The sequence below is a fragment of the Trueperella sp. LYQ141 genome (assembly GCF_046599555.1).
Taxonomy (GTDB): domain Bacteria; phylum Actinomycetota; class Actinomycetes; order Actinomycetales; family Actinomycetaceae; genus Trueperella.
This window is the reverse complement of sequence record NZ_JBKIWQ010000006.1, coordinates 1-57,671: the sequence shown is the minus strand read 5'-3', so window position 1 is coordinate 57,671 and position 57,671 is coordinate 1. Positions and strand designations below refer to the sequence as shown.

The following is a 57,671-nucleotide window of genomic DNA, read 5'->3' as shown; positions in this document are numbered from 1 at the left end:
CAGCAGATAAGTCCATAAACGTCTTTGCTGGATAGAAACCATCCGCACCGCGCGTCGGACGCGGCATGGCTGCCTGCCCTAACTGGGAGTGCGCATCACTTTTCGCCGTCTGCCCCTGGGCGTTCCCCGCCACCGCCGTGCTCTTATCCGAACTCGTTGCACTCTGCGCGCTCTCCCCTTGCTCATGAGCTCCAGCGGTCGAGCCAGAATCCGATGCCCCTGCCGTATGAGATTGGGCGGCACTTGCTGCCGAGGAGCTCGGCACATCAGGAGCTGAAATGGCTTGCACAACATCGCCTTCTTGTAGCTTCCCCGCAGCCGGAGAATCCTGCGGCACCCCCGCCACAGTGAGCGTCATCGACACATCCATACCGGCCTTTTGGAAAGCCACTGCCCCGGCAATATCCTGCGAGGAATCCATAAGCGCCGTGTTATACGTCTGCACCGCCGCATTATTCACTTCGGCAGAATAGACCATACGCACCGGCATCACCTCTTCATCGCGGCTAAGCAATGCGCCAAGCACCGCCAAACCGGGAGCGCCCACATCAGGATTCCCGACGGAAGACACAGTAGTCATATAAAAGTTCGTATCCGACGGATATGTGGAAACCTGCGAGACCTGAACTACCGGCTTATTCTCCACCTGACCAGAGACGTCCAATACTGGACCAGGACTCTCAATCAGAAACGACGTGGGCATGGCGGCAGCACACAGTAACGTCACCGCAAACAACCCACCGGCAATCAACAGGCGCGGCGGCTTACCGCGAACCAAGCGTTCATGCGATCGTGGCCCTTCTCCGCTAAAGCTGCGCATTGCGCCCCTCTCTGTTCTCTGTGCGTATCGCATTCTCTTCTATGCCGTATCACATAAATACGGTTGTATCGGCGGAATACCTGCGAGCATCAGACGTATCGAGGCTTGAAAAGTATCTCGTTGCACATGCGGCGCTTGCCTGCCGTATCCCGCAGTTTCCTCTCCTCGTTATATACCGCATCCAGCCACTACGCCAGGTGGCATCTCGCAAAGCACGAATTTTTACGCGCCCGGCGCACCGGCAGACATTGAGTTTGCCGAGACGGAACATTACGCTACTTACGTACCCAGGAGAGGACACCATGACGAACACTCCCAACGATCATAACGATTCACACGATTCTCATTCCCAGGATCCGAATGAGATCTGGAAGAATATGCTGCGCGAGATCTTCGGGGAAGACTCAGCCGAGATCATTGAACAATTCGGTGGCTCCGCTTTCCCGTTACCGCCAGATTTTGGGCAGATGTTTTCTCCTGCCCACCTCTCCGCCTTTGCCCAGCAACTGCAACGGATGATGAATTCTACGGAGGAAAACCAGATAGATTGGGCGGCCTGCCGCAATGTGGCTCACAGCATGTTAGCTCGTTCTGGTCGCGTCGATCAGCTTGACGCAGCCTCCGCAGAAAAAGCCCAGACGGCACTGCGCACAGCCTCCCTGTGGTTAGATGTCTCCACTATTTTTGATCCCCCATCAGGAACTGGCGCGGCGTACTCGCGCCCGGAAATGATTAACCACTCTTTCGAGACGATCCAACAGCTCCTTGACCCCGTCGGGCGCAACGTCGGGCGCGCCTTCGCTGAGATGATGAACAAACAAGCCGAAGCATTACCGGAAGCACTGCGCAATGCCCTAGGCAATCCAGGATCCTTTATCGCCGCCACAATTTTCCAAGTATTGGGCGTGCAATACGGCGAGTCGATCGCCGAACTGGCGGCTTCTTCCTTTGGCTCAACGGATACTGGGGTCCCGTTGATGTCGAGCAGCGATCCCGTCTTAGTGCCCGCAAATATCGCGGAATTCTCCGAGAATCTTTCCGTCGGTGCTGACGAAGCCATGTTGTATGTGGCAGTTCGTGAATGTGCTGCCACCCGCCTGTTTGCCGGGGTTCCGTGGCTGCGTCCCCGTATCTTGGATACGATCGCAGAAATTGCCTCCGGTTTCGAAGTGAATTTCGAAGCGATTAGCGAGCACATACGCGATATGGGCGAGATAGATATGTCCCAGCCATTGGCAATGCCGGATTTTGACATGTCCAATATCTTTACCCTGGAACTCAATCCCGATCAGGTTGATACCGTCGAACGTCTCGAACTGCTCCTCGCTCTGGTCGTCGGCTGGGTTGAAGAGATCTCCGCACAGGCAGTTGCTCCGCATTTACCGAACGCTGTTGCTCTGCGAGAGATGTTTAGCCGACGCTATGCCACGAATAATCCAGCCAAGCACGTATGGGAAGCGCAACTCGGTATTGAGCTAAACCCGCAACGGCTGCGCGAAGCCGCGACGTTCTGGCAGCAAGCCACCCGCGAACAGGGCGCTGAGGAACGTGACCGGCTCTGGTCGCACCCAGATCTGTTGCCCACTGCCAACGCTTTAGAAAATCCCGCCGAGTTTTTTGCCAGCGATGCTGATTCCTCGCAAAGTGATATTTCCGCTGAGTTGGATTCTTTCCTTGCCCAGCTTTTTGCTGAGAATAGCGAGCAGACGAACGACGTTCCCCATGAGCCAAAATTTGGTGAGCCTCATGCAGACGGGGATGATCGCGACCTGCCACCTGAACAGAGCTAAACCCCGCGCGTAGGTGCAGGGCTGTGCCTGCCGCTGTGCCGGTGTTTTTTTTCGTCGCATACACCTCATGGGTCATCACAGCGACTCGTGAGGCGTATTGCGCAAACGACCCGTTTGGCAGACCTGCTCGTTTGTGGCGCGGGAAACCGGCGTGAGAACTCGCCATCGTAGCCGAATCTTCTCTCTTTATTCCTTTTCTTTTTCCTTCCCTTTTCCTCCCCCCTCTGAGCGCCTTATTAAACCGAAATCACCCATTAGCACTGGGCACTCGCACCCGCGAACGCACATTCCCACAGCAGATCCCCTAGCATATTTCGACATACGTGTACCCCTCGATTCACACCCGTGCATAACGCCTTTAGCGCGTAGCACATCTCGCTACCCTCAAAAGCCAAACACGAACGAGCAAATGAGGATTTCATGCACCTAACAACCGGAGTGTTCTGGACCGGCACCCACCGCGCACAAATCGGCATTGACCCGCGCATCGCGGTAGATCTTACCGGCTTATCCCCTGCCGAACTTGACCTCGTCGATTCCCTAAGCCGACCACAAACTGACGTGGAACTGCGCGCCCGTGCCGACGCCAGGCATATCCCTCGCGAGCGCCTCACTCAGCTCCTCGAAGCGCTCACACGCGCTGGAGTTCTTGATACCACCGAACGTTACAGTTGTGATCCTCACGCCTGGCGTCGAATCTTCGGCGTCTATCCCCAACACCGCGAACACTCCCATGTGCATATTCCGCACCTGGACTATCTTGGAGCAGGTATCGCCCTCGGGCTTGTTCGCAATGGTATTGGAATCGTAACGACGAGCGATCACAATGCCGTCAGCACCCGCGATCATCCCCTCATGCGCCATATCGGGCTCGGCACGGCACGGTCAACCACTCTACGCACGCTCCTACGTCAAGAGAATCCTCATATTTGTTTAGCTACCACACACGAACCGCAGCTAGTTGTGCTCACCGGCAGCTATACCACCGATCCGGTACGGGCTGGGCGTTATCTCGCCGCCGGAAAAATGGTCTACCATGCCTGGGTTGACGAGATTGACGTATATGCCGGCCCGCTGAGCATTGCCCACGAAACTGCCTGTGGCACCTGCCTTGCCCTCCACCGCTACGAATCTGATGAACGTTGGGGAATACTATGCCAACAAGCCTGCGCTGCCGCTCCACTGCTACCCGATCCCGCCGCCGCAATGCTTGCCACTGCCCTGGCAGTACGCGATATTCTCAGCGCCCTTGACGGGCATCGCGTGGAATACAGTTGGCGAGTCCCACCGCCACCTGACCCTCCGGAAGCTCATATCGTCACTACACATCCGCGCTGCGGATGCCACAACATACTTGGCCCCGCTGAGGTTACGACCCCTGATAATCGGCAATAACGGCCAATATCTCCACACCGAATTGGGCTAACTTCAACGAGCCAATCCCCTTAATCTGCCCTAACTCAACAAGATTTGCTGGCTTTCGTGCCGCCAAATCTCGCAAGGTGACTTCCGTCAGCACTGTATGTTCTGGCTTAGCCAATTCTACTGCCCGTACCTGACGCCACTGGTATAGCTGAGTAAACAGTTCTACATCATTCGGATGACTTGCCGCCCACAGCGCTGCCTCAGTTTGCGCTCGTTGACGCGCCTGGGTAGAACGGGCCTGCGGGTGCGGCCAATGCTCAGCCAGAAATGGCGATACGCTCCGATCAGCACGCCCCGGATTGCTCCGCGCATAAGAGATATGGAGTTCCTGGCGCGCACGAGTAATCCCGACGTATAACAGACGCCGTTCTTCGGCTATCGCCTGTGCCGTATCGGCCAACGAAATCGGCATGAGCCCGTCACTCATCCCTCCGAGATACACCACCGCCCACTCCAGGCCTTTCGCCGCATGTAAGGACGCCAAAGTCACCGCGTCAGTTTGCGGATGATTGCCCATCTGAGCGCGTTCTTCCAGTTCGGCAACGAATTGGGCAACACTTGCCCGACGCTGTGCCCACAGTGACTCCGCCAATCTGCTGAGCGCTTCTAGCGCGTCCCAACGTTCCCGAGCCGCACCATATTCCTGAGGTGGTTGCGGGCGCCATCCCAATGAATACAAAATCCCGGAAACACATTCAGGTAGCGTCCCGCTATATTCCCCACGGGCGGTGGCTCGCAAAGCCACCATCGCCGCTTTCACTTCAGATCGATCAAAAAACCGCGTCGTATCCTTAACAGTGTAGGAGATTCCCGCCTGCGCCAGAGCATGAGCATACTCCTGAGACTGGGCGTTTGTGCGATACAAAATAGCCACATCGGATAACGGAGTGCCTGCTTCATGCGCCACCCGTATCCTCTGCGCAATCTCACGCGCCTCCGCCGCATCGTCGGGATAACAGTGATAACTCACCGGCACACCGGCTGGCAATTGCGATGTTAACCGCACTGCCGCAGCCGAATTATTTTCCGCAATGACGCTATTAGCTAACTGAACAATCTGTGGCGTTGAGCGATAGTCTCGTGACAGCTTCACCGTCCGTGCCCGCGGAAATTCACGGGTGAACCCCTCCAAATAATCAGCTTTCGCCCCTGCAAAAGAATAAATGGTTTGGCAGACGTCCCCAACCACACAAATATCCTGAGAAGCCCCCAGCCACAACTTCAACAACCGATGCTGGACCGGCGAAACATCTTGATATTCATCCACCACAAAATGCCGGTACTGCGCGCGAATCTGCGCCGCAATATCTGGTCGATCCCGCATAATTCCAATCATGACGAGTAATATGTCATCAAAATCGATAACCGCACGTTCGCTTTTGACGTCCTCATAGCGTTCCATGAGATCAGCAATTTGGGTATAAGAGTATCCACCAACTTCTGGGCGGTTTTCCTCGCGAGCACGCGCAGCATATTCTTCTGGAGCAATAAGCGATACCTTTGCCCACTCAATCTCGGCTGCTAAATCTCGGACCAAAACGGCGTCAGTATCCATAGCCAGATCGGCGGCTGCCTGGGAAACCATTGGGAACTTTGACTCGCGTATCTCCGGCACATAGCCACCGACGGCATTCGGCCAGAAATATTGCAACTGCCGCAGAGCAGCAGAATGGAAGGTCCGTGCTGCCACCTGGCCAACCCCTAAATCCCGCAACCGCGAGCGCATCTCTCCGGCAGCTCGGTGGGTGAAGGTCAGAGCCATAATATTATGCGGATGTTGTTGCCCGGTGAGGACGGCATGGGCAATACGGTGAGTAATCGCGCGCGTCTTTCCCGTTCCGGCCCCTGCCAGCACTGCCATCGGCCCGGCGATGTGTTCGACAACCTCTCGCTGGTTTTCATCCAAGTCGTCACGTATGGATCGGTTCACCGCTGTTGCCCTCCTGGCGTTCCTCCGATAATCCGCTGACGATCTGCTCACCCAGCCAATCCTCAATCAAAGCCCTGGCAACCGAGGATTTCCCTGGGGCGTGGCGCGGATTGGCCACAATCATGGCCCGCAGTTCTTCGCGAGTGACGAAACGCGCCTCCAGGATCTCCTCCCCGTCAGGATAAACCTGCGGGTGCAGATCTCGCGTCCAACCGCGAAACCCTAACATAAGTGAACGTGGAAATGGCCAAGGTTGCGAACCAAAGTATTCAACGTCGCCGACCTCGATGCCGACCTCTTCAAAGACCTCACGACGAACAGCCGCCTCTAAGGTTTCCCCAGCCTCGACAAACCCCGCTAAGGTGGAGAATTTCCCTTCTGGCCATGAGCGGTTGCGGCCAATCAGTAGCCGATCATGGGAATCACGAATTGCCATGATGACAGCCGGATCAGTGCGCGGGAATAAGGTATGACCGTTAGCGCAGCGCTGTTCCCAACCGCCCATTATCGCCGAGCTGGGCTGACCGCAAAGTGGGCAATAGCGACTGGAACGATGCCATTGTGCCAAGGCTAACGCCGTTGTGGCACACCCGCTATCTGCGGCGTCCATCGTCAGGCCCAATTCTGTTAACTTTTCGTAGCGAATCTGCGAGGCATTCACCTCATGATGACGAAAACCCGCAACAGCACATTCGCTCTCGGCAATATCCACTGCGGCAAAGCGTCGGCCTGCCTCGTCCATCCCTAAATAGAGCAGCTCGTGGGCAGTGATCTGCCGCCCCAATAGCTCAGTTAATTCACTCCGAGAAAACCAGGCCAGTTTCCCAGCGCGCGCCGCCAATGTTTGCCCAGATAATAACGCCAGTTGCAGCTTCGGATCTGCCAATAACTCCGCCATATCCGCGCGCCCACAGGCATGACGCTGCACGGTTGACCGCGCCAAAAGCAACTGTGCATACATCCGGTATTCCCCTCCTGCCTCTACACAATACCCACTATCCTCATTCCCCTTCGTTACACGTGGCGAGAATAACCGCATTTTTGAGTGATAACCTGCCACAATAGAGGGCGTGACATCTACGTTTTCCACACGGCCTGTGGCCCGATACACCGCACGGGAAGCCGAACCATGCCTCCCGCTAGCAAATACCCCCGCGTTAGGGGCACACATTCGCGGATCTGGCGTTGATGTCGCAGTGTTTGCCAGCCATGCTACCGCCGTTGACGTCTGCTTTATTGATACTTACGGCGGGCGCAGCAGCGAACGTCGATTCCGGTTACGTCACGGCGCAAATGGCGTGTGGGCCGGGCATGTTCCCGGAATTCGCGCTGGGCAGGCCTATGGTTTTCGGGTTCATGGCCCGTGGGATCCAGACGCAGGATTGCGGCATAATCCTGCCAAGCTCCTTCTTGATCCCTACGCGCGTGCGATTATTCAGCAGCCCACTTTACATCCGGCACTGTATTCGCACTGTGTTGACGATGAACTGCACCCCGATCCGGCGTTCCTCCCCGATCAGCGCGACTCGCGAGACGTCACCGCATTAGGTGTCATCGTGGATGACGCTCCAGCGGTCGATAACCGCCCTCGCATACCGTGGAATCACACCGTCATCTATGAGGCCCACGTCGTCGGGTTAACGAAAACACTGCCCGGTATCCCAGAGGATCTGCGGGGAACATACGCTGGCTTAGCTCATCCGGTAACGATTAACTACCTCACCGGTCTAGGGATCACCGCTATCGAATTACTCCCCATCCACGCCAAAATGACCGAGCCGTTCCTCACCCGTAAAGGCATGGAAAACTACTGGGGGTACTCCACATTGAGCTACTTTGCCCCAGAACCGTCCTATGCGATGGCTGCCAACCGCGCCGCTGGCCCGCAAGCCGTCCTTGATGAAGTGAAAGGGATGGTGAGTCTACTTCATGACGCGGGCATTGAGGTGATTTTGGATGTGGTCTATAACCACACCTGCGAGGCCGGCTCTGACGGGCCTACCGTCTGCTGGCGCGGTCTAGATAATTCAATGTACTACCGGCACAATTCCTCGCGTCCCGGCTCTCTCGTCGATACCACCGGCTGTGGGAATTCCCTGGATTTCCGACGTTTACCCGTCATGCAAATGACCTTAGATTCCTTGCGTTATTGGGCGGAACATATCGGGGTGGACGGTTTCCGTTTCGATCTTGCCGTCACCCTGGCGCGCGAAGGCGATTCCTTCAACCATCAACATCCCTTGTATGTTGCGATGGCAACCGATCCGATCCTCTCCACCGTCAAGCTCATTAACGAACCGTGGGATATTGGTCATGGCGGCTGGCGCACCGGGCAATTCCCCGCTCCAACAGCCGATTGGAATGATCGTTTCCGCGATACTATGCGCTCTTTCTGGTTGACGGAACCCGCATCGATTCATCACGGCGGGATCGGTGGCGATCAGCGCGACGTCGCCACGCGGGTAGCCGGATCAGCAGATATGTTCTCTCATGGGCGTATCCCTGGCGGGCGCGGTATTCACGCCTCCATTAACTTCATTACCGCCCACGACGGTTTCACCATGTACGACCTGACCTCGTTTAACCACAAACACAACGAGGCAAACCGCGAAGATAACCGCGACGGCACAGATAACAACTGCTCGTGGAACCATGGCACCGAAGGTCCGACGACAGATCCACATATCCTCGCCGCACGCCGCACCACCATGCGCAACCTTTTCGCTTCCCTGATTCTCTCCGCCGGAACACCCTTTATTGCTGCCGGCGACGAGATAATGAAGACCCAGTTCGGCAACAACAATGCCTACTCTCAGAACACGGAAATCTCGTGGATTGATTGGGACCTCACTGACGATCAACGCAATATGCACGACACGGTTTCGTATTTGTTGCGATTGCGCCGCGATCACCGCGTCCTGCGCCCCACTTCGTTCTACACCGGATCCGCCCGTGGTCAAGACACCATCATGGATATTGCCTGGCTCGATGATACCGGCGAACTGATGCCCGATTATCTCTGGTTTGATCCGAATACTCGGCTCGTCCAAGTCCTGCGATCTGGCGGCGGGCAGGATGCCGATGCGTTAATCATTTTCAATGGCAATATCCACCCGCATACGGTTCGCCTTCCTAATGGGCGTGGAACTCCACTGCGCCTGGACTGGTGTTCTACCTGGGAGCATCCGCGCTCAACAATCTACACGTATGCTCCGGGTGCGATGACCCGAGTGCCCGCGCTATCTGTGACATTATTCTTCGCTAACCCCAGCTAGCAGATTTTTCCCTCTCTCATTCAGCTCGTACCATAGAGCTATGAGCGATACACATGCCAGCGCAGCAGCATTAGCAGATTCCACCTCCGATGCCTCTTTGGAGCGGGCTCGTGCTATAAGCGCGAAACTCAATGCTGCTATCGACGACGATCCGAGCCAATTTCGCGTCTTAACCGGCGCCCGCCCTACCGGCCATCTGCATATCGGTCACTATTTTGCGACTTTACGCAATTGGGTGGATATTCAACGCCGTGGAGTGGATACCTGGCTGCTCATTGCTGACTATCAAGTCATCACGGATCGTGACGAAACCGGACCACTGCGCGAACGCGTTTATTCTTTCCTTACCGATTATCTCGCTATCGGTATGGATCCTGAGGCAACGACGATTTTTGCCCACTCGCATGTGCCCGAGCTCAATGAGCTGATGTTACCGTTCTTATCCCTGGTTTCTGACGCTGAACTGCGGAGAAATCCAACGGTTAAAGCAGAATTAGATGCGACCAATGGTCGCCCGATGTCTGGTTTACTGTTGACTTATCCCGTCCATCAGGCTGCCGATATTCTGTTCTGCCAAGCGAACTTAGTTCCCGTCGGCAAAGATCAGCTCCCCCACCTGGAACAGGCGCGCGTCATCGCTGATCGTTTTGAAGCCCGCTATGGTCGGCCCGATACCCCGCGCATCTTCCCTCGCCCGCAAGGTCTGCTCTCCGAAGCAGAGAACGTGCTCGGTTTGGATGGCACGAAGATGTCCAAATCTAAGGGCAACACCATTGAATTAGGAATGAGCGCCGACGAGACAGCCAAGCGGATCAAGAAAGCTGTAACGGATTCTGATCGGCATATTACATACGATCCGGTCAACCGCCCGGAAGTGTCGAATCTGCTGTTGTTAGCTGCCTTGGCAAGCGGAGGGGATCCAAACACTATCGCAGCAGAGATTGGCGACGGTGGTGGCGGCATGTTGAAGAACGTCGTCACTGAAGCAATCAACGAACATCTCGCCCCGCTACGCGCACGCCGCGCTGAACTTATTGCAGATCCGGCGTATCTACAGCAGATCTTGCAACGCGGAATCACGCGAGCACGCGAACAAGCACAGCTCACGCTTGACGCAGTACACGAAGTCTTAGGGATGAAATACTAATCGCGAATCGGAAATCCTTGCAGGAGAGCGATCTCGGTTAACTCAATTTTTTCCCCTGGACTATCCTATGCACTGTACACATCGGGTTGTGCCCACTGGCAGGTAGTCGCTACGGGTGCCTGTCAGTATCACTGCCCAGAGAATGTAGGTAAAGGGAACTCATGACTAACACCGTCAACACCTATTCGATCGCGCCGTATGTGCGTTCTGTTTCTGGACGCAACGCGCTGAACGCCACTATTACCGAATACTGGCAAGCGACCTCTGCTGCCGTCGTCGGCCAACTGGCCGATGCGTGGCAAAAGACGGAAGAAACCTATAACGCCACCCGAATGCAGCATTACTTCTCGGCTGAGTTCCTGATGGGGCGGGCGCTGCTCAATAACCTGACGAATCTTGGTCTGATCGACGAAAGCCGTGCAGAACTGGCAGCGTTTGGGCAGAATCTCTCAGACGTTCTCGAAGCAGAACCAGACGCCGCCCTCGGTAACGGCGGTTTGGGGCGCTTGGCCGCCTGCTTCTTGGATTCGTGTGCCACTCAGAATTATCCGGTGCGCGGCTACGGCATTTTGTATCGCTACGGACTGTTTAAGCAGTTCTTTGACAACGGATTCCAAGGGGAAAAGCCCGATCCGTGGATGGAGGACGTCTACCCCTTCATTATTCGTCGGGAAGAGCAAGAAGTGCTCATTCGATACAACGACCTCACCGTCCGTGCCATTCCCTATGACATGCCGATCACCGGCTATGGCACCCATAATGTTGGGACTTTGCGGCTGTGGAAAGCCGAACCAATGGAAGAGTTCGACTACTCCGCTTTCAACTCCCAAAACTTCACTGGCGCAATCGTTGAGCGCGAGCGCGTCCACGATATTTCCCGTGTCTTGTACCCCAATGACTCATCTTTTGAGGGCAAGATCTTGCGGGTGCGTCAGCAGTACTTCTTCTGCTCGGCCTCCTTGCAGCAGATCGTTGCGAATGAGCTAGCTCAGCGGGGTGATCTGACGCGCTTTGCCGAGTTCAACTCGATCCAGCTCAACGATACCCACCCCGTCTTGGCTATCCCTGAGTTGATGCGTATTTTGCTTGACGAGCACGAGATGAGCTGGGATGAAGCATGGTCGATTGTTTCGCGTACCTTTGCGTACACGAACCACACCGTATTAGCTGAGGCGCTGGAGACCTGGGAGATCTCGATCTTCGAGCGGTTGTTCCCGCGGATTCTTGAGATCGTGCGAGAGATTGACCGTCGTTTCCGTGAAGAACTCGCCGAGGCCGGATTCGATCAGGGCAAGATCGACTATATGGCACCGATCAGCGGGAATCGGGTTCACATGGCGTGGATCGCCTGCTACGCCTCCTTCTCTATTAACGGTGTTGCCGCCCTCCATACGGAGATCATCAAAGCAGAGACATTGCATGATTGGCATGATATTTGGCCGGAGAAATTCAACAACAAGACCAATGGCGTAACCCCGCGGCGTTGGTTGGATCAGTGTAATCCGCGCCTATCAGCGCTGCTGACGAAACTCATCGGATCTGATTCGTGGGTGCGCAACCTGGATGAGCTTGCCGCACTGGAGCATTTCGGCAATGATCCTGTTGTCCTCGATGAATTGAACAGCATTAAAGCGGCAAATAAGGCTGATTTTGCGGCATGGATTAGGGATCGTCAAGGCATCGAGATCAATCCAGAGGCAATTTTTGATGTTCAGATTAAGCGTCTGCACGAATACAAGCGTCAATTACTCAACGCTTTCTATATCCTGGATTTGTATTTCCGCATTAAAGACGATCCACATCTGGATGTTCCGCCGCGAGTATTTATTTTTGGCGCGAAAGCCGCTCCGGGATATACCCGAGCAAAGGCGATCATCAAACTCATCAACACCATCGGTGATCTGGTGAATAATGACCCAGATGTGGCTGGGCGACTGAGCGTCGTATTCGTGGAGAATTACAATGTTTCTCCGGCTGAGCACATCATTCCAGCGGCCGATATCTCCGAGCAGATCTCCACTGCTGGTAAAGAGGCCTCCGGCACATCAAATATGAAGTTCATGATGAACGGAGCGCTCACATTGGGCACGATGGACGGAGCAAACGTCGAGATCGTCGATAGCGTCGGCATGGATAATGCCTACATTTTCGGCGCTACCGAAGATGAGCTCCCCGAATTGCGCCGCACCTACGATCCGCGGCGAACTGCAGATCAAACTCCTGGTTTACAGCGCGTGCTTGACGCATTAGTTGACGGCACATTAGATGACAACGGAACTGGATCATTCCATGATCTCCACGCCTCCTTAATGGATCCGCACAATTGGGGTGGCGCCGATCAATACTATGTGCTCGGGGATTTTGCTTCATACCGCGAATGCCGTGACCGGATGGCCCGCGATTATTTTGCTGGTCGCCGCCACTGGGCTGCGATGTGTTGGAAGAACATCGTCTTATCTGGACGGTTCTCCTCCGACCGCACTATTCGCGACTACGCCAACGAGGTGTGGAAGATTGAACCGCACCCAATCGAAGGCTAGCCACTAACTAGCAAGTAAACATCGAGCAAGACGCATAAATCTGCATATACATTGAGGTGGGGCTCTTCCAGGTGCCCCACCTCAATGTATATGTGTATCCTGCCAGTTACTTTCTCTATGTCTGCAGCGCTTTCTCGCAACATCGCTTTGGCTTTCCGTTCTGACATCCCATTGTGCGCTCCCTCCAGACACATCCTGCCCGATCCACTAGGATAATTACTGTGAGTACCAAGGCTTCTTCTTCATCGTCCGCATCGTCCCGCTCTGCTGCGGCAGCACAGTCCATAAGCCCTGCGGCATCTGGGTCCGTATCACCGTCTGTGGATTCTTCCCCGACGGAACAACCGGCAACCGCCCCGAAAAAGCGCGCACGCAAAACATCTACGTCAACTGCAAGCGCTCCGAAGAAAACTGCCAGCCGCACGCGCGCAGCCTCGTCTGCTTCTGCTGAAGCAACCACGACGAAAACGAAGAAGCCCGCAACCAAAACGACTGCGAAATCCGCTTCTCAAGGTCGTGCCACGGCTGCAGCCGCACGCCTTTCGCAAAGCGCTGAACAGGGCACCGATGCTGCCACTGAGGTATCCCGCACCACCTCAAGCAGTGCAACTACTCCCTCAGATAAAGCTGAGCAGATCACCGATTTGGATACCTCACCAATTTCTGATCCGGCACGCGCAGAAGAGCTCACCGCGCAAACTGCACTCGGCAGCTCAGAAGAAGCCGCTTCTGCTCCAGCAGCCATCGCACGCACCTCGGAATATATCGAACGTACCCCCGATCCACGCCCGGCTCCGTATGCACCCATTGGGCGTATCCCCATCGTTGACGTCCAACCCGTCATCCAAAGCGGAGCATGGCCAGCCAAAGCTACCGAACATGAGTCATTCCCAGTTACTGCGACCGTATTCCGCGAAGGGCACGATCAGTTTGGGGCTGCTGCCGTCCTCGTTGATCCCGATGGCACAGAAGTTGCTGAAGCGCCTATGGCAGACACACATCCCGGCCTGAATATCTATCGCGGCTGGCTCACCCCCAACTATCCCGGTCAATGGGAGTTCTTTGTGCGTGCCTGGTCTGATCCGATTGCTACCTGGTTCCACGACGCCCGCATCAAATTAGAAGCTGGCATTGATACCGATCTCGTCTTTTTAGAAGGCGAGCGTGTTTTAGGTCGTGCCCTGGAGCAGATGCCAGAAGGTAGCGAAGAGCGAGCTATCCTCAGCGAAACAATTGCTATGCTTTCAAAGCGTCGGATCGGCGCGAATATCCGCTTTGCAGCCGCGAATTCTGAAGCAGTTCATCAGGCTTTGCGCACCTATCCGCTGCGCGATGCCGTGACGGAATCAGCTCGCTATCGGATCAATGTTGATCGGGAACGGGCATTAGTTGGCTCATGGTACGAGATATTCCCCCGATCAGTTGGCTCCTATCTCGATCCAGAAACCAAGAAATGGGTTTCCGGCACCTTGCGTACTGCCGCCAAAGATCTCGACCGCATTGCCGCGATGGGCTTTGACGTCATCTATCTCACCCCGATCCATCCCATCGGATCAACGAATAAAAAAGGACGCAATAACACCCTCGATTCCCTCCCCGAGGATCCTGGATCGCCTTACGCTATCGGATCGGCTGCTGGTGGTCACGACGCCATCCACCCCGATTTAGGCACTTTCGAGGATTTCGACGCTTTCGTCGCCCGCGCTCGCGAACTGGGCATGGAGGTCGCCATTGATGTTGCCTTGCAATGCTCCCCCGACCATCCCTGGCTCACCGAACATCCGCAGTGGTTCACCACCCGAGCTGACGGCACTATCGCCTACGCGGAGAATCCGCCCAAGAAGTATCAAGATATTTACCCCTTGAACTTCGACAACGATCCGGAGGGGATCTACCAGGAGATTGTACGGATTTTGGAGCTGTGGGTCGCTCACGGTGTGACGATCTTCCGAGTGGATAATCCCCATACCAAGCCGGTGTCTTTCTGGCAGCGGCTGCTGGCACATTTCCGTCGGGAACACCCACAGGTTATTTTCCTGGCAGAAGCATTCACGAAACCGCCGATGCTTCAAACGCTCGGCGCCGTGGGATTCCACCAGTCATACAATTACTTCGCCTGGCGCAACACCAAGAGCGAACTAGAAGAATATCTCCACGAACTCGCCTGGGATTCCGCCTCACGGATTCGCCCCGCGTTCTGGCCGACGACCCACGATATTCTCACCCCATATCTGCAGCATGGCGGTATTCCTGCTTTCGCAATTCGCGCTATTCTTGCCGCCACTGGCTCACCCACCTGGGGAATCTATAACGGGTATGAACTGGTAGAAAATGTCGCCCGCCCTGGTGCAGAAGAGCAGATCGACAACGAAAAGTACCAGTACAAGAACCGCGACTACGCGGCCGGAGATGGCTACGGAATCTCTGCTTTGCTCGGCAAACTCAACGATATTCGCTCACGCCATATTGCCCTGCGCCGCCTGCGCAACGTCCACATCATTCCGACGAACAACGAGAATATCCTCGCCTTCGCTAAGGTTTCCCATCCGGAAGAGTCAGCCGATTCCAGCGTCGATCAGATGCTTATCGTCATTAATCTCAACCCATACGAACAGCACAGTGCCACTTTGGAGCTGGATTTACGTATCTTTGGTACGCAGCCAACCTGGGATGGTTCGGCTGCAATTGAGGTTTACGACGAGCTTTCCGGAAGCACGTTCTACTGGAATGACCGCCCATACGTCAGCCTTGACCCGCATGGTCAGGTCGCCCACATCTTACAGGTAAAGGCTCGTTAAGTGCCCGATTTTCCAGATTTTTCCTCACCAACGCCCCCGCAGGCAGGCCAATCGGGGAGCTCTGCGCAGCTCGCGGGAAGCTCTCTAGAACCTGCGGCGAATTCGCCACGGTCTGCCGAGCCTTCTTCGCGTCCCGTGGGGTTTTCTCCGCGATCCACCGATACTTCCTCAGCCGATCGCGCCGCTTCCTCCGTCGGCTTATCCGATGATCCACAGTGGTTCCGAACGGCCGTATTTTATGAGGTGCTGTTGCGCGCTTTCGGGGATTCGACTGGTTCCGGAGTTGGCGATTTGCGCGGGCTGATCGAACACCTGGATTATTTGCAGTGGCTCGGCGTGGATTGCCTGTGGATTCCTCCGTTCTACCCCTCTCCCATGCGCGACGGCGGATACGATATTTCTAACTACACGGCCGTCAGCCCGGAATATGGCACGCTGGAAGATTTCTCAGAACTCATCAACGAAGCCCATGCTCGCGGCATTCGTATCATCATTGATCTCGTCATCAACCATACCTCCGATCAGCACCCGTGGTTTCAATCCTCACGAGCACACCCTGATGGACCGTTCGGAGATTTTTATGTGTGGCGAGATACCGATGAGGATTACGCTGCGGCGCGCATCATTTTTATCGACACGGAAGCCTCTAATTGGACTTTCGATCCGGTACGCCGGCAATATTTTTGGCATCGTTTCTTCTCCCATCAGCCCGATCTGAACTACAACAATCCTCAAGTACGCGAAGCGGTTAAAGACGTTATACGGTTTTGGGCACGACGCGGGATTGACGGATTCCGGCTCGACGCGATCCCCTACCTGTTTGAAGATGAGGGGACGAACTGCGAAAACCTCCCCGCAACCCACGAATTCATTGCTGAGCTGCGAGCCATGTTGGACGCTGAGTTCCCAGGAACTATCACCCTCGCTGAGGCGAACCAATGGCCAGAGGACGTCGTCGCATATTTTGGCAGTGAAGAAAAGCCCGAATGTCACATGTGTTTCCACTTCCCCGTCATGCCGCGCATCTTTTATGCACTGCGCGATCAACGGGCTGACGCTATCCGCGATATTCTCACTCGCACCCCCCAAATCCCCGCGGGTGGGCAGTGGGGCACGTTCCTGCGCAACCACGACGAGCTGACCTTAGAAATGGTCTCCACTGAAGAACGCGCCAATATGTATGGCTGGTATGCCGAGGATCCCCGAATGAGAGCTAATGTGGGAATTCGGCGGCGGCTAGCCCCGCTTCTTGGTAATTCTCGGGCGGAGATTGAGCTGGCTAATGCGCTCCTGCTTAGTCTGCCTGGATCACCGTGTTTGTATTACGGAGACGAGATCGGGATGGGCGATAATATCTGGCTCAATGACCGCGATTCCGTGCGCACCCCTATGCAGTGGACGCCAGATCGCAATGCCGGTTTCTCGCTAGCTGACCCTGGCAAGCTTTACCTGCCGGTGGTTCAATCCTTGGTTTACCACTATCAGGGCGTCAATGTTGAATCTCAGCTAGCTCAGCCCGCTTCGCTGTTGCATTGGATGCGCGGGATTCTCGCGGTTCGACGCCGCTACCCGGTCTTTGGCCACGGCGATTTCACGCTGCGATCCTGCAACAATGAAGCGATTCTCGCCTTTACCCGAACAAGTACTGAGTGCGTCATGCTGTGCGTGATGAATATGGCCAATACGGCGCGAGCTGGAGTTATTTCTCTTCCCGACTATGCCGAATGGAATGTCACTGACGTGTTTGGTGGCGCAGGTTTTCCAGCCATCCCCACCGACGGGCAGTATTCCATGACGCTCGGCTCTCGCGATTTCTTCTGGTTAGAGTTGAGTGCGCCCGATACCTCAGAGCCTGGCCCGGCAGCCGGACGAGAAATCAGTGGCGAGGAGGATCCTGTCACTTCGCCACAGTCAGAAGATTGTGCGTAAATGCGGAGCTTGTCGGGCAGTCGCTCTAATTCGGGAAGTTACCTGGCGTTAACGCCGGCACGCGCTGCCTGGCTTTGCTCTGAAACTGTGCACGCTGCCCTCGCTACGGTGTGCGGTACTATCCTTCACTATGGGGGCAGTACCATCAATAGGTTTGCCGTTATACCGCGCGATACGGTCGGTACGAGTCATCGCATGGGCTGCGCTATCGCTGGTATCGCCGCTATCGCTTCCCCACCCGTGCAATCGGGTGATCCGATGAGGTTTCCTGGCTTTGCGCTACGCACTCTCACGCATTGCGTTTCCCCTTCTGCCCGATGCGGTATCTCACCTTGGGCAGATCACCCTTTCCCCGTGCATTTTCCGCCCATGCCGATTTTCCAGCAACCATCTATTCATGAGGTGAATATCCGGTTATGACGACGAATTCTGACAGCATTTTTCCTCAGTTCTCACTAACTGAACTGACCGCTATCGTGCGCCCTTGGATGACTCGGATGCGTTGGTACACTGGCCAGCCCGACGATGACATCACACTGACCCACGCCCTTCGACTTGGTCAGGAAAGCGATCAGTGCACCAGCGCTATGTTTCTTATCCGCGCTCCTCATGCGCTATTTAACGTCCCCCTCACGTTTCGGAGATTAACTGATCGCTCCGGCTCATTAACCTCATTAACGGCCGAACCAATTGGCATTATGCGCGGAGATATTGGCGTTTTTGACGCAACTGACGATCCACATGGCCAATACGCCCTCCTGGGATCTGTACTACGCACCGAATACCAGGCAACGAGCGAGGCACCCGCTACTCATATCCCGTTCGCGCCAACAGGCACGCTGGCTGCTCCGCCGGAGCACTGCACTGCCAGCGATGGTGCTATTGGCACAACCGAGGGATACCTACCGGCAATGACGCTCCAGTCAACCGTCTTCCATAACGATCAGACGCCAATCGTCAGCAGCACAAGACTGCGTTCGGAACAGTCCAATACCTCGATCATTTTCCGTTTTGCCTCACCTGAGAGCGCACCGAAATCCGCCTGCGCTGGAATTATTATGAAAGTTTTTCGGGTGCTCTCCTCCGGCATGAATCCCGACGTCGAGCTACAAAGCGCGCTGGATCGCAGCCAATGCGGATGCGTCGTCCGGCAGTTTGGAGCAGCAGTAGCGCACTGGGATAACAAAAGCACTCACGCACTATTCGCTCAAGAGTTCCTTGACGGTGCGGTAGACGCCTGGCAGATATTCACGAATCACCCCGATACTGGCATGGACGAAAACACCCGAGAAAATATCCGCACCTTAGGCCTCATGACGCGAGCAATGCATGAAGCGCTCGCCCGCGAATTCCCCACGCGCCCTATCGGCCCAACAGATCGCGATGCGATCCGCGCTACCTGGGATACGCGCGCCACACAAGCCCTGACGGACGCGCCAGAACTGGCACAATATCGCGCGGCTATCACCGCAATCTTCGACGCCGCTATGGATAGCCCGTGGCCAGCCGTACAGCGTATTCACGGAGACTACCATCTCGGCCAGGTTATCTACTCAGCTCAACGCCAGCAGTGGTACGCCTTAGACTTTGAGGGCGAACCGTTGCGCCCGTTAGCTGAGCGGGTCGCGCCGGATTTGGCGTTGCGCGATGTCGCCGGTATGCTGCGTTCCTTTGACTATGCCAGTGGGACTCGGCAACGAGCGGGGGCTTCAGGCGAAGCCAGCGAGCAGTGGTGTGCTCAGGCTCAGCAGTCATTCCTTGACGGATACGGCGATATTCCATCTACCTACCGCCCGCTACTGAGAGCACTTGTGCTGGATAAAGCGCTCTACGAGGTCAGTTACGAATACGCCAGCCGCCCCGATTGGATTGATATTCCAGTGCGCGGCATCCTCAAAATTATCGGGCAAGAAAAACAGTAATCCGCGTAGAATAAACCTAACAAGCATCCGTGCTGTCAACGATAAGGACTCGTCAGATGAACGCAGGACTCGTACCAATCTCTGTTAATCATGATGTACTTGACGCCGTTTCCAACGGCGCGCATCATTCCCCCCACGATGTGCTCGGCCCACATAGCGACGGTACGAATGTCACCGTGCGCGTCTCCCGTCAGCTCGCTGACTCCGTGACGATTGTGACTCCCGATGCCGAATATCCCGCCAGCCACGAATGGAATGGTATTTGGGTTGCCGTCATCCCTGGTGCGGATATTCCGTCCTATCAAGTGCGTGCCGTATTCAATGAATTTGAGATTGTTTCCGATGATGGCTACCGTTTCTTGCCGACCGTCGGCGACGTCGATCGCTATCTGTTCTCCGAAGGCCGCCATGAAGAGCTGTGGAATATGCTCGGCGCTCATGTGCGCAACTACGATTCCCCGTTTGGCACAGTAACTGGCACAAGTTTTGCGGTGTGGGCGCCCAATGCGCGCGCGGTTCGAGTTATCGGCGATTTCAACTCGTGGAGCGGTATCGCTTCAGCAATGCGCACAATGGGCACCTCCGGAATCTGGGAGCTGTTTATTCCCGGGGCAAAAGACGGGCAGCGCTACAAGTTTGAGATCCAGTATGCAGATGGCTCCTGGCATCAGAAGGCTGATCCGATGGCGCGCCGGACCGAAGTTCCGCCGTCAACGGCCTCTATTATCACCGAATCGACTTTCGAGTGGGATGACGCCGAATGGATGAAAGAGCGCAGCACTCGCGATCCTCACTCTGGGCCGGTATCCGTCTACGAAGTTCATCTCGGTTCATGGCGTAACGGTCTGGATTACCGAGCGGCCGCTGAGCAACTGATCGGGCATATCAAGTATTTAGGGTTCACCCACGTTGAGTTCATGCCCTTGGCGGAACATCCTTTTGGCCCATCGTGGGGGTATCAGATCACCTCGTACTATTCGCCGACGGCTCGCTACGGCGCGCCGGACGATCTGCGTTATCTCATTAACGAACTGCATAAGGCCGGTATTGGCGTCATTATGGATTGGGTTCCCGCGCATTTCCCGAAAGATGAGTGGGCGCTAGCCAGATTCGATGGCACGCCACTATATGAAGATCCCAATCCGCTGCGCGGCGAGCAACCCGATTGGGGAACCTACGTCTTTAACTTTGGTCGTCGCGAAGTGCGCAATTTCCTCGTCGCTAATGCCCTGTATTGGCTGAGCGAGTTCCATATTGATGGTATCCGCGTCGATGCAGTGGCGTCGATGTTGTACCTGGATTATTCCCGCAATGAGGGGCAGTGGCAGCCCAATATCTATGGCGGGCGGGAGAATCTCGAAGCAATATCTTTCATTCAAGAAACCAATGCCACCGCGTACCGGCTCTTCCCTGGAATTATGATGATCGCGGAGGAATCTACCTCCTGGGGTGGCGTGACGGGCATGACGGAAAATGGCGGTTTAGGTTATGGCCTGAAGTGGAATATGGGCTGGATGAACGACACCTTGCACTATATGCACGAGAAACCTGTTAACCGTAAATGGCATCACGGCGAGCTGACTTTCTCGTTAGTCTATGCGTTCTCTGAACAGTTCCTGTTGCCACTATCGCATGACGAGGTTGTGCATGGCAAAGGCTCGCTGTACGCCAAAATGCCTGGCGATCATTGGCAAAAGCTAGCGGGCGTTCGCTTGCTATTGGCCTATCAGTGGTCCCACCCTGGCAAACAGTTGCTGTTCATGGGGCAAGAATTTGCGCAGATAGATGAGTGGAATTCTGGTCGGAGCCTCGATTGGTGGTTGACCGATAATCCGAGCCACGACGGCGTGATGTCCTGCGTCAAGCGCCTCAATGAGATTTACCGTGAGCACCCTGCGCTATGGTCTGACGATTTCACGAATCACGGTTTCGAATGGCTCGAAGTCAATGACGCTGACCATAACGTCTTAGCCTATGTGCGTACTTCGGCTGACGAGACGGATCAAGTGGTGGCAATCTGTAACTTCTCCGGTATCCCCCACAATGATTACCGTATTGCGCTACCACATGGCGGGCGCTGGGAAGAGTTACTGAATACGGATGCCGTTGAATATGGCGGTTCTGGCGTAGGTAATTTGGGCCTGGTAGATGCTGAAGAGGTGGAGTGGGCTGGGCGTTCACATTCTGCGCTGGTACAGCTTCCTCCCTATGGAGTCGTGTACCTCAGCCCTGAGCGTCAGTAGCTTGCCGTAGCAGTGCGTTAGTTGTGGGTAGCAATGGGTTTGTTGGCTTGCCGTTGTCGGTGAGCCACTCCTCCGACCTGTAGTCGGTACGGTATTCATATCTTGCGGCTAATGCGGCTAACGGCTTCTTCGATGGTAGATCAGCTACATCGCACCAGGGTTCTCGGATGAGATGTGTCAGGGGGCGTTAGGAGATCACGCGATCTCCTAACGCCCCCTGACAGGTAGGAATATGCTCGCGTATCGGCTCGCAGCAGCCACCTCAAGCACGAAAAGGCAGGTCGCGATGGCGAGCGTCTGCTGCACATAATCGAATTGTTACTGGCTACCTCATGCCGCTATATACAATGTGGTTCGGCTGACCTGGCGGTCAGCCGAACCGCACCTAAACAGATAGCAATAGCGTTTCGTCACCCTGGCAGGGCAACAGAATCACCCCTTGACAGCGCCTCCGGTCAAACCAGAAACGATGTACTTTTGCAGGAGCAAGAACAGCAACAGAATTGGCAAGGCCGCAATGATCGAACCTGCAGCGAACCAATCCCAATGCTTGTCGTTTGATCCCACCCAGATATTCATACCCACGGCAAGAGTCCAATTTTCCTGCGAGGTAAGAATCGTTCGGGAAAGGACGAAATCATTGAAGGCTGAGATGAAGGACAACAATCCAACCACTGCCAGAATCGGAAGAACCAGCGGCATAATAATCGTCCAGTACACCTGCGAATGAGTTGCCCCGTCAATCTTTGCCGCTTCATCCAGCTCCATTGGAATAGAGTTGAAGAAACCGTACATGAGGAAGGTGTTTGCGCCCAGTGCGCCCCCCCCAGTAAACGCAGATCAAGGCAATCTTTGAATCAATGCCCAGCGACGGAACAATATCGCCCAAAGTGGTGAGCAGCAAGAATACCGCGACGAAAGTCAGCAACTGCGGGAACATCTGGATCACCATAAGCGACATCAGCGTCACCTTGCGCCCCTGGAAACGGTAGCGCGAGAACGCGTATGCCGCTGCAGCACCCATCAGTACTGTTCCAGCAGCCGTTGCGATACCAACAATGAGGGTATTCTTGAGCCAGATCCAGAACATTGTGTCCGACAGTTCCGCGAAGTTCTCTCCCGAAACGGAGGAGAACAGCTTATTAGCACCGAGCAAAGTCGTTGTAATATTCGGATTCAGTGCTGCCGAAATAATGTAGACGATCGGGAAAGCCGCATATATAACAGCCAGTACGCCGATCACATGCCGGAATCCAAGCTCTCTAAACCAGCGTGAGAACGGCATTTTGTTCTCCACTGGAGCGACCTTACCGACCTCAGGCGTCGTGTCGATGGGCGTTTCGGCCACATGAGTGGGTGTCATTAGCTTAATCCTTCCATCGAGTTCGACTTCTTAAACGAGTACAGCGAGACGCCACCGACAATCACGAAGATCACGAGCGACATAGCTGCAGCCAGACCATAGTTCGGCAGTGCGTCACCAGTTAGACCCGCGATCTTGTAAACCATCGAAATTAAGATATCGGTGTGGCCTACCGGCACGGAGGCATCCGCCATTGACGGACCACCGCGAGTCAACATGTAGATCAAATTGAAGTTATTGAAGTTAAAGGCAAACGAGGCGATCAACAGCGGAGTCAACGCCACCATAAGCTGCGGAAGCGTGACGTTGCGCCACACCTGCAGGGTTGACGCCCCATCAATCTTCGCTGCCTCAATAAGATCTCCTGGGATCGCTTGCAGAGCACCCGTGACGATCAAGAACATGTAGGGGAAGCCCATCCACAGGTTCACCAAAATGACCGAAACTTTCGCCATTGTTGGATCTGTTAGCCACGGAATCGCAGTTCCTAATAGCTGGTTAAAGAAACCGTACTCAGAGTTAAGCAAACCAGCAAAGAGGAATGCCGTCATGAAGGACGGGAAGGCGTAGGGCAAGAGCATGATCGTGCGGTAGATCTTGCGCCCCTTGATCCGCTGGTCATTCATCACAATAGCGAGGATCATGCCCAGGAGGAACGTCGTCATAACCGAGAAGAAGGCGAAGAGAACGTTCCAGATCAGGACCTTAAGGAATGGTTGGGCATAGCGTCCGTCAGAGAATCCAGCAACGAAGTTCGCGAATCCAACGTTGACGCGCCAGCCAACCCCCAGGGTTTCTCCGTCATCGCTTCGGAAGAATCCCGCGCTGTCATCAGCCTTGTACACTTTCCCGTTCTCCGTACTGACGAAGGCATCTTGCGCCTCGTCATAATGCATCGTCGCGGTGAATTGGAAAGCAACTGTTCCAGTTTGCGTACCGAGCGTTCCACTTTCTGCTTCGTCGGATAGCGGGACGCGCATGGTAGTAATTTCGTTTTGGCGAGCAGCAAGCTGATCTGCGGGAAGCTTCTCCCAGCCGTCTACGGAAATAATCTTTTTGCCGTCAACCTCACCCTTGACTTTCTCTAGTGGCTTTTCGGCAGTACCAACCTTGAGGACGCCGTCATCCAGAACGGCGAAACCTAACTCGTCACCCTTGACGACTAGAGCCATCGGATATTGGGGAGATCCTTCCACTCGCTTGGAGTTGGACTGCATCAGGATTGAGCTGATGGCTTTTTCTTTATCGAGCGTGTGTTGATGACCGTAATTGGTAAACGCAATATACCCCGTGTAAACAATGGTGAACGCTTGGAATACGATCAAAAAAACCAAGCCTGGGGCCAGGTATTTAAGCGCAAGAGTGCGCTTGGAGAAATACACCCAATCCACCGCGAGCAACAGTAGCGTCATCAAAACGCCAAGCACTGTCGAGCCATTGGTGAAAGCGGTGAAAACAATATAAACGCCAAGTGCATTGACTAAGGCCATGAGGACGAGCTTGACAAGAAATCCAGGCTTCCACGCGGTTGCATGGGAATCTTTTTTCCGATTCTCTGCTCGGCGGCGCGCCCTGGCCTTGCTCGCCTCTGACTGAGTTGTCATCGACATGGGGCCCTCCTATGGGATGGAGACGAAATCTCAGGTTAATGGTTCACCGGCCGGCATAAGGCCGGCCGGTGAACTTAGCTATCGATGAATCACTTCTTCTTCATCTCAGTTTCAATATCGGAGATCATCTTGTCCCACGTGGAGGCCGGATCTGCTCCAGCGACGATCTGACCTTCCGTGCGTCCCCAGAAGCTCCACACAGCAGCCATCTCAGGAAGCGAAGGCATCGGAAGTGCTTCTGCACCAGCCTTGGCGAAACCAGCCATCAACGGATCCGAAGCAGCCTTATCAGCGGAAGCCTTCAGAGCCGGCAGACGCTGACCGATTTCGTACAGTGCCGTCTGGATTTCTTCCGAGCCGACGTAGTTGACCAGGAAGTCGGTCGCCAACACAGCGTTCTTGGAGTGAGCAGAGATGTATCCACCTTGAACACCCAACAGCGGCGTGGACTTACCCGGGCCAGCCGACGGGATTGGGTCAACCGCGATGTGCATATCCTTGAAATCTGGCAACATCCACGGACCGCCAACGATGTACGGCGACTTGCCCGTCTTGAATGCATCAACAGCAATATCGTAGGTGATGGTGGGCTGCAGGATGTTCTCGCCCTTTGGCCCCTTGTTGTACAGCCACTGTGCGAATGCCTTGCCCTGATCGCCACCGAGGTTCAGCTTGTTGGTGTAGCTCTTGTTGGCATCGAGCTCGAAGATCGGGCCAGTGAAGGATGCCTCGAAGGGGTACATGGTGTACGGATCGCCGTTTTCAGAAAGCTGCATGATGAAGGGGTACTGCACGCCAGCAGCCTTGCCCTTGGCAATCATTTCATCGAAGGTGGCCGGGGTGGAATCCACCAGATCCGTATTGCGGATGATAGCCAAGTTCTCCACCGCATACGGCACGCCATACGTCGCACCCTGATAGGTGAATGCGCTAACCGCTAGCGGGTTAAATTCGCTGACCTTATCGCCAAGCTCAACTGGCGCAACTAGACCGTTACTAACGAACTCGCCCAGCCAGTCATTGGCGCCGAATAGAATATCCGGGCCCTCGCCGGTCGCAGCCTGCGCAGTGAACTCTGACCGCGCCTGATCGTTGTCCTTAACAACAATCTGGACGGTATTACCTGTTGCTTCCGTGTACTTATCGGCTGCTTTCTTGAAGGCCGCTTCACGGTTAGCGTCAGTCCAAATAACGAGGCTTGCGCCGCCCGCAGGAGCCTCTGATCCAGACCCCTTGCCCTCGTCGCCTTTCTTTTCTTCTGATCCGCCGCAGGCCGTCAATGCCAAAGACAGACCAGCGGCTGCAATTAGTGCAATGCTCCGTCGCATTAATCTCTCCTCATGTCGTTTAACATGGTGCGAAGCGTATTCATAGGCACGTTAACTTTTATGCCCCATTGCACACTCTCGCACGTATCTCCGATTATAGGTCGTGTCAACATTTATGCAAGGTATTACATCGAAATTGAAAACTATTCACCCAACGTATCTTGAGTAATGCCCGAAATTTAGCCAATCTCCCTCAAAGTATCCGGCAATCTTTGTGCGATTTTGACAACATTTCCAGTCACTCGGTGTATGCTTATGTAAAAGTGATGGAACATTTGTAAGGAGTCTGTCATGGGTAAGCGCATTCGACTATCCGATCTCGCCACCCAAGCCGGGGTCTCCACCGCAACCGTATCCCGAGTCCTTAACGGGAAGAACTCCGTTGCGCCCGAAACCCGCCAAGCAGTTATCGCCGCTCTGGACCTTCTCGGCTATGAACGCCCAGAAAAACTCCGAGAGCGAGGCGGCGGCCTAATCGGCATGATTATCCCCGAGCTATCAAACCCAATCTTCCCCGCATTCGCCCAGCACATCGCCTCCGCGATGGCATTACATGGCTACACTCCCCTACTCGGCACACAAATGGCCGGTGGAGCAACCGAAGATTCCTATGTAGATGCCATGCTTGAACAACAAGTATCCGGTTTCATCTTCGTCTCTGGTCTACACGCAGATTCCACCGCCAGCATTGATCGTTACCAGCGACTCATCGCCCGTGACGTCCCCTTCGTCACCATCAACGGATCCCACCCCGGCATTGATCGCCCTGACTTTTCCACTGACGACATCGTGGCAGTTCGCAAAGCCGTCAGCCATCTCGTCGCTCAAGGACACCGCCATATCGGGCTGGCAACTGGGCCGGTGCGGTTCTTCCCCTCACGCAATAAGACTGAGGCATATATCGCAGCTATGCGCACCCTCCTGCCCCACGAGAAACCACGGATTGTACACACGCTCTACACTGACGCAGGAGGCCAATCCGCCGCTGCACAACTCATTCGCACCGGCTGCACCGCTATCATTTGCGGCTCCGACATTATGGCCCTGGGCGTCTTACGCCACTGCCGCAACGCCGGATTATCCGTCCCCGAGCACATATCAGTGATCGGTTTCGACGATTCCTTCGTCGTCTCTTTCACTGATCCGCCACTAACCACACTGCGTCAACCAGTAAAAACAATGGCTGAAGCAGCCGTATCAACCGTGCTCACCATGATTGACGGGCAACCAACCAACATCACCAAGATGCGTTTCGAACCCGAGCTAATCGTTCGAGAATCCACCGCGCCACCGCGAAAATAACAGCTAACTTCACTCATCTATCCCCATCCCTTCCTCAACTATCGCGCCATTGGAGGACGTATGGCACGCATATTGCATGAGCAAACCCCCACTCAACAGTGGTGGAATCATGCTGTCATCTACCAGATCTATCCGCGCTCATTTGCGTCACGTCACGGGCAGATCGGAGATCTACCTGGAATCATTGACCACCTCGGATACCTTGCCGACCTCGGAATCGATGCCGTGTGGCTCTCCCCGTTCTACCTATCACCACAAAAAGACGCCGGCTACGACGTCGCTGACTACTACCGCGTCGATCCCATGTTCGGCACCAACGACGACGCGATCGCCCTCATCAACGCCGTCCACGAACATGGCTTGCGGATCATCGTCGATATGGTTCCCAACCACACCTCAGATCAGCACGTCTGGTTCCAAGCGGCACTTGCAGATCCTAATAGCCCGCAACGCCAGTACTACTGGTTCCGCGATGGAAAGCCCGATAATCATCAACCCCCGAACGATTGGGGATCCATCTTCGGCTCCCGCGCCTGGACGCGCGTCTGCGATCGCGCTGACGCTCCCGGATCGCCGTGGGAAAACGACACCCAGTGGTATCTCCACCTCTTTGATTCCAGCCAGCCCGATCTCAACTGGGACAGCCCAGAAGTACGTGCCGAATTCTGCAATATTCTGCGCTACTGGCTCGATCTTGGGGTAGATGGCTTCCGCGTTGACGTCGCCCACGGGCTATGCAAAGATCCTGAGCTCCCCGATTGGCAGTTCCACTGGGATATGGTTTCCGGCGGTTCCAAGGTTCCTGGCGACGTGCCACCTCCTCCCCAATGGAATCGCCCAGAAGTCCACGAGATCTACCGGGAATGGCGCGCCGTACTAGATGAATACGGCCCAGATCGCGCACTCGTGGCTGAAGCCTGGGTTGATAACCTCGATGATATGGCGAAATTCGTTCGCGCCGATGAAATGAGTCAGGCCTTCAATTTTGACTTCCTGTGCTCGCCTTTCACCGTCAACGCCTACCGCACATCCATCCGAAAATCCTTGCGAGCGATGGATAACGTCGGCGCTCCAACGACATGGGTTTTGTCAAACCACGACGTAGTACGGGTGGTATCCCGCATGGGATTAGTAGAAACTGGCAAAGGCCCAAATGGGATTCGCCCGACGGACCCCCAGCCCGATGCACAATTGGGAATGCAGCGCGGACTAGCCGCCCACCTTTTGCAAGCTGGACTGCCTGGCTCATGCTATATCTATCAAGGCGAAGAACTCGCGCTACCAGAACACACCGGATTGAGCGACGATATTCGGCAAGATCCGGCCTATTTCCGCACCCGTGGAGTTGAGGCCGGTCGAGATGGCTGCCGTATCCCAATGCCGTGGAATTCCCAACTGCCCGGATTCGGGTTCTCTCCCAGCGGCGAAACCTGGCTTCCGCAGCCAGAAGAATGGCGCGATCTTGCCGTTGATGTTCAGCTCTCGCGGTCGGATTCGACGCTGGCACTTTTCCGCCGGCTCTTTGCAGCCCGCGCAGAGCTCCGTATGGCGCAAGCGCAATTATGCGAAGTTGAGGAAGATTCCCCGTGGCTGCACTATATTTCTCGGCACGATACACGAGATGACGTACATATCCTGACGGTATTCGATACCCCGACGCCGCTGCCGACAGGTGCAGAGATCATCATTTCGTCCCGCGCTCTTGACGAACCTACCGCACCTGGCGAGTCATATACCGTGCCCTGCAACTGCACTGTGTGGTTTACCCTCAGTAGCTAGCGCGGAAATCTGAGCGATTTTCTTCAGCTACTTCTAGCTGAGAATGGGGCGGTCCGACAATGTATTGTCGGACCGCCCCACTTTTAGCTTTATCTACGCTACTTTACCCGTCATTAAAACAGCGCATTCGCCAGTGATTTACGGGCTGCCATCACCAGATCGCATGGACCGAGAATATCGAAATAGGCAATTAACCGTTGCCGTGCCGCATCACGATCTTCTCCGTCAGTATGGCGAACAACGTCAATCAATCGAGCGCAGGCTGCGTCTGGGCGTTGATGGGATAGCTCAATATCTGCCGCACACAACTGAATATCCAAATCCGTCATTGGCGCGTTGGCGGCGTTTTCGAGAATCTCAGTGATTCGATTCGGCTCATTATCCGGATTCATATCCCGCAAACGCTGGAGTAACTCCACCTGATAGAGGGCCGACTGCGCTTCCTGATCGGCGGGATCTTCGCGCAGAGCTTGAGAATATGCTTGATGCGCTGCGTCAATATCCCCGCGCTCTAACGCCGCTAATCCTTCTTTATGCAAAGGCGGGACCTCGACCTGTGGGGGGTGCGCCGATTCGTCGCCATCTAATACTCCAGTGATCCCGTACTGGGCAGCAGCCGTCAAAACGTTTTCCACAGTTTGTTCAAGCTGCTCTGCATCAGGCATCCCCTGGAACAACGGGATAGGCTGCCCCTGCAGCAGTGCGCACACAGCCGGAACTGCTGTGATTCCAAAGGCGCCAACCACCTCAGTTTCGGTATCGACGTTTACGCGACCAAGTTGAAACCGCCCCGCATATCGCTGCGCAATAAGCTCCAACTGCCCTTGAAGCTGTTGCGAGTTCTCAGAATGCGCCGAGGTGAACACCAAAAGGACTGGAACCTGCATAGACATCGTGAGGATGCCTTGCAAACTGGTTTCCGTAACGTCCGTAATATACGGCCCAGCAACAGTGTTTTCGGGCTGCCCAGCAGAGTTCGGTTGCGTCTCAGATTGAGTAGATAGCGTCGAAAAATCGACAGCCCCACGAAACTGGCTTCCCGTTAAATCCATCTGTTTCTCCTTGTCTCACACCGGCAACACCGTATTGCAGGCTATCGCCGACGCTGCAGTCATACCTGAGCTATCTGCACGCCACCATACCTGCAGCACCCTCTCAACCATACCTGCTGCTGGCAGGCAGCTAAGGAGTAAACCACAAGCAGCGTCAGCTAGATTAGTGAGCGGGATTCGCTCCGACGTTTTCCACGGCCACCAGGGTGGGCTTAGCGGATCCGATAACCTGCACAACCGCAGAGGCTGCCCCTGCCGGAGGAATATAGAACGCAACCGTTGTTGAATAATGTGCCACTGCTTTATCAGCAATCTCCAACACGGCGTTATCTTTATTGCCGGTGTACAGGGCCCCGATCTGATCGGCAATGCGCACTTTCGCGTTGCGTTGCGTCCTGGTGATTTCCACGACGTAGTTCAACTCACCAACAATGATCAGGCCACCGTCATCCGTATGGACGGCTCGAATTCCCTTATCCCCCGGAGCGAATTGAGTAGTTGCCGAGCCGCTACGCCCTAATGCCTGCCCAAAGCTATCTTGCTGGGCGGCAATTTGGGTAAATAGTGGATCGCCGTCTTGGAATTTGATCGCCTGCTGGGTGCGTGAGGCGTTATATAACGCATAGGTAGCCAGGACGTCATTCGGGTTTGCAGCATATGCCGACGGGTTGGATATATCTCCAACTTCGTTATCCAACTGCGAAACGATTTTTGGTACGTTCACCCCCGGGAATAGCTGCACCTGTGCCCACAGCGCATAGTTTGTTCGCGGAGAATCCTGGGTCCATACCGTCAACGACGTGAGATTCTGACCGTCAGCCGGTTTCTCAACCGTCATCGCAGTTCTCGGAAATCCTGTTCCCGATAGTACCGGAGTGGATTCTTTCGAAATGACGATCGGATCGAGTTGATAGCTGTCACCCAAGATTGCTTTCAGGCGAAGTTGCCCGGTGCGTTCGTCTCGCATCGGACCAGCAATCCGCCCACCCAGTTGATCGGCTGAATTACTTGTTGTTGCCGCGGCAATCCCCGCTGCAGCTTGCTCAGCAATTGCGGCGAATTGTTCCTGGGTAAGGATCTCTTGTGGCTGATCGCCATAGCGAGGCTCCGGCACCGCTTGCGGAGATGAGCACGCCGCCAGCAAGCAACACAATCCAGCAGCGATAATGGCGCGATTACGCATCCTTGTTCTCCTCTCCTGCTGTACGGGAATTACCCCAAGAAAAATCCCATAGCGCCCGCCAGGAACGCGCACCAGCTTCTGGCTGATCTGCATTATCCGATTCCTCTGAATGATCTGCCCGAGCAGGCGTTGAATCGACGCTATCTGAGTAAGCTTCTTGATCCGAGTCAGTAGTGTGTGCTAAGGGGTGTGCGGATTCATCATGCGTATCCGACGAAGACGATTCATTTTGCAGCAAGGGCGTTACGCCTTCAGCGCCCCCTTCATCTGCGTCACCTACTAGGCTTGACTCAAGCGCCTCGCCATTATGGGCCTCACCTTCGACGCCAGTGACCGCTACCTCATCATCGCTATGTGCGATGATGTCAGCGATATTGGCATTACGCAGCTCATCTGCTGGCGATTCTTCACTATCTGCGCTTAATTCTTCCTGCTCCACATGCGATTCCTCTGCCAGTGGAACCATTGCTTCTGCGCTCCCCTGCAGATCAGTATTGCCATGGCCACTATCCGCATTATCTTCACGCAGCGAAGCGTCGTGTTCCGGATCCTCAGGCGCAGAATCATCATGCGTTACTGGCAGAATAATGCGATCAGCTTCAGCTAACTCACGATCGCGATATTCCCCGATACGAGCTGGCATAAGCACTGCCCCATAGCCAGAACCCGTCATCTCCTTGACCACATCACGAAGCTCATCCGGTGCCTCACTCGCCGGTATTTCTTCACCTGTTGGCGAGGTTTCCTCCGTTGGCGAAGTATCACCTGCCGAGGAGCTGTCATTAATTTTAGGAATGACGCTGGTCTCCTCGAATTGCCGTTCAGCAGCCGCTTCTTTGCGCGCCGCATTTTCTTCACGACGCTTTTGCACCGCTCGCTGTTGCCAATCAGAAAGCACCGTCAGCGCACCAATCAAGGCGAGCAGCACCCCGACGATAACAAAGGGAAATGGGCTGGTCTTTTCCGTCAGCTTCCGCTGCCACGTCAATTCCATCTGGGGTGCACTACCAGTCGTCGTAGTTGCAATAAACGACTGAGCAACTCCTTGGTTTGGTTCAAGGGTGACGGTTACATCTCGATCGCCCGTCCCATGCTTCGTCCACATATCCGAATTGGCTAAGGAAAACGTGTTATTAGCTGCGGCGGCGCTGACTGCTTCCCGCCCGCTATCCGTCCCCGGAATCTGCGTACCACGCACTTGACTCCAGCTCGATAGCCCCGTCACTTCATACGCCGAGGCGTCCAGAACGAAGGCCTGCACATTAGGCGTAGAGCCAAGCCCCCATTGAATCTGCCCGCTATCAGCTTGTAGCCGTATCGTCACCTGGGAATCCACCAATGATAAAACTCCCGGCGCCGTATAGACGAACTGGTGCTTATCCGCTGGCACGCTCACACTCACCGTGGTTGAATCGCTATCCATCGCGGCTCGCACCACGCCAGTTATTGCGATGATGAGGCCCACGATGACTAGGACAATCCCGCCAATACGTTTCATGCATACGCCCTTCGTTATTCCGAGTACTATCACGAGGTCCTGTTTGCCCTCAGTGTTTCTACCAATGCTAGTTATTATCTAACAATCATCCCTCACCGAGCGACGGATGTGGCATATCCCCGCAGAACCTCGCCTTTGGATTGTAACAATTATGTAACAATACCTGGTTTTGAATCCTCGCATAGCATAGTGTGAGTGACTCTACCCTTTCCCTTCCTACCGAGGCTCCTAGCAATACCTCTAGAGCAGAAACCACTCGCAGAAATTCCTCAATACGCCCATAATACGTCGGTTATTCGGTTCTAAAGACGGCACGCCATCCAATCCTCCGCTCACCTGAGAAGAACCTCATTAGGCTTGTAGATAAGTTTGTGCCCAGAAAGCACCTCCCGTGCCGATGCTGTTCGGCACCCCTACTAAAGGAGATACGTTGAGCGACTACTCTGGTTTCCCCGTTGTCATGCGCGGATACGACCGCGCCCAAGTTGACGAACATATCGCACAACTTGAATCCCATCTCGCTCAAACGCGAGACCAGGTTGCCCGCCTGGACGCTCAAGTCCTCCAACTATCTGGCGAACTCGCCGAAGCCAATAATGCGTTGAAAGAAAACGAACGCCCATCCTATTCCGGCCTTGGCAGCCGCGTCGAACGATTGCTGCGTTCAACAGAAGAACAAGCCCTAGATCTCATGACGCGCGCCCGCAAAGATGCGGAACACATTGTTTCAACAGCCCGCACCCGCGCTGAAGAATTACGCGAACATGCCGAAACGGAATCCCGCAACACCATGAGCAGTGCCCGATCGGAGGCCGAACACGTGCGTTCTCAATCCCAATCTGAAGCCCGCGAGCTATCAGAATCCACACGCCGAACCTGTGAAGAAATGTTGGCTTCCGCCGAGCGAGAGGCACAGCGCGTGCGCAGCCAAGCAGAACAGGAAGCCACCACGCTCCGCTCACAAACCGAGCACGATGTGGCACAAATGCGCGCGCAGATCACCGAGGAAGTCACCGCATTGCGTACCAGCGCCGAAGAAGATGTGACCCAGATGCGCGCCCAAGCAGAACGCGAGATCGCACAGCGCCATACCCAATCCGCCACCGAATGCCAAGAGCGGGAAGCAGCCCTGCGTGAACGCAGCGAAGAACTCGTCCGAGTGAGCGAAGAACATGCCAAAGAGGCAGAACTGCGAGCAGCGCAGGCCACCGAACATGCCCAAACCGTAACGCAAGACGCACATCAATCCGCCCAAGACATCTTGGCTCAGGCCCGCGAAGAAGCCACACGCTTACTCAACGACGCCCACAATGAAGCTCAACGCATTCTTGATGAAGCCCGCCATAGCGCCCACGAACAGCGTTCCAACGCCGAAGCACATATAGAATCCTTGCGCGAACAACGCACCAATCTGGAATCATATCTATCTGACGTTCGCGCGCTTCTAAGCTCCACATCCACGTCGATTGCATTAACCGAGATCGTGGACTCTGCCGAACACCATCACGCTAAGGAATAACGATGACGCAGTGCGCTGCATGATAGCGGATTCATAGCGGATGCGGGCACACCTCTCGGAGGGCATATCGCTGACTGAGGGGCATATCGCTGGCTCAACAAGATAATTCCTCAGCCTGGCACACCGCCGACGGAACCTCCTCGCCGTAATCCTGAGCAACCATAAAGGTAGGGCTCGCAAAGAGTACATAGGTTTGTGGGGGTGGATACAATCAATGATATCCACCCCCACAAACCTATTCAGTTGTTATGCCACAACCACGGGCCTATCCCGCGAAAACCACCACAGAGGCAGCCCGCCATCTCATTCCCGCTCGCTTCCCGAACATCCTGAGCAGGCACTAGCAGCCATCGTGCCTCACCTCATTCAAGCAGCCGATATCTGCGGCTGCTTAGGGTTTTCTCCTCTGAGGCAATAGATCAAATCAGCCCCGAGCATACAGCGCGGTCGCATGAGCGAATACATCCAATGCTCGTGCCAACTCTGCCGGCTTCTCATCAGCAGTGAAATGCCCCGCCCCCGGAATCTCAACATAATACGGATTACGGCATCGGGCACCCAGCTCCTGATAGGACTCCAACGAGGCAGTAGGATCATCCATACCACGCACGAAAAATACCGGACCATCAATCATGCCCACCGCAGCAGACGAATCAGGGCGATCCGCTAAGGCACGCTGAATCCATGCCAAGCCATCATTACGCAAAACCTTAAAACGCGCATCCAGGCTCGCCCGCACCTCGTCGGTACATTCACTGCCGACCATAATCGTCGTCCAGTTCTCCACAGCCGAATAGCCCTCACCCGCATCGGCGCGCTCGGCCATATTGCGACGGAAAGCCTGCCGGTCAGGATCGTCAGCCGTGATATTCGTGTCAATCAGCGCCAATCCCGCAACCATCTGCGGATACGCCGCCGTGAACTGCGCGGCCACAGAACCGCCCATTGATAAACCAGCCAACCCCATACGGGTTACGCCTAAATCATCCAGACGAGCCTTTAACGCCTCCACATACGTCGAGATTGCCGGATCTCCTTCAGCGAATTCCTCACCACGCGGAGATTTCCCAAAACCTGGTGCGTCAACCGTGATGATGTCCCGATCGGGCAATAATTCCCGAACCTGATCCCACATCGTTGAATCGAGTGGAAGAGCGTGCAGTAAAACTAATGGAAGGTCCGTCGTCGGACCAGTACGTATATATGACAGCATGCTTTCAGACTACCACGCTGTAGCTTGATGACCTCGCGCTTTCCAACAACTCGTATGCCAATGTCGGCGTGCCTCTTGCCCCGCCGTCGGGCCAAACCACGAGTCCTCCGTCCATGCCACCACATGAGCTTCGCCTACCATAATTCGCCCCTGACATCCGGGGCACACATACTCTTTACGTGCTGCACGGATATGGCGAACCGTGAATTCCATGCCGTTATCAGCCATCTCATAACGGGTGTAACCCATCAGGCGCTCAATATTCAGCGGGGCACTAACAGGTGGTTTGCGTCGTCGTTTCGCCATTAGAACAGCCGGTCTTCTGGATTATCTAAACCGCGCATCGCATCGTAATCCAAAACCACGCACTCGATACCGCGATCTTCTGCTAATACGCGTGCTTGAGCTTTGATCTCCTGCGCAGCAAAAATACCCCGAATAGGCCGCAACGTCGAATCACGCTCCAACAGGGTTAAATAACGAGTTAATTGCTCTACCCCGTCAATCTCACCGCGACGTTTAACCTCTACTGCAATATGGCCACCATCGCTATCAACAACCATGAGATCCACTGGCCCGATTGCCGTCGGATACTCACGACGAATTAGCCGTACACCAGGACCAAGAAGTTCGGTCTGCTCTGCCAACAGTTTTTGCAGATGAGCCTCCACTCCATCTTTACGAAGCCCCGGTTCATCACCCAAAATTTGGGAATACTCATGATGGATCTCGAAAATCCGGATGACGAGGACGTCATTCGTCTTGTCGTTCTCAACCCGCCACACCTGTTGGACTCCAGCTTGACGATCGGCTTCTTCTGGATCAAGCTCGCGCAAGGTACACGGCGGTGACATCCAATTCAGCGGTTTATAAGAGCCTCCATCTGCATGGATTAAAACTGCGCCATCTGCTTTCAGCATTAGAACGCGAACTGCCTGTTCTAAATGAGCATCTAAGCGACCCGAATAGTCAACAGCACAGGTGGCAACCACAATACGCACAAGACGTCCTTCCTCTCAGCAGCCAGCTTAGCTTACTACACGAGGTCAGCCGAATTGGGGCTCCGATTCTGGCGCGGCTGACTCCAACCACGACAATATCGCCTCCACCGCCAGCTGTTCGCACGCTAACTCGTATTCCTGGCCATCAACATGAACACTCAGGAACCGGATACTTGCTTCGCCGCCGATACGATCCGCCGACATACCGCGCCGATCCCAGCGCGCCAGCGGACTCCAGCGCAACGCACGCGGGAAAATCACCAGATGCCGCCCGCCCATCACGCCAATGCCGTAGCGCCACCGTTCACCCGAACAGCGCACCGCCACTTGGATAGCTCCCGGGCGGCGCAACAGCGAGCGCAACCGAATCACATAACCAGCCAGGACGACACATACTAAGCCCAAGAACACGCATAAGGCCGCTACGATGCCGTCCGACACAGTCACGACTGTATCCCTGCGATTTCTGTGGCCGTCTCATCGTCGTAGTTCTCCACCACGACCGAGATATGATCCTCGTCTACCGTCACGAACCCGGCACCAATGTTGATGCTCTGCGCAACACCATCCGAGCGCACAAAACGCACCGTACCCTTATGCACAACCGCCATAATCGGCTCGCGCCCAGGCAAGATTCCCATCTCACCGTTGTATGCGGGCACGACTACCGAGGAGACCTCACCTGAAAAGAGGACTCCGGATCGGGCTACCACGTCGAGTTTCATGATTCCTTCTGGAGCTTGTGCCAGGCGCGCTCGATATCCTCGATACCGCCGATATTGAAGAATGCCTGTTCCGGCACATGATCGTATTCGCCATCAACGATACGACGGAAGGCTTCCACAGTTTCAGCGATCGGAACCGTTGAGCCCTCCACGCCCGTGAACTTCACAGCCGTGTATGTATTCTGCGATAGATACTGCTCAATCCGGCGAGCACGCGCCACGGTGATCTTATCTTCTTCAGAAAGCTCATCGACACCCAGAATAGAGATGATATCTTGCAGTTCTTTGTTCTTTTGCAAGATTGCTTTCACGCGGGTTGCCACGTCGTAGTGTGCCTGCCCAACATACTGCGCATCCAAGATACGCGAAGACGAAGCCAAAGGATCCACCGCCGGATACAAGCCTCGCGAAGCAATTTCTCGGGAAAGTTCCGTCGTCGCATCCAAATGCGCGAAGGTTGTGGCCGGAGCCGGATCGGTGTAATCATCGGCCGGCACGTAAATCGCCTGCAGCGAGGTAATCGAATGACCGCGAGTAGAGGTAATACGCTCTTGGAGCGCGCCCATCTCATCTGCCAAGGTCGGTTGGTATCCCACTGCAGAGGGCATACGACCCAACAGCGTGGAAACCTCCGAGCCTGCCTGGGTAAAACGGAAAATGTTATCAATGAAGAGCAGGACGTCTTGGTTTTGCACATCACGGAAGTATTCCGCCATCGTCAGGCCAGACAGCGCGATACGCAGACGCACCCCCGGCGGTTCATCCATCTGGCCAAAGACGAGCGCCGTCTTATCCAGAACTTCAGCCTCTTTCATCTCCATGATGAGGTCGTTGCCCTCACGGGTACGTTCTCCCACTCCAGCAAAGACTGACACACCACCGTGATCCTGGGCCACGCGCTGAATCATCTCCTGAATCAGCACCGTCTTACCCACACCAGCGCCACCGAACAAGCCGATCTTGCCGCCCTGAACATACGGTGTTAACAGGTCAATAACCTTAATGCCCGTCTCGAACATCTTGGTTTCTGGTTCTAGCTGATCGAAGGTTGGCGCGTTGCGGTGAATCGGCCAGCGTTCCTTGACCTCCAGCGTCTCACCGTCGGCCAAGTTCAGGCACTCACCGACCACGTTGAACACGCGGCCCTTCGTCACGTCACCGACCGGAACAGAAATCGGAGCCCCAGTGTTGGTAACTTTTGCCCCGCGAACCAAACCGTCGGTCGGTTTCATCGCGATGGTGCGCACGATGTTATCACCCAAGTGCTGGGCGACTTCCAAGGTCATTGCCACCTTGTTCGGTGCGCCATCGGAGTCTTCGGCAGGCAAAGTCACTTCGGTTTGCAGCGCATAGTTAATCTCCGGAAGCGCGTCCGGCGGGAACTCGACGTCTACGACCGCGCCGACCACCTGAACGATGCGTCCAGTTGCAAGTTTCTGTGTCGTTTCGACTGACATATTTTCTTCCTTTTCCAGCGGGCGCTTACTTTCCGAGACTGTCGGCGCCGGAGATGATTTCGGTGATTTCTGTCGTGATCTCCGCCTGGCGGGCGTTATTCGCCAAACGGGTGTAATCCTGAATGAGTTCTTGCGCATTTTCAGTAGCGGAATGCATTGCTTGCTGGCGGGAAGCCAACTCCGATGCCGCCGCCATTAGCAAGACGGAATGAATACGCTGTGAAATGTACATCGGTAGCAAGGCGTCGAACAGGGCGCGACCCGAAGGCTCAAATTCGAACAATGCCCGCTGCTCAGTATCAGCGTCATCCGCATCAACCATTTGCACGGGCAGCATGCGCCGCACTTCAACGCGCTGCGTAATCATGGATTCAAAACGGGTATAAACCACATGCAACTCGCCGATCCCGCCATCTTCATCAGCGGCAAGGAACCGATTGAGGAACTCGGTAGCGATCTCATGGGAGGTCTCCACCGAAGGCTTATCTGATTCCCCGATCCAGGAATTAGCCACCTCAACGCCGCGGAAACCATAGTGCGATACCCCGCGCCGCCCGTACACATAAAGAACTGGCTCTTTGCCTTGAGCGGTTAACTCGGCACGCAGTCGATCGGCTTCCCGCAGCACGGACGCTGAATACGCGCCTGCCATGCCACGATCAGAGGTCACCACAAAGACGATAACGCGCTTCGTATCGGTACGTTCGTTCAATAGCGGGTGTTCTTCATCAGCGTGGGAGGCAACAGCGGCGATCGAATCCGTCAAGGCACGAGTATATGGATCTTGCCCTAACGCATTCTCACGCGCTTTACCCACCCGAGAAGCTGCAATGAGCTCCATCGCAGAGAAGACCTTTTCGAGCGTTTGCGTCGCTCGGATCTTCTGTTTGTAGATACGCTGCTCGCCCGCCACTGTTAGCTCCTCTTAGCCCGGACGATCTTCTCTTGCGATCTTTGCGCAGGATCTACCTCGTCAGAGGGCAGATCAACCGAGTCATGAGCAGAGGTGAAGGAATCCAGGAATTTCTGCGTTGCCTCCCGCAATGTATCCTCGGTTTCCTGCTCCAACAGGCCCGTGTTCGTAATGACGTCGAGAACATCCGTATTGTGGCGCAGATAATCGAGCAAACCGGCCTCAAACCGAGCGACATCCTTCGTCTCAATCGTATCGAGATACCCATTCGTTCCGGCCCATACCGAAGCGACCTGCTCAGCAACTGCATACGGGGTGTACTGCGGCTGCTTGAGCAACTCCATGATGCGCTCACCACGAGTGAGCTGACGACGAGTTGTGGCATCCAAATCTGAGGCGAACATCGCGAAGGCTGCCTGTGCTCGGTATTGAGCTAAGGTGATCTTCAGCGTACCGGCGACCTTCTTCATGGCTTTGATCTGAGCGTCGCCACCAACTCGCGAGACGGAGATACCGACGTCCACAGCCGGACGCTGATTGGCGTTGAACAGATCGGACTGCAAGAAGATCTGACCGTCAGTAATGGAGATGACGTTAGTGGGAATATACGCCGAGACGTCATTCGCTTTCGTTTCGATAATCGGCAGACCCGTCATCGAACCCGCGCCGTACTCATCAGAGAGCTTGGCACAACGCTCCAATAACCGAGAGTGCAGGTAGAAGACGTCACCGGGGTATGCCTCGCGCCCTGGTGGGCGACGCAGCAGCAAGGACACCGAACGATATGCCTCTGCTTGCTTGGACAAATCATCGAAGATAATCAGGACGTGCTTGCCCTGGTACATCCAGTGCTGACCGATTGCCGATCCGGTATAAGGCGCCAGGTATTTGAAGCCAGCCGAATCAGAAGCGGGAGCAGCGACGATCGTGGTGTACTCTAGCGCACCGTTGCGTTCCAAAGTGGCCCGCACGGAAGCAATCGTGGACCCCTTTTGACCGATTGCCACGTAAATGCAGCGCACCTGCTTATTCGGATCGCCGGATTCCCAATTTTCTTTCTGGTTCAAGACGGTATCAATCGCCAGAGCCGTCTTGCCGGTCTTGCGATCACCAATAATTAGCTGACGTTGGCCACGCCCAATCGGAATCATGGCGTCAATTGCTTTGATGCCTGTTTGCAGCGGTTCATGCACTGATTTACGCATCATGACGCCAGGGGCTTGCAGTTCGAGAGCGCGCCGCCCATCAAGGTCACTGATCTCGCCCAGCCCATCCAGGGGGCGACCCAGGGGATCAACGACCCGCCCCAGGTATCCCTCTCCGACGGGAACAGAGAGCACCTCGCCTGTGCGACGTACCTCCATCCCCTCTTGGATATGGGCGAAATCGCCAAGCACCACAACACCGATCTCGCGTTCTTCCAGATTCATCGCTAGACCCAGCGTGCCATCCTCGAACTTCAACAGTTCGTTCGCCATCGCGCCCGGCAATCCCTCCACACGGGCAATACCGTCGGCGGTAAGGTTTACGTGGCCCACTTCCTCGCTCACCGCTTTTGCGGGTTCGTAGGAGTTGACAAAGCTGTCCAGCGCGGCCCGAATCTCCTCCGGCTTAATCAGTTCAGCCATTCATCTTCCTTCGTTCGAACGCGGCACCCAGCCGCGGTACATCAATGGGTAAAAACCTCGCGTACAGCCTTGAGGCGGCTAGCGATGGTGCCGTCAATAACGTCATCGTCCACGTGTACTCGTACCCCGCCGATAACGGAGGTATCGATCGTGACGTGGATATGCACGTCTTTGCCATATTTTGCGCTCAAGATGCGCCCTAGGCGCGCTTCTTGTTCGGTGGTTAACGGGATTGCACTGGTCACAGACGCAACAAGATGATCTGCCATCTGTGCGGTTGCCCGCAAATAGGACCGCAATGCCGAGGCGATCGTCTTTTCCCCGTGTGCAATAGCCCGTTTAATCAGTTCAACGGTATATGGGCTGGCCGACGCAAAAATCTGCGTAGCCAGATTCTGCCGCAATTCCAGGGGCTGATTTACCGAGGTAAATGCCAAACGCAATTCCCGCTGATCCTTGAGCAGCCGAGAGCTTTGGTACAGTTCTTCCTCAACCGTTCCCAGCATTCCCTCGCGTCGAGCACCGACGAGTATGGCGTGAACGCCAAGATGCTCCAGGGCAAGACGCAAATCGCCGTTCTGTGACCACTGATCGCGAGCCAAGCCCATGACCAGTTCCGTCACTTCGTCATTTACTCGACCGCTGAGAACGTCGTGGGCCAAGGCAGCGCGATCATCAGGGCTGCGTGCCCCGTCTTCTAGCGCATTGCTCAGCACCGCCGAGTTACGCAGCACATCCATTACGGTGAACACTTCGCGTGCCAGCGCCATCTCATCACCGGCGCGCGTGAGAAGGTACCCTTCCCAGCGCTCACAGGCTCGGTTTAATGCTGCTTTGCTCCCTGAACGCATCGTTTAGTCCTCCGACTTGTGTGCAAGAGTCGTCGGGGCTGTTGCTTCAAGCTCGTCAAGGAAGCGGTCAATGACTCGGCGTGCCATCGCCTCGTCGGTAATCGCTTCACCGACGATCCGCCCGGCAAGTTCCGTAGCGAGTTTGCCGACGTCACCTTCCAAGGCGCTCATAGCGGCCGCCGTATCAGCGTCAATGCGACGCTGTGCATTGGCAATAATGCCCTCTGCTTCGTCGCGCGCTTTCGTCTGGGCGTCGTGAACAATCGCCTTGGCGTTATCCTGGGCGTGTTCCCGAATACCAGCCGCCTCCCGCTGGGCTTGCCGGATCTTTTCGGTCAGTTGAGCTTGCTGGTCAGCAACTTCAGCGCGCGCCTCCTGTGCGGCCCGCAAACCTTCATCAATCTTCTCCGAACGCTCATCTAGCATCGCGGAGAAAGACGGCCAGCCGAACTTATAGATGGCAATGGCAACGATGACGAAGGCCAACGACCCCCAAATCAAATCGGGTATCGCGGGGATGATTGAGAATCCCCCACCGCTGGCTAACGTCGCAGACTGCATCATCACACTCCGAATACCAGGCCGGCACCGAAGCCGATCAGCGCCAAGGCCTCAGCGAATGCCATAGAGATAAACATGTTCACACGCAATGCGCCGGCCATCTCTGGCTGACGAGCGGTGGCTTCCTGGTTCTTCGAGCCGATTAAACCGATACCAATACCGGGGCCGAGGGTAGCAAGACCATAACCAATAGTTGCGATGTTACCGATCATGTGGGGTTCCTTTTGTATTGTTGGTTATCAGTGTTCTGAGATGGACAAAGAGATATATGCAGCCGAGAGCATGGCGAAGATGTAGGCTTGCAACGCCCCCACCATGATCTCGAAGCACACGAAGGCGACACCGGCCACGAAAGTTAACGTGCCGAATACACCGCCTAAAACGCCCGAGAGCGTGAAGTACAAGAAATGCGTTCCGACGAAACATAAGACCAGGATCAAATGACCGGCAATCATGTTCATGAACAGACGGAAAGTCAGGGTAACCGGACGCAGAATAAAGTTCGATAAGAACTCAATGGGCACCATGATGATGTACAGCCACCACGGAACTCCCTTGGGCGCTAGCTGTTCGATGAAGAAGTGCAAACCTCGGGCTTTGATTCCGGCGACGATAAAGCCAATATAGGCAAAGATCGCGTAGATCAGCGGCATACCAATCAGTGAGGTACCGGCGATCTGCAGGCCTGGGATAATGCCCGTAATATTCATGAAGAATACGCCCATGAAGATAGTCATGAGCATCGGCTGGTAGGCTTTTGCCGCTTCCTTGCCGATAACTTCGTCAGCAATCTGGACGCGCGAAATATCCATAATGGATTCGATGATCGCTTGCCCTCGCCCGGGAACAAGTTTGGCCCGCTTGGCATACCACATCATCAAGATCAAAATGACGAAAGCGGAAATGAGGCGAATGAGCAAGATACGATTCAGCTCAAACGGAGTACCTGCAAAGAGTAGCGCTGGTGGGCTGAATTCGTGATCAATCGCAGGAGGCTCGAAGGATCCTCCGCCTGCCTCAGTAAAGACGGGCAATGATGCAAGCTTGAGCAACAGATTCACAGTGTGCAATATCCCCATCTCGATGCCGTGCCCCAGTTCCACTTCGAACTGTTAAGAGCCTTAACCAGGATTAACTTTACCTGAAGATTTTTCTGCTTTTCAAAGAAGAACCAAAGACGCCAACTAGATATTCGCCACAGCCGGCTATCCGACCTCGCCTACCCCACATGCTCCGGCTTCAGCAGGACGAATTAGGCTCCGTATAATCCGCGATATATAGCGCCGAGCTCTTCGTCACTACCCAGCCGTACATCACCAAAGACACCGCAAAGAACAGCACCACAACGCCGAATACCACTCTGACGTTTAATGCAGCATTGTGCCGAATTAGTACCATGGCCAGCGCCATGACACCAATTTTGACCAGGTATGACAGGATCGAAAAAGCGCTGGTAAAGCGCGTAAAGTAACGAACAAGTAGCGCCATGAAAACCGCATTAAGCAAATTGATTCCGACGATAATCCACGCCGCGATAAGAATCTCCCGCCACCATTGCCCGCATACACATATACCGATAGCGGCGAGAATCATCGCCACACCGCTAGCTGCCAGCGTTGCCCGACAAATCACCTCGGAAGCACTCGGACGCCGCCCTGGATTCCGCCTACTCACTGCGATTCCGAATCACGTGCAGAAAACCACCCAAAACGTCTCCATGTAATGACGATGCCTAAAGCGGTGGCCACTAGACCAATGACCAACACAGAAAGACGCGGATAGATCGTGTATGCCACCGCAACGAATGACGCAACCGCCGTCCACATATATAAGATCAGGACGGCCGTTGTATGCGAATGCCCACGACGCAATAACCTGTGATGTAAATGCCCTGCATCTGCTGAAAATGGCGAGCGCCCTTGACGCACACGGCGCACCACCGCCCACATGAGATCAATCAACGGAATCGCCAAGACGAGTGCCGGAATAATCAACGGCATGAAAGCGGGAATCGCCTGCCGAGTATGCACCGTAGCCGGATCTATCTGACCAGTAACTAAAATGGCTGCCCCAGCAATGATCGTGCCCAGCATCAAAGCGCCAGAATCCCCCATGAAGATTTTTGCCGGATGGAAATTATGCGGCAAAAATCCAACACATGATCCGACGAGCGCCGCCAATACGACAACCGCCACCGAGGTGTAATCCCCAGGGGAGACCTCCCGCGTCAGATAATACGAATAGATGAAGAAAGCAAAGGCGGCGATTGCAATTGTGCCAGCAGCCAATCCGTCCAGGCCGTCAACAAAATTCACCGCATTGGCGATCATTACCACTAGGATCACCGTGGTAAATAACGTCAGGCGTGCCGAGCCAACCGTCAAACCAAAAAGTGGCACAGTCACTAGCTGCACACCTTGCCAGGCCATCACTCCAGCAGCAATCAACTCCCCAGCGAGTTTCGTGTACCACGTCAATTCCCAGATATCGTCAATCGTGCCTACTGCGCACATGATCCCGCCGCCCAAGACGATCGCCCATATACCTGAAGTATTCGAAAAAATCGGGTGTAAATACGGGATTTGCCAGGCGATCAGGAGAGCCACGAGAAATCCGGTGTAGATCGCTAAACCACCCAGCCGAGCCACCGGCGTTGAGTGAACGTCACGCTGCCGAATTTGCGTCATCGCCCCCGTCGCCAAGGCAGCTCGCAAAACAACAGGTACTAACAAAAACGTCAGCACCATCGCCAGCACCATAACGAGTACATAGACTCTCACAAGGCCACTCCCAATAGCTCAGACAGTAGCTGCGGAGCAATTGCCCCTACTCGAACAATACGCGGCGAACTAGATAGATCAATAATGGTTGATGGCGTCACCGAAGCGCAGACCGGACCAGCGAGATATAGGGCGATAGATTCACCGAGCTGCTCGTATGCCTCATCGACATCACGCGCCGGAGTGCGACCATGCAGATTCGCGCTTGTCACAGCCAGCGGGCCAATCTCAGCTAATAGAGCCAACGTATCTGGGCTATCGGGCATCCGCAGTGCCACCGTCCCATTCGTCTGACCTAGATCCCATCCCAAATTGGGGCGGGCCGGCAAGATAATCGTCAACGCCCCCGGCCAGTAATGCTCCATCAGGGTTTGGGCAGCGACATTAATCTCCGCACAGAGCTCACGCGCTTGGTCAATACTTGCCACCAGCACCGGAGGAGGCATCTGCCGAGTGCGAGATTTCGCTGCCAATAACGCCGTAATTGCCTGAGGATTACGCGGATCAGCGCCAATACCGTAGACGGTATCCGTCGGTAAACACAACACCTGCCCCGCCTCAATGACGCGACGCGCCTGAGCGCAGGCCAGCGGATCATTCACCGCGATCTTCATTGGCGTCCTTTCTGCGCATACACGTATCGGTACTCCCCCGTCAGATCCTTTCCGGTTCGGATCTGCGTCATCGCCAAATGTGCAGCGTAATCACGCATTGCGCCGGCTTGTTCATGAGCATGTTCCATGATGAGAATACCGCCCGAACGCAACAAGGTGTGTGCATGACGCATAATCTGCCGTGGAATGTCTAAACCGTCTGCACCCCCACCGAACAGGGCCAACTGCGGATCTTGCCGAACCTCCGGACTCAGTTCGTGGCTCGGTGGAACATACGGCGGATTAGAAACCACCAGATCCACCTGCCCTGCGAGCTCTGGTAAGCAGGTGCGCGCATCCGCATGGTGTAGCTGTACGAGGGCGCCGTAGCGCTGATTATTGCGCTGTGCGCTCTCCCATGCCACCTGATCGTATTCAACACCGTGAACGTGTACTGGCACCGGACTTTCAGTGGCTAAAGAAAGCGCAATAGCCCCCGAACCCGTACACAAATCGACAACGCATAACGGGCGCTGAGCCGCAGCCGGAACACCAGCATCGGCATGTTGATCCGCGTTCTGTGGCTGATTCGGGGGCGGGTTTTGGAACACGTTTTGGGGCGTCTTTTGGGCTACCACCTTTGTGCTATCAGTTGCCCGTTCCGCCGCCGATAGGCTAACTGGCTGTTGCCCGTGATGATATGCGGGGTGATCTGCTGTTTGCGTTTGCACAGAGCGCATATCCTCGCGCTGCCCCCAACGGCTGAGGTTATCTGAGGTCATGGTGATGTTCTCTGCCGCTAAATCTGACAAGGCTGCCAACGCGGCGTCCACCACGATTTCCGTCTCCGGCCGCACGATAAAAACCCCTGGGCGAGCTTCCAGCTCCACATAGCGAAACCACATGACCCCGCAGATATGTTGGAGTGGCTCTCGGGCAGCGCGCCGACGGACCAACTCGGCATAACGGGCCAATTCGTCCTCAGTAGGTACAGTGCGAATATCGAATATCGCACCGCGTTGTGCCGGACGTGATAACTGCCAGCAGTGTTCGGCTAAAATTCGTGCGTCGTGTGCGGGGCTATCCACGCCAGCATCAGCTAAAACCTGGCTAGCCTGCGCGATCTGACGCGCCCACATCAGCGCGCCTCAGCTTCCTCCGTCGCTGCCTTTAAGCGCTCTGCCTCATCCATTTCACGCAGAGAGTCAATCACTGCCTGCAGATCACCGTTGAGCACTGCGTCGAGATTATGGGCTTTGAAGCCCGTGCGATGATCCGCAATACGGTTCTCTGGGAAATTGTAGGTACGCACGCGCTCCGAACGATCAACTGTACGCACTTGCGAACGACGCTGATCAGCTTCTTTAGCCGCTTGTTCTTCCAACTGTGCCTGACGCAACCGTGCGCGCAGAATACGCATGGCCGATTCACGATTCTTAATCTGGGATTTCTCATCCTGCATCGAGACAGTAATACCCGTCGGCAAGTGGGTAATACGCACGGCAGAATCCGTCGTATTCACTGACTGCCCGCCCGGGCCTGAGGAGCGGTAGACGTCAATGCGCAAATCATTATCGTTGATTTCAACCTCTTCTGGCTCATCAACTTCCGCAAAGACGAGCACGCCTGCCGCTGAGGTATGCACTCGCCCTTGAGATTCCGTCACCGGCACGCGCTGGACTCGATGAACGCCTGCTTCATATTTCAGATGCGCCCATACCCCTTCAGCCGGATCCTCCGGGACGGATTTGGCTTTAATGGCGACCTGAACATCCTTATAGCCACCCAATTCCGTATCCGTGTGCGAGAGAATCTGGGTCGTCCATCCCTTAGATTCTGCATAACGCTGATACATTCGCAGAAGATCCGAAGCAAAGAGCGCTGACTCTTCACCACCTTCACCAGCTTTTACTTCCAAAATGACATCTCGGACGTCATCTGGATCGCGAGGAAGAAGCGCATCGCGCAGCGCCTCTTCAGCCTCAAGCACTTCCTGCTTTAAGCGCGGCAGCTCTTCGGCAAATAGCTCGCCATCTTCCCCACCGCCGGCGACAATCTCCTCCACTTCAGCAAGATCCTGCTGGGCAACACACCAACGTTCATAACGGGAAACCACCCGTCGCAACTGGGCATAACGCCGCCCCAGTGAGCGCAACTTATCTGGCTTTGCCAATACCTCGGGGGACGCCATCTGTGCCTCAATCGAGGCGTACTCTTCCGCTGCTGCAACAGCCGCCGGAAATTGGCTCATGATGCTCCATTCATCAGGGGATTAACACGGTGATATGGGAAACGCCGGTACAGTACTCTGCACCGGCGTTTTCAAGCTCAGTTACTTCTTGCGCTTACCGTAACGTGCCTCGAAGCGAGCGACGCGGCCGCCGGTATCCAAAATACGCTGCTTACCGATGTAGAACGGGTGGCATGCGTTGCACACGTCAACACGCAGCGATTCTGCAGGATAGGTGGAACGAGTTTCAAACTCGTTGCCGCACGTACAAGTGACCTTGAGGTCGTGGTAATCGGGATGAATTCCCTGCTTCATGATGTCTCCTTGGATCGTTTGATGCTCTGGGTCCACGATGCTGTGGTGAACCAGAAGCCGCCGGTCAATTTAACCACATTTACCCACTCCGGCGATACCGGCGGGGATGGTCAATACATCACACCGCCGATATTCACCGGCAGTTAGCGTTACTCAGCGCTACGCACAGAGCGCACGATAGACATTAAAAACTCGCCATTTGATTCCGTCTTGCGCATCCGCCCCAAAACGTAATCCGAAGCTTCTTGCACATCCAGCACACCCAGGGCGCGACGCAGATGCCACACAATCTTGAGCTCTTCTGGGGAGAACAACAGCTCTTCACGCCGCGTGCCCGACGCATTGATATCCACTGCCGGGAAAATACGGCGATCTGCCAACTGCCGGGAAAGGCGCAGCTCCATATTGCCAGTACCCTTGAACTCTTCGAAGATCACCTCGTCCATCTTTGATCCCGTCTCCACTAGCGCAGAGGCGATGATCGTCAGCGATCCCCCATTTTCGATGCTGCGTGCCGCACCAAAGAACTTCTTTGGCGGATACAGAGCCGCAGCATCCACACCACCAGAGAGGATTCGACCCGAGGCCGGCGCCGCCAAATTGTATGCCCGCGACAGACGGGTCAGTGAATCCAACAAGATCACCACGTCCTGGCCCAATTCCACCAGACGCTTCGCCCGCTCAACCGCTAGCTCAGCAACAATCGTGTGGTCGGAGGCTGGCCGATCAAAGGTCGAAGCAATGACTTCACCCTTCACCAGGCGTTGCATATCCGTGACTTCTTCTGGGCGCTCATCAACCAGCACAACCATCAGATGCACGTCCGGATTGTTCTTCGCGATTGCCATAGCAATCTGCTGCATGACGATCGTCTTACCGGCCTTAGGCGGCGAAACAATCAGACCACGCTGACCTTTACCGATTGGGGCCACAAGATCAATAATGCGAGTCGTCAGGGCCTTCTGCGTCGTCTCCAGGCGCAACATCTCGTTGGGGTACAACGGGGTGAGCTTATTAAACTCCGGACGCTGGATTGACTCTTCCGGCGGTAATCCGTTAATTGCCGTCACTTCTACCAACGGATTGTACTTATGCTGGCGACCGCGCCGGTTCGTCATATCCGAAACATCACGCACTGCGCCCTGGATCGCATCACCACGACGTAAACCGTAGCGACGAATGGTTTGGCTGGAAACGTAGGCGTCATTCTTGCCTGGCAGGTACCCACCCGTGCGCAGGTAGTTATTATTGCCGTCAGTATCGAGAATACCGGCCACTGGGATGAGCATATCGCCGGTATCCAGGGAATCTTCCGACCCAGATTCACGAATCTCCGCTGTTTCCGAACGGTCAAACTGGGCTGAGCGGGCCTCATCGCGGGTGTTATCTCGACCCTCGCGAGCGCCAGCGGACTGCCCAACCTGATTGCGCCGCATATCACCGTCATTTCCTTTGCGGTTACGACGATTGCGCTGCCGGTTGCGCGAACGGCGATCCCGTGAATCCTCATCGGCACGCGAATCTTCTGCCCGACGCTCAGCGGCATCTCCTAAAGCGGCTAAAGCAGCTTCTTTTTCTTCTTGGCTCATCGCCGGCTTGCCTGCAGCCCGAGTCGTAGCCGGCAGTTCGAGCTTCTGCCGAGGATTGCCATGCTGATTCGTCGTCTGTGCTGGCCGCCCCCGACGCCCCGCACGCGGGCGCTCCTCATTGGTAGCCTGAGTATTCTTCACTTCTGGAGTTTCTGGCGTTGGCGTGCGCATCGACTTAGGCTTCGGACCGCGCTGCACAGTCATTCCACCAGCGATGCGGGCCTCACGAATAGCTGTAATATAGGCCGGACGACGCGCCTGATCGGGCAGAGATAAGCCCATTGACGCTGCAATCGTCTTCAAATCGGCGAGGCGCATTGTTGAAATTGGGCCAGTAGGTAGCGATGAATTTTCGCTCACGAGGATCCTTCCTCAAACAAACATTGAACGGGAATTGGCCGGCTTCACGCACAAAGCGGAAAACAATGGATCTGATAATCAGAACTCGGCAAAACACGTGTAGCTAATCTACAACACAAGTGATACTGACGATCACTCTCGCGTGTCAGCATACTACATTTCACCCCGCAATAGGCAAACTGTAAACAGAAAAGAACTGAATGTAGCTAGCCGTGCACGGCGTGGGCGCCGCGTACCTGGGTGGAGCGGATAACGGACATCCCCTGAGCTGCCAAGGCCTTTTCCATTTGAGAATCCACTGACGCAAACACTAAAAGCGCTGGTCCCGCCCCAGAAACAACCACTGGCCAACCGGCAGATCGCAGAGCGCGTAGGACGCGAGCGCTATGTTCCATCGCCCCAGCTCGATAGTCTTGGTGGAGCCGATCTTCGGTCGCATCAAATAATAAATGTGGCGCATTTGTCAGAGCATGAACTAATAATCCTGCGCGCCCAGCATTAAAGGCCGCGTCGCTGTGCGGTACCTGATCCGGTAATACCGAACGAGCATGAGCAGTTGGCAGTACCTCTTGCGGCACCACAACCGTCGTACGAAGCTGCGGGTCAACCGGAATATTGACCGTGCGATAGGTCTGACCATGCTGCCAGGAGAGGGTCGTTCCGCCGAAAATTGCCGGGGCAGCATTATCTGGATGCCCTTCGTATTGGGTTGCTAGTCGCAAGACTTCATCTCGTGAAAACTCTTTTGGTTTACCGACGAGTTCCCGGACCAACATGAGCCCAGCCACCACAGCAGCAGCCGAGGAACCCAGACCTTTTCCGTGCGGAATTGCGTTACGGCAGACTAAATCAATGCCTGCCTGCGGCAAACCCAACAATGCACAGGTCTCCTGGATCACCCGAATAATGAGATGGGATTCATCGCGAGGCAGACTCTGGCTTCCCTCCCCGAGAATAACAGCGCGAGAGGTGCCCGTCGTCAACGTTACTGAGACTTCATCCCACACGTCATGGGCCATTCCCATCGAGTCAAAACCCGGACCCAGATTCCCCGAGGAGGCCGGCACCCGCACCTGTGCGTTATCACGAACGAATCTCACGACAGCCCCAATGCGGCAACCGCAGCGGTTAACGTCGGGGCAATAGGGGTAACTTCAAGCGGCTGTTCTCCCAAGGCGGTGGCCGTATCCTTCAACCCGTTCCCGGTAACTGTGCAGACGATTCGTGCTCCCTCAGGAACTTTGCCCTCTTGGGCTGCGTGGAGTAATCCAGCAATCGAGGCAGCCGATGCCGGTTCAACAAAAATCCCCACTTCACCTGCCAGTAGACGTTGTGCTTCGAGGATCTCCTCGTCATGTACCCGATCAATCCAACCGTGTGAATCGTCGCGCGCCTGCACGGCATAATCCCAGGACGCTGGATTCCCGATGCGAATCGCCGTGGCAATTGTCTCCGGTTCAGCAACGACGTGCCCGAGAACCAAAGGCGCAGCCTCCCACGCCTGGATCCCCCACATTTGGGGAACACGCTGGGATACCGGCGCGCAGCGGTGCGCACTATCTTCCATTGAGGCGCTCGTAGTGCGACCGGCGTACTCGTTATACCCCATCCAATACGCCGAAATATTTCCAGCATTTCCCACTGGCAAAACGTGAATATCGGGGGCTTCCCCTAACGCATCAACGACTTCAAAGGCTGCGGTTTTCTGCCCCTGCAAACGATATGGATTCACAGAATTAACGAGCGCCACCGGATATTTTTCGGTTAATTCGCGAACGATACGTAAACAGTCATCAAAGTTGCCATCCACCGCAACCAAATCTGCGCCATGAACGATTGCCTGGGCGATCTTGCCCGCCGCAATTTTTCCTGCTGGCAACACCACCGCACAGCGCAAACCGGCCGCCACCGCATAGGCGGCCGCCGAAGCAGAGGTATTCCCGGTAGACGCACACGCCACAATCTGAGTATCCGTCTGCTTGACGCGAGAGATCGCACTCGTCATGCCGCGATCTTTAAAAGATCCCGTCGGATTGGCACCTTCTACTTTGACGTAGACCTCAGCGCCAACTCGATCACTGAGTGCCCGAGCAGCAACAAGCGGCGTGCCGCCCTCGCCCAAGGTAACGACTGGATCGTCATTGGCAAAAGGCAATCTCTGTCGGTATTCCTCAATAATTCCCCGCCATTGATGCGCCATTATTCTTCCTCTACTCTCATTACCTGCAGCACTCGTTGAATCCGCTCGTCTACGTCCAGATGGGCTAAGGCACTCTGGAGATCACAGACGCGGGCGACATGCGTCATAACCGTGATATAGACGATACCGTCCCTCGTATCTGGATCGTGACGAACCGACGAAATTGAGACACCGGCATGTGCGAAGGCGCGAGCGATCTCAGCGAGCGCGCCGGGCGTATCCGTCACGCAAATTCGCACACAGAATGCAGAGCGGGATTCCTGCGGGGAAATAAGGTCAGATTCGCCGTAAATAATCTCCTGGGGAGCTCGCCCGCCGTGAACCTTTTTCGCAGCGGCCGCAACCACATCAGATAGCACTGCAGAGGCGGTAGGCGCACCTCCTGCCCCCAAACCGGAAAACATGAGGCGACCAGCCGCAAGTGAATCAATAATCACCGTATTGTACGAGCCGTGTACTCCAGCTAGCGGATGATCGTGTGCGACGAGCGTCGGGCATACCCGCACGTCAATGGCCTGAGTACGGGGATCACGGTCAGCGGTGGCCAATAACTTAATGACGTATCCCAGCTCTTTGGCAGCAGCAATATCGTCGGAGGTAATACTGCGGATCCCCTGGACTGTCACATCTTTGCGTAATATCCGCTGATGGAACGCAAGTGAAGCCAAAATAGCGATTTTCGCTGCCGCATCATCGCCGTCTACATCCGCGCTCGGATCAGCCTCCGCGTAGCCAAGGGATTGTGCCTGCGCAAGAGCCTGATCGAAGGGAAGGGCCTTGCGGGTCATCTCGTCGAGAATATAATTCGTGGTGCCGTTGAGAATCCCTTGAATCCGAGTGACGGTATCCCCCGCCAGTGATTCCCGCAGACCATATACCACGGGCACTGCCCCGGCAACTGCTGCCTCATAGTAGACATCAACATCATGTGCTTTAGCTAATTCATAGATCTCTGGACCATGCGCCGCCAGTAATGCTTTGTTTCCCGTCACGACGGAGGCACCTTGGCGCAGCGCCTGCGTCACCCAGGTGCGCGGTGGTTCAATACCGCCGATGAGTTCAATGACGATATCAGCCCGCGATATTAGTGAATCTACATCCGTGGTTAACAGTGAACGATCAATAGCCGGATGTCGCGGCGCGTCTAATCGAGATACCGCAATGCCAACCAGATCTAGCTCTGCCCCTGCCCGCGCTGAAAGAATATCGCGCTGTTGGGTCAACAGCCGTGCTACTTCCGTACCGACGGTACCGCATCCTAATAGCGCGATCGCAACGCTCATTGGGATTCTCCTTTTGCTTTCTCCGCAGTATCTCTGCCATCGCACCCAGTCAGCACAGTTAGCAGTTCGTTGGCGCTTAATAGCTCCAAACCAGCCGGCGCATCAGCTACTGCGCAATCTAAGGCCAGCAGATCAGCCACTGATTCTCGCCGCACAATCTCTCGACTCTGCCCGTCATACACGCTTACCACCCCTGGGCGGGCGATCATATTGTAATTGGACGCCATTGAGCGACCGTAAGCGCCCGTCACCGGCACGGCTAATACATCACCGATGCGCACATCTTCTGGCAAGGCAACATTATGGACGACGATATCACCCGATTCACAGTGCTTGCCGACCACACGTGCCTGCACTAACTGCGCAGAGCTAATCCGCTGCGCCAGGGTGGCCGTATAGTTCGCACCATATAACGCCGGGCGGATATTATCAGACATTCCGCCGTCAACTGATACGTAACGGCGCACACCTTCGTCCGTCTGGACGTCTTTTACCGCTAATACTCGATAGAGGGTTACCATCGCCGGACCGACGATAGATCGACCGGGCTCGATTGCGATCTTTGGCGCTGTTAGCCCCGTATGCGCGCAATGTTGCGCAACGACCTGTGCTAAAGCACGAGCAAAATCAGTGCGTGGGCAGGGCGCCTCATCTGGCTCCCAATAGCGAACCGCATATCCGCCCCCAAGATCAATTTCCGGAATAAGCCAGCCACGTTCTGCCGCCCAGGCACGCAACTCTAAGATCTTCTTTGCTGCCTCAATAAAGCCATCGACTCCGGTAATTTGCGAGCCAATATGGGAATGTAAGCCAATGAGACGCACGTGTGCACAACGCGAGATACGTTCAATGGCTTCCTGTGCCGCACCAGAGGCCAAAGATAGGCCGAATTTCTGATCCTCATGCGCGGTAGCAATGAACGTATGCCCACCCGCATGAATCCCCGTCGTTACTCGGATATATACCGGAGCAACCTGCCCGCGCGCTTGCGCGATACGCGCTACCTGTTCAATCTCCCCCAAGGAATCAATAACGATATGAGCAATGCCTGCCTTAAGTGCCAGCTCAATCTCCGCGTCCGTTTTTGCGTTACCGTGCAATCCAATACGCGCACCCGGAACGCCAGATGCCAAGGCCGTCACCAATTCCCCGTAGGAGGCACTATCAATGTTTAATCCCTCTTGTGCCACAATCTGCGCAACCGCCCCACACAAAAACGCTTTACCGGCGTAATACACCTGGGGCTGTGGACCATCCGCGAATGCGTCTCGCATCGCCTCCTGCCATGCGCGCGCCCGCTGGCGCATATCCGCCTCGTCAAGTATGAACGTCGGCGTCCCATAGGTAGCGACTAGCTCCGAAACTGGCACACCACCAATTTCCAATTCACCACGCGCATTGCGCCGAGCAGTAACCGGCCATATCCCATCGCCTTGCCCGTTCGGCTCGGGAGCAGGTAACGAAGCTGGTAATACTGAGGCCATATCACATCCGTTCTGGAGCAGTGACACCGAGCAAATCAAGCCCGTTGGCGAGCACCTGACCGACGGCATCATTTAGCCATAGACGGGCGACGTGGCGGCTGGTGATCTCTTCGTCAGCTCGCGGAGTGACCCGAGAAACCCCATACCAGGAGTGGTATGCAGCAGCCATCTGCTCAAGGTAACGAGCGATTCGATGCGTCTCACGCAGTTTCGCGCTGGTCGCAACCACTTCAGGATATTGCGCCAACACTCCCAGCAATGCTGCATCTGCTGGCGTATCCAACTGGCTCGGATCAAAATTATCTGCGGTTCGCACCACACCGTGTTCTTGCGCATTGCGAGCAACAGAACAGGTACGCGCATGGGCATATTGGACGTAGTAGACGGGATTGTCATTCGTCCGTGACGTGATGACATCCAAATCAATCTCCAGCGGGGTATCCATCGCAGTGCGAGCCAGAGAATACCGCGCCGCGTCTACGCCAGCAGCCTCAAGCAGATCAGTAAGCACAACGATTGTGCCTGCCCGCTTGGACATCTTCACCGGCTCACCGTTGCGTACCAAATTGACCAACTGGCCAATAATGATCTCCAGATTCTTTCCAACTCCCGCAGTATCCCCAAAGGCATTCGCCATCGCATACATACGCCCGATATAGCCGTGGTGATCGGCCCCTAAAATAATGACGACGTGATCGGCACCGCGGCTGCGCTTATCTAGGTAGTAAGCAATATCTCCAGAGAAGTACGCGGCGTTCCCATCGGACTTGATGATGACGCGATCCTTATCGTCACCAAAATCAGTGCTACGAAGCCACAGCGCGCCCTCCGAACGGAAAATAACGCCAGCCTTATCTAGACGCTGGATAGCAGCATCTACCGCACCTGATTCATGCAAAGTATCCTCATGGAAAAACACATCGAATTCCACTCGGAATTTCTGCAGTTCCTCTTTAATGGCGGCAAACATTAGCTCCACGCCCCGACGACGGAACACCTCGCGAGCCTCCTCGCGTGGCAGTTGCCGTGGATCTTCCTCCCCCGCAGCGATCGCTTGGTCAATCACCGTCTGAGCAATATCAGCGATGTACTGACCGCCGTAGGAATCAGCCGGAGGCTCTTCATTGCGTGCCCGCGCCAGAAGTGAAACGGCAAAGCGGTCAATCTGCGAACCGTGATCGTTGAAGTAATATTCCCGGACCACGTTGGCGCCCGCTGCCGCCAAAATACGAGCCAGGGAATCCCCTACCGCTGCCCAACGCGCACCGCCAATATGAATCGGACCCGTCGGGTTAGCCGAAACATACTCCAAGTTAATTGTTGACCCCGCTAATGCGTGCGATCGGCCGTATTGCGCACCAGCATTGCAAATCGTTCGAGCCAGTTCCCCTGCAGCCGCAGCATTTAACGTGATATTCATAAAGCCTGGACCAGCAATATCAACGGCAGCAATCGCTGAGGATTGACCAATGCGCTCGGCAAGAACCTCAGCGAAGGAACGGGGGCTCATACCGGCTTTCTTTCCCAACTGCATGGCGATATTCGTCGCCCAATCGCCATGCTCGCGATTGCGGGGGCGTTCCACTTTCACCGACGGGAGTTGCGCCGGATCCAAGGCAATTTCCCCTGCCTCGCAGGCAGCACGCAGACATGAAAGAATAAAATCGGAAAGTTCTTCTGGAGTCATGCCCATAGTCTAGCTAGGCTATGCCGATAGCTTGCAATCGTGTCCATAAAGCGAGGAATCTGACACGGGCAACAGGAGAAATACCTGAGGTTTTAGGTCCGTTAATTGCCGATTTAGCGGCAAAACGAAACGGCGCTTGACGCCCTCTGTTTCTCCCAACACTCGCCATGATTCGCAGTTTGCCAAGATAAGCTGTTAGACTATCGAATCGCCCGCCCCGATAGCTCAGGGGATAGAGCGTCTGCCTCCGGAGCAGAAGGTCGTAGGTTCGAATCCTATTCGGGGCACGTTTTACATGTGGTGGGGTTTGGGCAGGAAATGCCCAACCCCCCCCCCACCCCCTCCCTC

45 protein-coding genes, 1 tRNA gene and 1 pseudogene (1 of these 47 running past the window's edge) are annotated in these 57,671 nt (G+C 55.2%); 14 read left to right on the top strand and 33 right to left on the bottom strand.

Annotation, left to right across the window (positions count from 1 at the left end):
* Positions 1-820: the 5' portion of a PDZ domain-containing protein gene (locus ACLHIJ_RS06220; protein WP_411297134.1), read on the bottom strand. It extends 551 nt beyond the left edge of the window; the window shows 820 of its 1,371 coding nt (coding positions 1-820); the start codon lies at positions 818-820; its stop codon lies beyond the left edge, outside the window.
* Between the two features lie 302 nt (positions 821-1,122).
* On the opposite strand from ACLHIJ_RS06220, the gene ACLHIJ_RS06215 reads away from it, so the two are divergent.
* Positions 1,123-2,610 carry a zinc-dependent metalloprotease gene (locus ACLHIJ_RS06215; RefSeq protein ID WP_411298711.1) on the top strand — a complete coding sequence of 496 codons (1,488 nt, stop codon included), beginning with the start codon at positions 1,123-1,125 and terminating at the stop codon, positions 2,608-2,610.
* Between the two features lie 420 nt (positions 2,611-3,030).
* Positions 3,031-4,005 (top strand): hypothetical protein, encoded by a 975-nt coding sequence (locus tag ACLHIJ_RS06210; protein WP_411297132.1) that lies wholly within the window; start codon positions 3,031-3,033, stop codon positions 4,003-4,005.
* Here the strand turns inward: ACLHIJ_RS06210 and ACLHIJ_RS06205 are convergent.
* Together ACLHIJ_RS06205 and nudC are read right to left on the bottom strand one after the other, a co-directional pair.
* Positions 3,980-5,965, bottom strand: coding sequence for an ATP-dependent helicase (locus tag ACLHIJ_RS06205; RefSeq protein ID WP_411298709.1), 1,986 nt, complete (start codon positions 5,963-5,965; stop codon positions 3,980-3,982). The genes ACLHIJ_RS06210 and ACLHIJ_RS06205 overlap by 26 nt on opposite strands.
* Positions 5,946-7,055 (bottom strand): NAD(+) diphosphatase, encoded by a 1,110-nt coding sequence (gene nudC / locus ACLHIJ_RS06200; RefSeq protein WP_411297130.1) that lies wholly within the window; start codon positions 7,053-7,055, stop codon positions 5,946-5,948. Before nudC ends, ACLHIJ_RS06205 begins: the two co-directional genes overlap by 20 nt.
* Between nudC and glgX the strand changes: the two genes are divergently transcribed.
* The 7 genes from glgX to glgB all read left to right on the top strand — a co-directional run bounded on the left by glgX (position 7,036) and on the right by glgB (position 21,819).
* Positions 7,036-9,240 carry a glycogen debranching protein GlgX gene (gene glgX / locus ACLHIJ_RS06195; RefSeq protein WP_411297129.1) on the top strand — a complete coding sequence of 735 codons (2,205 nt, stop codon included), beginning with the start codon at positions 7,036-7,038 and terminating at the stop codon, positions 9,238-9,240. The two genes, nudC and glgX, sit on opposite strands and share 20 nt — an antisense overlap.
* 40 nt (positions 9,241-9,280) lie before the next feature.
* Positions 9,281-10,387 (top strand): tryptophan--tRNA ligase, encoded by a 1,107-nt coding sequence (gene trpS, locus ACLHIJ_RS06190; protein ID WP_411297128.1) that lies wholly within the window; start codon positions 9,281-9,283, stop codon positions 10,385-10,387.
* A 161-nt stretch (positions 10,388-10,548) separates the two neighbouring features.
* Positions 10,549-12,927, top strand: a complete 2,379-nt coding sequence (locus ACLHIJ_RS06185; protein ID WP_411298708.1) for a glycogen/starch/alpha-glucan phosphorylase — start codon at positions 10,549-10,551, stop codon at positions 12,925-12,927.
* A gap of 764 nt (positions 12,928-13,691) precedes the next feature.
* Complete coding sequence (locus ACLHIJ_RS06180; protein ID WP_411298728.1) at positions 13,692-15,725, top strand: alpha-1,4-glucan--maltose-1-phosphate maltosyltransferase; 2,034 nt, start codon at positions 13,692-13,694, stop codon at positions 15,723-15,725.
* Positions 15,726-17,654: a maltose alpha-D-glucosyltransferase gene (treS, locus tag ACLHIJ_RS06175; protein ID WP_411297126.1), complete on the top strand. Its 1,929-nt coding sequence runs from the start codon at positions 15,726-15,728 to the stop codon at positions 17,652-17,654. It begins immediately after the preceding gene.
* A gap of 416 nt (positions 17,655-18,070) precedes the next feature.
* Positions 18,071-19,576 (top strand): phosphotransferase, encoded by a 1,506-nt coding sequence (locus ACLHIJ_RS06170; RefSeq protein ID WP_411298707.1) that lies wholly within the window; start codon positions 18,071-18,073, stop codon positions 19,574-19,576.
* A 56-nt stretch (positions 19,577-19,632) separates the two neighbouring features.
* Positions 19,633-21,819, top strand: a complete 2,187-nt coding sequence (gene glgB, locus ACLHIJ_RS06165) for a 1,4-alpha-glucan branching protein GlgB (protein WP_411298705.1) — start codon at positions 19,633-19,635, stop codon at positions 21,817-21,819.
* Between the two features lie 432 nt (positions 21,820-22,251).
* Here glgB and ACLHIJ_RS06160 read toward each other — a convergent pair.
* The 3 genes and pseudogenes from ACLHIJ_RS06160 to ACLHIJ_RS06150 form a co-directional block, all read right to left on the bottom strand.
* Positions 22,252-23,104: pseudogene (locus ACLHIJ_RS06160) on the bottom strand (sugar ABC transporter permease).
* A 77-nt stretch (positions 23,105-23,181) separates the two neighbouring features.
* Positions 23,182-24,792, bottom strand: a complete 1,611-nt coding sequence (locus ACLHIJ_RS06155; protein ID WP_411297123.1) for an ABC transporter permease subunit — start codon at positions 24,790-24,792, stop codon at positions 23,182-23,184.
* 89 nt (positions 24,793-24,881) lie between these two features.
* Positions 24,882-26,120: an extracellular solute-binding protein gene (locus ACLHIJ_RS06150; RefSeq protein WP_411298704.1), complete on the bottom strand. Its 1,239-nt coding sequence runs from the start codon at positions 26,118-26,120 to the stop codon at positions 24,882-24,884.
* A gap of 291 nt (positions 26,121-26,411) precedes the next feature.
* Here ACLHIJ_RS06150 and ACLHIJ_RS06145 point away from each other — a divergent pair, with 291 nt between their 5' ends.
* The gene (locus tag ACLHIJ_RS06145; protein WP_411298703.1) at positions 26,412-27,422 is read left to right on the top strand and encodes a LacI family DNA-binding transcriptional regulator; all 1,011 of its coding nucleotides are present in this window, start codon (positions 26,412-26,414) and stop codon (positions 27,420-27,422) included.
* 60 nt (positions 27,423-27,482) lie between these two features.
* A complete protein-coding gene (locus tag ACLHIJ_RS06140) occupies positions 27,483-29,201 on the top strand; it encodes a glycoside hydrolase family 13 protein (protein ID WP_411298702.1) in 1,719 nt (572 codons plus the stop codon).
* A gap of 113 nt (positions 29,202-29,314) precedes the next feature.
* Here ACLHIJ_RS06140 and ACLHIJ_RS06135 read toward each other — a convergent pair whose 3' ends face one another.
* The 3 genes from ACLHIJ_RS06135 to ACLHIJ_RS06125 all read right to left on the bottom strand — a co-directional run bounded on the left by ACLHIJ_RS06135 (position 29,315) and on the right by ACLHIJ_RS06125 (position 32,934).
* Positions 29,315-30,253: a co-chaperone YbbN gene (locus ACLHIJ_RS06135; protein WP_411298701.1), complete on the bottom strand. Its 939-nt coding sequence runs from the start codon at positions 30,251-30,253 to the stop codon at positions 29,315-29,317.
* A gap of 163 nt (positions 30,254-30,416) precedes the next feature.
* Positions 30,417-31,436, bottom strand: a complete 1,020-nt coding sequence (locus ACLHIJ_RS06130; protein WP_411297118.1) for a hypothetical protein — start codon at positions 31,434-31,436, stop codon at positions 30,417-30,419.
* A complete protein-coding gene (locus ACLHIJ_RS06125) occupies positions 31,429-32,934 on the bottom strand; it encodes a hypothetical protein (protein ID WP_411298700.1) in 1,506 nt (501 codons plus the stop codon). The genes ACLHIJ_RS06130 and ACLHIJ_RS06125 overlap by 8 nt, the downstream gene beginning before the upstream one ends.
* A gap of 430 nt (positions 32,935-33,364) precedes the next feature.
* On the opposite strand from ACLHIJ_RS06125, the gene ACLHIJ_RS06120 reads away from it, so the two are divergent.
* Entirely contained in the window at positions 33,365-34,453 is a 1,089-nt protein-coding gene (locus ACLHIJ_RS06120; RefSeq protein ID WP_411298699.1) for a DivIVA domain-containing protein, read from the top strand.
* Positions 34,454-34,877: 424 nt separating this feature from the next.
* Here ACLHIJ_RS06120 and ACLHIJ_RS06115 read toward each other — a convergent pair whose 3' ends face one another.
* The 18 genes from ACLHIJ_RS06115 to rpmE form a co-directional block, all read right to left on the bottom strand.
* On the bottom strand, positions 34,878-35,666 hold the full coding sequence (locus ACLHIJ_RS06115; RefSeq protein WP_411298698.1) for an alpha/beta fold hydrolase: 789 nt from the start codon (positions 35,664-35,666) through the stop codon (positions 34,878-34,880).
* Between the two features lie 9 nt (positions 35,667-35,675).
* Entirely contained in the window at positions 35,676-35,972 is a 297-nt protein-coding gene (locus tag ACLHIJ_RS06110) for an ATP/GTP-binding protein (RefSeq protein ID WP_411297114.1), read from the bottom strand.
* Positions 35,972-36,667 (bottom strand): endonuclease NucS, encoded by a 696-nt coding sequence (nucS, locus tag ACLHIJ_RS06105; RefSeq protein ID WP_411298697.1) that lies wholly within the window; start codon positions 36,665-36,667, stop codon positions 35,972-35,974. Before nucS ends, ACLHIJ_RS06110 begins: the two co-directional genes overlap by 1 nt.
* A gap of 45 nt (positions 36,668-36,712) precedes the next feature.
* The gene (locus ACLHIJ_RS06100; protein WP_411298696.1) at positions 36,713-37,114 is read right to left on the bottom strand and encodes a DUF2550 family protein; all 402 of its coding nucleotides are present in this window, start codon (positions 37,112-37,114) and stop codon (positions 36,713-36,715) included.
* Complete coding sequence (locus ACLHIJ_RS06095) at positions 37,111-37,392, bottom strand: F0F1 ATP synthase subunit epsilon (RefSeq protein ID WP_411297111.1); 282 nt, start codon at positions 37,390-37,392, stop codon at positions 37,111-37,113. The genes ACLHIJ_RS06100 and ACLHIJ_RS06095 overlap by 4 nt, the downstream gene beginning before the upstream one ends.
* The gene (gene atpD / locus ACLHIJ_RS06090) at positions 37,389-38,849 is read right to left on the bottom strand and encodes a F0F1 ATP synthase subunit beta (protein ID WP_411297110.1); all 1,461 of its coding nucleotides are present in this window, start codon (positions 38,847-38,849) and stop codon (positions 37,389-37,391) included. The genes ACLHIJ_RS06095 and atpD overlap by 4 nt, the downstream gene beginning before the upstream one ends.
* Before the next feature lie 25 nt (positions 38,850-38,874).
* Positions 38,875-39,762: a F0F1 ATP synthase subunit gamma gene (locus ACLHIJ_RS06085; RefSeq protein WP_411297109.1), complete on the bottom strand. Its 888-nt coding sequence runs from the start codon at positions 39,760-39,762 to the stop codon at positions 38,875-38,877.
* A gap of 2 nt (positions 39,763-39,764) precedes the next feature.
* Positions 39,765-41,390, bottom strand: coding sequence for a F0F1 ATP synthase subunit alpha (gene atpA, locus ACLHIJ_RS06080; protein WP_411297108.1), 1,626 nt, complete (start codon positions 41,388-41,390; stop codon positions 39,765-39,767).
* A gap of 41 nt (positions 41,391-41,431) precedes the next feature.
* Complete coding sequence (locus ACLHIJ_RS06075; protein ID WP_411298694.1) at positions 41,432-42,241, bottom strand: F0F1 ATP synthase subunit delta; 810 nt, start codon at positions 42,239-42,241, stop codon at positions 41,432-41,434.
* 3 nt (positions 42,242-42,244) lie between these two features.
* Entirely contained in the window at positions 42,245-42,805 is a 561-nt protein-coding gene (gene atpF, locus ACLHIJ_RS06070; protein ID WP_411297106.1) for a F0F1 ATP synthase subunit B, read from the bottom strand.
* The gene (atpE, locus tag ACLHIJ_RS06065; protein WP_411297105.1) at positions 42,805-43,014 is read right to left on the bottom strand and encodes an ATP synthase F0 subunit C; all 210 of its coding nucleotides are present in this window, start codon (positions 43,012-43,014) and stop codon (positions 42,805-42,807) included. Before atpE ends, atpF begins: the two co-directional genes overlap by 1 nt.
* A gap of 27 nt (positions 43,015-43,041) precedes the next feature.
* Positions 43,042-43,863, bottom strand: a complete 822-nt coding sequence (gene atpB, locus ACLHIJ_RS06060; protein ID WP_411298692.1) for a F0F1 ATP synthase subunit A — start codon at positions 43,861-43,863, stop codon at positions 43,042-43,044.
* 178 nt (positions 43,864-44,041) lie between these two features.
* A complete protein-coding gene (locus ACLHIJ_RS06055) occupies positions 44,042-44,476 on the bottom strand; it encodes a hypothetical protein (protein WP_411298691.1) in 435 nt (144 codons plus the stop codon).
* The gene (locus ACLHIJ_RS06050; RefSeq protein ID WP_411297102.1) at positions 44,473-45,582 is read right to left on the bottom strand and encodes an MraY family glycosyltransferase; all 1,110 of its coding nucleotides are present in this window, start codon (positions 45,580-45,582) and stop codon (positions 44,473-44,475) included. The genes ACLHIJ_RS06055 and ACLHIJ_RS06050 overlap by 4 nt, the downstream gene beginning before the upstream one ends.
* Positions 45,579-46,196: an L-threonylcarbamoyladenylate synthase gene (locus tag ACLHIJ_RS06045; protein ID WP_411298689.1), complete on the bottom strand. Its 618-nt coding sequence runs from the start codon at positions 46,194-46,196 to the stop codon at positions 45,579-45,581. The genes ACLHIJ_RS06050 and ACLHIJ_RS06045 overlap by 4 nt, the downstream gene beginning before the upstream one ends.
* Complete coding sequence (locus tag ACLHIJ_RS06040) at positions 46,193-47,314, bottom strand: N5-glutamine methyltransferase family protein (RefSeq protein WP_411298687.1); 1,122 nt, start codon at positions 47,312-47,314, stop codon at positions 46,193-46,195. The genes ACLHIJ_RS06045 and ACLHIJ_RS06040 overlap by 4 nt, the downstream gene beginning before the upstream one ends.
* Complete coding sequence (prfA, locus tag ACLHIJ_RS06035) at positions 47,314-48,429, bottom strand: peptide chain release factor 1 (RefSeq protein ID WP_411297164.1); 1,116 nt, start codon at positions 48,427-48,429, stop codon at positions 47,314-47,316. The genes ACLHIJ_RS06040 and prfA overlap by 1 nt, the downstream gene beginning before the upstream one ends.
* A gap of 78 nt (positions 48,430-48,507) precedes the next feature.
* Positions 48,508-48,720: a 50S ribosomal protein L31 gene (gene rpmE, locus ACLHIJ_RS06030; RefSeq protein WP_411297099.1), complete on the bottom strand. Its 213-nt coding sequence runs from the start codon at positions 48,718-48,720 to the stop codon at positions 48,508-48,510.
* Positions 48,721-48,741: 21 nt separating this feature from the next.
* On the opposite strand from rpmE, the gene ACLHIJ_RS06025 reads away from it, so the two are divergent.
* Positions 48,742-48,867, top strand: a complete 126-nt coding sequence (locus tag ACLHIJ_RS06025) for a hypothetical protein (protein WP_411297098.1) — start codon at positions 48,742-48,744, stop codon at positions 48,865-48,867.
* Positions 48,868-48,869: 2 nt separating this feature from the next.
* Here ACLHIJ_RS06025 and rho read toward each other — a convergent pair whose 3' ends face one another.
* From rho to argS, 6 genes are all read right to left on the bottom strand, one after another.
* On the bottom strand, positions 48,870-50,669 hold the full coding sequence (gene rho, locus ACLHIJ_RS06020; protein WP_411298685.1) for a transcription termination factor Rho: 1,800 nt from the start codon (positions 50,667-50,669) through the stop codon (positions 48,870-48,872).
* A gap of 206 nt (positions 50,670-50,875) precedes the next feature.
* Positions 50,876-51,769, bottom strand: a complete 894-nt coding sequence (thrB, locus tag ACLHIJ_RS06015) for a homoserine kinase (protein WP_411297096.1) — start codon at positions 51,767-51,769, stop codon at positions 50,876-50,878.
* The gene (thrC, locus tag ACLHIJ_RS06010) at positions 51,766-52,869 is read right to left on the bottom strand and encodes a threonine synthase (protein ID WP_411297095.1); all 1,104 of its coding nucleotides are present in this window, start codon (positions 52,867-52,869) and stop codon (positions 51,766-51,768) included. Before thrC ends, thrB begins: the two co-directional genes overlap by 4 nt.
* Positions 52,869-54,152 carry a homoserine dehydrogenase gene (locus ACLHIJ_RS06005; RefSeq protein WP_411298683.1) on the bottom strand — a complete coding sequence of 428 codons (1,284 nt, stop codon included), beginning with the start codon at positions 54,150-54,152 and terminating at the stop codon, positions 52,869-52,871. The genes thrC and ACLHIJ_RS06005 overlap by 1 nt, the downstream gene beginning before the upstream one ends.
* A complete protein-coding gene (gene lysA, locus ACLHIJ_RS06000; protein WP_411297093.1) occupies positions 54,149-55,636 on the bottom strand; it encodes a diaminopimelate decarboxylase in 1,488 nt (495 codons plus the stop codon). The genes ACLHIJ_RS06005 and lysA overlap by 4 nt, the downstream gene beginning before the upstream one ends.
* A 1-nt stretch (position 55,637) precedes the next feature.
* Positions 55,638-57,323, bottom strand: coding sequence for an arginine--tRNA ligase (gene argS, locus ACLHIJ_RS05995; RefSeq protein WP_411297092.1), 1,686 nt, complete (start codon positions 57,321-57,323; stop codon positions 55,638-55,640).
* A gap of 214 nt (positions 57,324-57,537) precedes the next feature.
* Here argS and ACLHIJ_RS05990 point away from each other — a divergent pair.
* Positions 57,538-57,610: transfer RNA gene (locus ACLHIJ_RS05990), tRNA-Arg, on the top strand.
* Positions 57,611-57,671: the final 61 nt, after the last annotated feature.

Bases quoted from the DNA above. Each gene is read 5' to 3' on its own strand.
- ACLHIJ_RS06215 (WP_411298711.1), top strand. From the start codon at position 1,123: ATGACGAACACTCCCAACGATCATAACGATTCACACGATTCTCATTCC.
- ACLHIJ_RS06210 (WP_411297132.1), top strand. From the start codon at position 3,031: ATGCACCTAACAACCGGAGTGTTCTGGACCGGCACCCACCGCGCACAA.
- trpS (WP_411297128.1), top strand. From the start codon at position 9,281: ATGAGCGATACACATGCCAGCGCAGCAGCATTAGCAGATTCCACCTCC.
- ACLHIJ_RS06185 (WP_411298708.1), top strand. From the start codon at position 10,549: ATGACTAACACCGTCAACACCTATTCGATCGCGCCGTATGTGCGTTCT.
- ACLHIJ_RS06170 (WP_411298707.1), top strand. From the start codon at position 18,071: ATGACGACGAATTCTGACAGCATTTTTCCTCAGTTCTCACTAACTGAA.
- glgB (WP_411298705.1), top strand. From the start codon at position 19,633: ATGAACGCAGGACTCGTACCAATCTCTGTTAATCATGATGTACTTGAC.
- ACLHIJ_RS06155 (WP_411297123.1), bottom strand. From the start codon at position 24,792: ATGTCGATGACAACTCAGTCAGAGGCGAGCAAGGCCAGGGCGCGCCGC.
- ACLHIJ_RS06150 (WP_411298704.1), bottom strand. From the start codon at position 26,120: ATGCGACGGAGCATTGCACTAATTGCAGCCGCTGGTCTGTCTTTGGCA.
- ACLHIJ_RS06145 (WP_411298703.1), top strand. From the start codon at position 26,412: ATGGGTAAGCGCATTCGACTATCCGATCTCGCCACCCAAGCCGGGGTC.
- ACLHIJ_RS06140 (WP_411298702.1), top strand. From the start codon at position 27,483: ATGGCACGCATATTGCATGAGCAAACCCCCACTCAACAGTGGTGGAAT.
- ACLHIJ_RS06135 (WP_411298701.1), bottom strand. From the start codon at position 30,253: ATGGATTTAACGGGAAGCCAGTTTCGTGGGGCTGTCGATTTTTCGACG.
- ACLHIJ_RS06130 (WP_411297118.1), bottom strand. From the start codon at position 31,436: ATGCGTAATCGCGCCATTATCGCTGCTGGATTGTGTTGCTTGCTGGCG.
- ACLHIJ_RS06125 (WP_411298700.1), bottom strand. From the start codon at position 32,934: ATGAAACGTATTGGCGGGATTGTCCTAGTCATCGTGGGCCTCATCATC.
- ACLHIJ_RS06115 (WP_411298698.1), bottom strand. From the start codon at position 35,666: ATGCTGTCATATATACGTACTGGTCCGACGACGGACCTTCCATTAGTT.
- ACLHIJ_RS06110 (WP_411297114.1), bottom strand. From the start codon at position 35,972: ATGGCGAAACGACGACGCAAACCACCTGTTAGTGCCCCGCTGAATATT.
- ACLHIJ_RS06095 (WP_411297111.1), bottom strand. From the start codon at position 37,392: ATGAAACTCGACGTGGTAGCCCGATCCGGAGTCCTCTTTTCAGGTGAG.
- atpD (WP_411297110.1), bottom strand. From the start codon at position 38,849: ATGTCAGTCGAAACGACACAGAAACTTGCAACTGGACGCATCGTTCAG.
- atpA (WP_411297108.1), bottom strand. From the start codon at position 41,390: ATGGCTGAACTGATTAAGCCGGAGGAGATTCGGGCCGCGCTGGACAGC.
- ACLHIJ_RS06075 (WP_411298694.1), bottom strand. From the start codon at position 42,241: ATGCGTTCAGGGAGCAAAGCAGCATTAAACCGAGCCTGTGAGCGCTGG.
- atpF (WP_411297106.1), bottom strand. From the start codon at position 42,805: ATGATGCAGTCTGCGACGTTAGCCAGCGGTGGGGGATTCTCAATCATC.
- atpE (WP_411297105.1), bottom strand. From the start codon at position 43,014: ATGATCGGTAACATCGCAACTATTGGTTATGGTCTTGCTACCCTCGGC.
- ACLHIJ_RS06045 (WP_411298689.1), bottom strand. From the start codon at position 46,196: ATGAAGATCGCGGTGAATGATCCGCTGGCCTGCGCTCAGGCGCGTCGC.
- ACLHIJ_RS06040 (WP_411298687.1), bottom strand. From the start codon at position 47,314: ATGTGGGCGCGTCAGATCGCGCAGGCTAGCCAGGTTTTAGCTGATGCT.
- rpmE (WP_411297099.1), bottom strand. From the start codon at position 48,720: ATGAAGCAGGGAATTCATCCCGATTACCACGACCTCAAGGTCACTTGT.
- ACLHIJ_RS06025 (WP_411297098.1), top strand. From the start codon at position 48,742: ATGCTCTGGGTCCACGATGCTGTGGTGAACCAGAAGCCGCCGGTCAAT.
- thrC (WP_411297095.1), bottom strand. From the start codon at position 52,869: ATGGCGCATCAATGGCGGGGAATTATTGAGGAATACCGACAGAGATTG.
- ACLHIJ_RS06005 (WP_411298683.1), bottom strand. From the start codon at position 54,152: ATGAGCGTTGCGATCGCGCTATTAGGATGCGGTACCGTCGGTACGGAA.
- lysA (WP_411297093.1), bottom strand. From the start codon at position 55,636: ATGGCCTCAGTATTACCAGCTTCGTTACCTGCTCCCGAGCCGAACGGG.
- argS (WP_411297092.1), bottom strand. From the start codon at position 57,323: ATGACTCCAGAAGAACTTTCCGATTTTATTCTTTCATGTCTGCGTGCT.